57 protein-coding genes, 1 other RNA gene and 2 pseudogenes (2 of these 60 running past the window's edge) are annotated in these 55,063 nt (G+C 62.2%); 42 read left to right on the forward strand and 18 right to left on the reverse strand.

Annotated elements, in window-relative coordinates:
* The 9 genes from rapZ to CK486_RS11585 form a co-directional block, all read right to left on the reverse strand.
* A protein-coding gene (gene rapZ, locus CK486_RS11545; RefSeq protein WP_095940448.1) for an RNase adapter RapZ crosses the window boundary here: on the reverse strand, positions 1-552 show its 5' portion. The gene continues 309 nt to the left of window position 1, outside the view; the window shows 552 of its 861 coding nt (coding positions 1-552); the start codon lies at positions 550-552; the stop codon falls past the left edge of the window.
* 3 nt (positions 553-555) lie between these two features.
* Positions 556-1,020, reverse strand: a complete 465-nt coding sequence (gene ptsN, locus CK486_RS11550) for a PTS IIA-like nitrogen regulatory protein PtsN (protein WP_095940449.1) — start codon at positions 1,018-1,020, stop codon at positions 556-558.
* A 6-nt stretch (positions 1,021-1,026) separates the two neighbouring features.
* Entirely contained in the window at positions 1,027-1,335 is a 309-nt protein-coding gene (gene hpf / locus CK486_RS11555) for a ribosome hibernation-promoting factor, HPF/YfiA family (RefSeq protein ID WP_095940450.1), read from the reverse strand.
* 82 nt (positions 1,336-1,417) lie between these two features.
* Positions 1,418-2,908 (reverse strand): RNA polymerase factor sigma-54, encoded by a 1,491-nt coding sequence (locus tag CK486_RS11560; protein WP_095940451.1) that lies wholly within the window; start codon positions 2,906-2,908, stop codon positions 1,418-1,420.
* Between the two features lie 147 nt (positions 2,909-3,055).
* The gene (gene lptB, locus CK486_RS11565; RefSeq protein ID WP_095940452.1) at positions 3,056-3,781 is read right to left on the reverse strand and encodes an LPS export ABC transporter ATP-binding protein; all 726 of its coding nucleotides are present in this window, start codon (positions 3,779-3,781) and stop codon (positions 3,056-3,058) included.
* Entirely contained in the window at positions 3,781-4,320 is a 540-nt protein-coding gene (lptA, locus tag CK486_RS11570; RefSeq protein WP_095940453.1) for a lipopolysaccharide transport periplasmic protein LptA, read from the reverse strand. The genes lptB and lptA overlap by 1 nt, the downstream gene beginning before the upstream one ends.
* Positions 4,307-4,879 carry an LPS export ABC transporter periplasmic protein LptC gene (gene lptC, locus CK486_RS11575; protein ID WP_095940454.1) on the reverse strand — a complete coding sequence of 191 codons (573 nt, stop codon included), beginning with the start codon at positions 4,877-4,879 and terminating at the stop codon, positions 4,307-4,309. Before lptC ends, lptA begins: the two co-directional genes overlap by 14 nt.
* An 8-nt stretch (positions 4,880-4,887) precedes the next feature.
* Positions 4,888-5,412, reverse strand: coding sequence for an HAD family hydrolase (locus CK486_RS11580; protein ID WP_095940455.1), 525 nt, complete (start codon positions 5,410-5,412; stop codon positions 4,888-4,890).
* Positions 5,412-6,386 (reverse strand): KpsF/GutQ family sugar-phosphate isomerase, encoded by a 975-nt coding sequence (locus CK486_RS11585; RefSeq protein ID WP_095940456.1) that lies wholly within the window; start codon positions 6,384-6,386, stop codon positions 5,412-5,414. Before CK486_RS11585 ends, CK486_RS11580 begins: the two co-directional genes overlap by 1 nt.
* Positions 6,387-6,586: 200 nt before the next feature.
* Between CK486_RS11585 and CK486_RS11590 the strand changes: the two genes are divergently transcribed.
* The 10 genes from CK486_RS11590 to hisC all read left to right on the forward strand — a co-directional run bounded on the left by CK486_RS11590 (position 6,587) and on the right by hisC (position 14,470).
* Positions 6,587-7,402, forward strand: a complete 816-nt coding sequence (locus CK486_RS11590; RefSeq protein WP_095940457.1) for an ATP-binding cassette domain-containing protein — start codon at positions 6,587-6,589, stop codon at positions 7,400-7,402.
* Positions 7,395-8,192: a lipid asymmetry maintenance ABC transporter permease subunit MlaE gene (gene mlaE, locus CK486_RS11595; protein ID WP_095940458.1), complete on the forward strand. Its 798-nt coding sequence runs from the start codon at positions 7,395-7,397 to the stop codon at positions 8,190-8,192. Before CK486_RS11590 ends, mlaE begins: the two co-directional genes overlap by 8 nt.
* Entirely contained in the window at positions 8,192-8,662 is a 471-nt protein-coding gene (mlaD, locus tag CK486_RS11600; RefSeq protein WP_095940459.1) for an outer membrane lipid asymmetry maintenance protein MlaD, read from the forward strand. The genes mlaE and mlaD overlap by 1 nt, the downstream gene beginning before the upstream one ends.
* Positions 8,663-8,673: 11 nt before the next feature.
* A complete protein-coding gene (locus CK486_RS11605) occupies positions 8,674-9,312 on the forward strand; it encodes a phospholipid-binding protein MlaC (RefSeq protein WP_095940460.1) in 639 nt (212 codons plus the stop codon).
* Positions 9,309-9,614, forward strand: coding sequence for a lipid asymmetry maintenance protein MlaB (locus CK486_RS11610; RefSeq protein WP_095940461.1), 306 nt, complete (start codon positions 9,309-9,311; stop codon positions 9,612-9,614). The genes CK486_RS11605 and CK486_RS11610 overlap by 4 nt, the downstream gene beginning before the upstream one ends.
* Positions 9,615-9,741: 127 nt before the next feature.
* Entirely contained in the window at positions 9,742-9,981 is a 240-nt protein-coding gene (locus CK486_RS11615; RefSeq protein ID WP_095940462.1) for a BolA family protein, read from the forward strand.
* A 22-nt stretch (positions 9,982-10,003) separates the two neighbouring features.
* Entirely contained in the window at positions 10,004-11,269 is a 1,266-nt protein-coding gene (gene murA, locus CK486_RS11620) for a UDP-N-acetylglucosamine 1-carboxyvinyltransferase (RefSeq protein ID WP_095940463.1), read from the forward strand.
* A gap of 72 nt (positions 11,270-11,341) precedes the next feature.
* Entirely contained in the window at positions 11,342-11,977 is a 636-nt protein-coding gene (hisG, locus tag CK486_RS11625) for an ATP phosphoribosyltransferase (RefSeq protein ID WP_095940464.1), read from the forward strand.
* A 122-nt stretch (positions 11,978-12,099) separates the two neighbouring features.
* On the forward strand, positions 12,100-13,410 hold the full coding sequence (gene hisD / locus CK486_RS11630; protein WP_095940465.1) for a histidinol dehydrogenase: 1,311 nt from the start codon (positions 12,100-12,102) through the stop codon (positions 13,408-13,410).
* A 4-nt stretch (positions 13,411-13,414) separates the two neighbouring features.
* Complete coding sequence (hisC, locus tag CK486_RS11635; RefSeq protein ID WP_095940466.1) at positions 13,415-14,470, forward strand: histidinol-phosphate transaminase; 1,056 nt, start codon at positions 13,415-13,417, stop codon at positions 14,468-14,470.
* Positions 14,471-14,526: 56 nt separating this feature from the next.
* On the opposite strand, the gene algW is transcribed toward hisC, so the two are convergent.
* Entirely contained in the window at positions 14,527-15,678 is a 1,152-nt protein-coding gene (algW, locus tag CK486_RS11640) for a Do family serine endopeptidase AlgW (protein ID WP_095940467.1), read from the reverse strand.
* A gap of 109 nt (positions 15,679-15,787) precedes the next feature.
* Here algW and CK486_RS11645 point away from each other — a divergent pair, with 109 nt between their 5' ends.
* The 3 genes from CK486_RS11645 to cysN all read left to right on the forward strand — a co-directional run bounded on the left by CK486_RS11645 (position 15,788) and on the right by cysN (position 19,493).
* Complete coding sequence (locus tag CK486_RS11645) at positions 15,788-16,546, forward strand: Nif3-like dinuclear metal center hexameric protein (protein WP_095940468.1); 759 nt, start codon at positions 15,788-15,790, stop codon at positions 16,544-16,546.
* A gap of 118 nt (positions 16,547-16,664) precedes the next feature.
* Entirely contained in the window at positions 16,665-17,582 is a 918-nt protein-coding gene (gene cysD, locus CK486_RS11650; protein ID WP_095940469.1) for a sulfate adenylyltransferase subunit CysD, read from the forward strand.
* Between the two features lie 12 nt (positions 17,583-17,594).
* Positions 17,595-19,493, forward strand: a complete 1,899-nt coding sequence (gene cysN / locus CK486_RS11655) for a sulfate adenylyltransferase subunit CysN (RefSeq protein WP_095940470.1) — start codon at positions 17,595-17,597, stop codon at positions 19,491-19,493.
* Between the two features lie 72 nt (positions 19,494-19,565).
* Here the strand turns inward: cysN and CK486_RS11660 are convergent, their stop codons facing one another.
* Complete coding sequence (locus tag CK486_RS11660) at positions 19,566-20,006, reverse strand: YhcB family protein (protein WP_095940471.1); 441 nt, start codon at positions 20,004-20,006, stop codon at positions 19,566-19,568.
* Between the two features lie 106 nt (positions 20,007-20,112).
* On the opposite strand from CK486_RS11660, the pseudogene CK486_RS11665 reads away from it, so the two are divergent.
* The 3 genes and pseudogenes from CK486_RS11665 to zapE all read left to right on the forward strand — a co-directional run.
* Positions 20,113-20,763: pseudogene (locus tag CK486_RS11665) on the forward strand (alpha/beta hydrolase); the annotation flags it as partial.
* 30 nt (positions 20,764-20,793) lie between these two features.
* Positions 20,794-22,140 (forward strand): tryptophan--tRNA ligase, encoded by a 1,347-nt coding sequence (locus tag CK486_RS11670; RefSeq protein WP_095940473.1) that lies wholly within the window; start codon positions 20,794-20,796, stop codon positions 22,138-22,140.
* An 85-nt stretch (positions 22,141-22,225) separates the two neighbouring features.
* The gene (gene zapE / locus CK486_RS11675; protein WP_095940474.1) at positions 22,226-23,320 is read left to right on the forward strand and encodes a cell division protein ZapE; all 1,095 of its coding nucleotides are present in this window, start codon (positions 22,226-22,228) and stop codon (positions 23,318-23,320) included.
* A gap of 57 nt (positions 23,321-23,377) precedes the next feature.
* On the opposite strand, the gene CK486_RS11680 is transcribed toward zapE, so the two are convergent.
* A complete protein-coding gene (locus CK486_RS11680) occupies positions 23,378-24,343 on the reverse strand; it encodes a hypothetical protein (RefSeq protein ID WP_095940475.1) in 966 nt (321 codons plus the stop codon).
* Positions 24,344-24,428: 85 nt separating this feature from the next.
* The gene (locus CK486_RS11685) at positions 24,429-25,334 is read right to left on the reverse strand and encodes a GlxA family transcriptional regulator (RefSeq protein WP_176481701.1); all 906 of its coding nucleotides are present in this window, start codon (positions 25,332-25,334) and stop codon (positions 24,429-24,431) included.
* 234 nt (positions 25,335-25,568) lie between these two features.
* Between CK486_RS11685 and CK486_RS11690 the strand changes: the two genes are divergently transcribed.
* The 8 genes from CK486_RS11690 (at position 25,569) to CK486_RS11725 (ending at position 31,793) form a co-directional block, all read left to right on the forward strand.
* The gene (locus tag CK486_RS11690; protein ID WP_095940477.1) at positions 25,569-26,705 is read left to right on the forward strand and encodes an acyl-CoA dehydrogenase family protein; all 1,137 of its coding nucleotides are present in this window, start codon (positions 25,569-25,571) and stop codon (positions 26,703-26,705) included.
* A 284-nt stretch (positions 26,706-26,989) separates the two neighbouring features.
* Positions 26,990-27,418, forward strand: a complete 429-nt coding sequence (gene rplM / locus CK486_RS11695) for a 50S ribosomal protein L13 (RefSeq protein WP_095940478.1) — start codon at positions 26,990-26,992, stop codon at positions 27,416-27,418.
* Positions 27,419-27,432: 14 nt separating this feature from the next.
* Complete coding sequence (gene rpsI, locus CK486_RS11700; RefSeq protein ID WP_095940479.1) at positions 27,433-27,825, forward strand: 30S ribosomal protein S9; 393 nt, start codon at positions 27,433-27,435, stop codon at positions 27,823-27,825.
* A 252-nt stretch (positions 27,826-28,077) separates the two neighbouring features.
* Entirely contained in the window at positions 28,078-28,671 is a 594-nt protein-coding gene (petA, locus tag CK486_RS11705) for a ubiquinol-cytochrome c reductase iron-sulfur subunit (protein ID WP_095940480.1), read from the forward strand.
* Positions 28,671-29,882 (forward strand): cytochrome bc complex cytochrome b subunit, encoded by a 1,212-nt coding sequence (locus tag CK486_RS11710; protein ID WP_095940481.1) that lies wholly within the window; start codon positions 28,671-28,673, stop codon positions 29,880-29,882. The genes petA and CK486_RS11710 overlap by 1 nt, the downstream gene beginning before the upstream one ends.
* Positions 29,882-30,664, forward strand: coding sequence for a cytochrome c1 (locus CK486_RS11715; RefSeq protein ID WP_095940482.1), 783 nt, complete (start codon positions 29,882-29,884; stop codon positions 30,662-30,664). Before CK486_RS11710 ends, CK486_RS11715 begins: the two co-directional genes overlap by 1 nt.
* 84 nt (positions 30,665-30,748) lie before the next feature.
* Positions 30,749-31,366: a glutathione S-transferase N-terminal domain-containing protein gene (locus CK486_RS11720; RefSeq protein ID WP_095940483.1), complete on the forward strand. Its 618-nt coding sequence runs from the start codon at positions 30,749-30,751 to the stop codon at positions 31,364-31,366.
* 13 nt (positions 31,367-31,379) lie between these two features.
* The gene (locus tag CK486_RS11725) at positions 31,380-31,793 is read left to right on the forward strand and encodes a ClpXP protease specificity-enhancing factor (RefSeq protein ID WP_095940654.1); all 414 of its coding nucleotides are present in this window, start codon (positions 31,380-31,382) and stop codon (positions 31,791-31,793) included.
* A 48-nt stretch (positions 31,794-31,841) separates the two neighbouring features.
* On the opposite strand, the gene CK486_RS11730 is transcribed toward CK486_RS11725, so the two are convergent.
* The 4 genes and pseudogenes from CK486_RS11730 to CK486_RS11745 form a co-directional block, all read right to left on the reverse strand.
* Positions 31,842-32,375, reverse strand: coding sequence for a BON domain-containing protein (locus tag CK486_RS11730; RefSeq protein WP_095940484.1), 534 nt, complete (start codon positions 32,373-32,375; stop codon positions 31,842-31,844).
* On the reverse strand, positions 32,372-32,965 hold the full coding sequence (locus CK486_RS11735) for a phosphoheptose isomerase (RefSeq protein ID WP_095940485.1): 594 nt from the start codon (positions 32,963-32,965) through the stop codon (positions 32,372-32,374). The genes CK486_RS11730 and CK486_RS11735 overlap by 4 nt, the downstream gene beginning before the upstream one ends.
* Before the next feature lie 26 nt (positions 32,966-32,991).
* On the reverse strand, positions 32,992-33,357 hold the full coding sequence (locus CK486_RS11740) for a YraN family protein (RefSeq protein ID WP_095940486.1): 366 nt from the start codon (positions 33,355-33,357) through the stop codon (positions 32,992-32,994).
* Positions 33,354-35,161 (reverse strand): annotated as a pseudogene (locus CK486_RS11745) (penicillin-binding protein activator). The gene CK486_RS11740 and the pseudogene CK486_RS11745 overlap by 4 nt, the downstream one beginning before the upstream one ends.
* Positions 35,162-35,278: 117 nt before the next feature.
* On the opposite strand from CK486_RS11745, the gene rsmI reads away from it, so the two are divergent.
* From rsmI to lpxC, 18 genes are all read left to right on the forward strand, one after another.
* Positions 35,279-36,130 carry a 16S rRNA (cytidine(1402)-2'-O)-methyltransferase gene (gene rsmI, locus CK486_RS11750; RefSeq protein ID WP_095940487.1) on the forward strand — a complete coding sequence of 284 codons (852 nt, stop codon included), beginning with the start codon at positions 35,279-35,281 and terminating at the stop codon, positions 36,128-36,130.
* A gap of 183 nt (positions 36,131-36,313) precedes the next feature.
* Positions 36,314-36,661, forward strand: an RNA gene (gene rnpB / locus CK486_RS11755) — RNase P RNA component class A.
* A gap of 311 nt (positions 36,662-36,972) precedes the next feature.
* A complete protein-coding gene (gene mraZ, locus CK486_RS11760; RefSeq protein ID WP_095940488.1) occupies positions 36,973-37,428 on the forward strand; it encodes a division/cell wall cluster transcriptional repressor MraZ in 456 nt (151 codons plus the stop codon).
* A 2-nt stretch (positions 37,429-37,430) separates the two neighbouring features.
* Positions 37,431-38,375 (forward strand): 16S rRNA (cytosine(1402)-N(4))-methyltransferase RsmH, encoded by a 945-nt coding sequence (rsmH, locus tag CK486_RS11765; protein ID WP_095940489.1) that lies wholly within the window; start codon positions 37,431-37,433, stop codon positions 38,373-38,375.
* Positions 38,372-38,665, forward strand: a complete 294-nt coding sequence (ftsL, locus tag CK486_RS11770; RefSeq protein ID WP_095940490.1) for a cell division protein FtsL — start codon at positions 38,372-38,374, stop codon at positions 38,663-38,665. Before rsmH ends, ftsL begins: the two co-directional genes overlap by 4 nt.
* Positions 38,662-40,413, forward strand: coding sequence for a penicillin-binding protein 2 (locus CK486_RS11775; protein WP_095940491.1), 1,752 nt, complete (start codon positions 38,662-38,664; stop codon positions 40,411-40,413). The genes ftsL and CK486_RS11775 overlap by 4 nt, the downstream gene beginning before the upstream one ends.
* On the forward strand, positions 40,413-41,876 hold the full coding sequence (murE, locus tag CK486_RS11780) for a UDP-N-acetylmuramoyl-L-alanyl-D-glutamate--2,6-diaminopimelate ligase (RefSeq protein ID WP_095940492.1): 1,464 nt from the start codon (positions 40,413-40,415) through the stop codon (positions 41,874-41,876). The genes CK486_RS11775 and murE overlap by 1 nt, the downstream gene beginning before the upstream one ends.
* Positions 41,869-43,236 carry a UDP-N-acetylmuramoyl-tripeptide--D-alanyl-D-alanine ligase gene (gene murF, locus CK486_RS11785; RefSeq protein ID WP_095940493.1) on the forward strand — a complete coding sequence of 456 codons (1,368 nt, stop codon included), beginning with the start codon at positions 41,869-41,871 and terminating at the stop codon, positions 43,234-43,236. Before murE ends, murF begins: the two co-directional genes overlap by 8 nt.
* A complete protein-coding gene (mraY, locus tag CK486_RS11790; RefSeq protein ID WP_095940494.1) occupies positions 43,236-44,318 on the forward strand; it encodes a phospho-N-acetylmuramoyl-pentapeptide-transferase in 1,083 nt (360 codons plus the stop codon). Before murF ends, mraY begins: the two co-directional genes overlap by 1 nt.
* Positions 44,319-44,328: 10 nt before the next feature.
* Positions 44,329-45,675 (forward strand): UDP-N-acetylmuramoyl-L-alanine--D-glutamate ligase, encoded by a 1,347-nt coding sequence (murD, locus tag CK486_RS11795; protein WP_095940495.1) that lies wholly within the window; start codon positions 44,329-44,331, stop codon positions 45,673-45,675.
* Positions 45,672-46,907, forward strand: coding sequence for a putative lipid II flippase FtsW (gene ftsW, locus CK486_RS11800; RefSeq protein WP_095940496.1), 1,236 nt, complete (start codon positions 45,672-45,674; stop codon positions 46,905-46,907). The genes murD and ftsW overlap by 4 nt, the downstream gene beginning before the upstream one ends.
* A complete protein-coding gene (gene murG / locus CK486_RS11805) occupies positions 46,897-47,967 on the forward strand; it encodes an undecaprenyldiphospho-muramoylpentapeptide beta-N-acetylglucosaminyltransferase (RefSeq protein ID WP_095940497.1) in 1,071 nt (356 codons plus the stop codon). The genes ftsW and murG overlap by 11 nt, the downstream gene beginning before the upstream one ends.
* A gap of 28 nt (positions 47,968-47,995) precedes the next feature.
* A complete protein-coding gene (gene murC / locus CK486_RS11810) occupies positions 47,996-49,402 on the forward strand; it encodes a UDP-N-acetylmuramate--L-alanine ligase (protein WP_176481702.1) in 1,407 nt (468 codons plus the stop codon).
* A complete protein-coding gene (locus tag CK486_RS11815; RefSeq protein WP_095940499.1) occupies positions 49,399-50,340 on the forward strand; it encodes a D-alanine--D-alanine ligase in 942 nt (313 codons plus the stop codon). Before murC ends, CK486_RS11815 begins: the two co-directional genes overlap by 4 nt.
* Positions 50,341-50,349: 9 nt before the next feature.
* A complete protein-coding gene (locus CK486_RS11820; protein WP_095940655.1) occupies positions 50,350-51,207 on the forward strand; it encodes a cell division protein FtsQ/DivIB in 858 nt (285 codons plus the stop codon).
* Positions 51,208-51,227: 20 nt separating this feature from the next.
* The gene (gene ftsA / locus CK486_RS11825) at positions 51,228-52,472 is read left to right on the forward strand and encodes a cell division protein FtsA (RefSeq protein ID WP_095940500.1); all 1,245 of its coding nucleotides are present in this window, start codon (positions 51,228-51,230) and stop codon (positions 52,470-52,472) included.
* Between the two features lie 48 nt (positions 52,473-52,520).
* Positions 52,521-53,720, forward strand: coding sequence for a cell division protein FtsZ (gene ftsZ, locus CK486_RS11830; protein WP_095940501.1), 1,200 nt, complete (start codon positions 52,521-52,523; stop codon positions 53,718-53,720).
* Between the two features lie 111 nt (positions 53,721-53,831).
* Positions 53,832-54,743: a UDP-3-O-acyl-N-acetylglucosamine deacetylase gene (lpxC, locus tag CK486_RS11835; protein WP_095940502.1), complete on the forward strand. Its 912-nt coding sequence runs from the start codon at positions 53,832-53,834 to the stop codon at positions 54,741-54,743.
* Between the two features lie 73 nt (positions 54,744-54,816).
* Here lpxC and CK486_RS11840 read toward each other — a convergent pair whose 3' ends face one another.
* Positions 54,817-55,063, reverse strand: the 3' portion of a protein-coding gene (locus tag CK486_RS11840; RefSeq protein WP_095940503.1) for a DUF721 domain-containing protein. It continues 206 nt past the right edge of the window; the window shows 247 of its 453 coding nt (coding positions 207-453); its start codon lies beyond the right edge, outside the window; it ends in the stop codon at positions 54,817-54,819.

Genomic DNA, 55,063 nt, shown 5'->3' on the forward strand with positions numbered 1-55,063 from the left:
CAGATCGGCATCGACCGGCATGCCGCGCTTGAAACCGAATGACTCGACCAGAAAGGCGGTGCCGGGCTCGGGCTTGTTCAGCAGGCGCAGGCGCAGCGTGTCGCGCAGCTGATAGAGGTTGAGACTGGTGGTGTCCAGACGCAGATCCGCCAGGTCGGCAATCGGGTGCAGCAGCGTCGACTCGTCGCGAATGGCTTCGGCCAGTGAACGGTTTTCATTGGTCAGCGGGTGGCGCCGGCGCGTTTCCGAAAAGCGCTTGAGCAGGGTGCTTTCTTCGGCATCGAGAAACAGCACATCGACCTGGATATGTCTTGCCCGGACCTCGGCCAGCAGATCGGGGAAACGCTGCAGATGGCTGGGCAGGTTGCGCGCGTCGATCGACACGGCGACCTGCGGATGCAGCAGCTCGGTATGCACCAGCGCGCGTTCCGCGAGCTCCGGCAGGAGCCCGGCGGGCAGGTTGTCGATGCAATAGAAACCGTTGTCTTCCAGAACATCGAGAGCGGTGCTTTTACCCGAGCCGGAGCGGCCGCTGACGATGATCAGACGCATGATTCAGAGTCCGTTCTGGGCGTCGACAACTGTCTGATACAGACCCTGGCTGTCCTGGGCCTGACGAAGACGATCGCGGATGTCGGCGCGATCAAGCATGCTGGCAATCTGGCGCAGCAGCTCCAGATGTTCGTCGGTCGCCGCTTCCGGTACCAGCAGGACAAACAGCAGATCGACCGGCGCGCCATCGATGGCGTCGAAATCGACGGCTGTTTCCAGATGAAGAACCGCACACAGTGGACTGCTGCAGCCGCTGAGGCGGCAGTGAGGAATGGCGATACCGTTGCCAAACCCGGTTGAGCCGAGTTTTTCGCGGGCTATCAGGCTTTCGAAGATATCGTGCGCATCCAGTTCGCCAAGGTCGCGGGCGGCCAGGGTGGCGATCTGTTCGAGTACGCGTTTCTTGCTGCCGCCCGGCACGTTCACCAGGGAACGGCCGGGGGTCAGGATGGTCTGCAATTGGATCATTGGTTTTTAACGGGCACCGGCGCCTTGTTGTCGCTCGACGAGGCGCTCTTTGTGTTTGATCAGTTGACGATCCAGCTTGTCGGCGAGCAGGTCGATCGCCGCATACATATCGTCGTGTTCAGCGTTGGCGACAATTTCACCGCCAGCGATGTGCAGGGTGGCTTCGATTTTCTGCTTCAGCTTTTCGACTTCCATGATCACCTGAACGTTGGTGATCTTGTCGAAATGACGCTCCAGTCGGCCAAGCTTTTCGCCGATGTAGTCACGCAGGGCGTCGGTCACATCCAGTTGGTGTCCACTGATGTTGACTTGCATACCGCTTTCTCCTTGTTTCCCGTGGAAAGTGGCAGGCTGGAAGGCCTGCCGCCGGAATACGTGTGCGTTGATTGTGCTCGCGTCACATCAGCCGTTTGCGTTCGCTCGACGGCGCTATCCCGAGGGATTCGCGGTACTTGGCTACGGTGCGACGGGCCACTTGAATGCCCTGTGCTTCCAGTAAACCAGCGATCTTGCTGTCACTCAACGGCTTTTTGGCGTTTTCCGCCGCCACCAGTTTCTTGATGATGGCGCGGATCGCGGTGGACGAACACTCGCCCCCTTCGGCGGTGCTGACGTGGCTGGAGAAGAAGTACTTCAGCTCGAAAATACCGCGTGGGGTGTGCATGAATTTCTGTGTGGTGACCCGCGAGATGGTGGATTCATGCATGCCTACCGCTTCGGCGATGTCATGCAGGACCAGAGGCTTCATGGCCTCTTCGCCATACTCGAGGAAACCGCGTTGATGCTCGACGATCTGGGTGGCCACCTTCATCAGGGTTTCGTTACGGCTCTGCAGGCTCTTGATGAACCAGCGCGCCTCCTGCAACTGATTGCGCATGAAGGTGTTGTCGGAACTGCTGTCGGCGCGCTTGACCATGCCGGCGTATTGCGGGTTGACCCGCAGGCGGGGCATGGCTTCCTGATTCAGCTCGACCAGCCAGCGACCGCTGTCCTTGCGCACGATCACGTCGGGGACCACGTACTCGGGTTCGCTGCTTTCGATCTGCGAACCCGGGCGGGGGTTGAGACGTTGAATCAGGTCAATGGCAGGCTTCAGCTCTTCCTCTCGCAGCTTCATGCGCCGCATGATCTGACTGTAGTCGCGGCTGCCGAGAAGGTCGAGGTGGTCGCTGACCAAGCGCTGGGTCTCTTTCAGCCAGGGGGTGCTCGGCGGAAGCTGGCGTAGCTGCAGCAGGAGGCATTCGCGCAGGTCACGGGCGCCGATGCCGGCGGGCTCGAATTGCTGGATGCGGTGCAGAACGGCCTCGATTTCGTCGAGTTCGATATCCAGCTCAGGGTCGAAGCTCTCCAGCAGCTCTTCCAGAGTTTCTTCCAGATAACCGTCGTTGTTGATCGCGTCGATCAGTGTCATGGCAATCAGGCGGTCTTTGTCCGACATCGGCGCCAGATTGAGCTGCCACAGCAGGTGGCTTTGCAGGCTCTCGCCGGCCGAGGTACGGGCTGTGAAGTCCCACTCGTCATCGTCGTTGCTGGGCAGGCTGCTGGCGCTGGTCTGGTAGATGTCTTCCCAGGCGGTGTCAACGGGCAGCTCGCTGGGAATCTGCTCGGACCACTGGTTCTCATCGGGGAGTTCGGCGTTGGCAGGCGCGTCCTGGAAGGTGATTTCCTGCGCGGGAGCGCTGGCCAGCTCATCACCGTCAGCCAGTGGGTCGCTGTTGTCGAAGTCGTCGCCGTCTTCCTGGCGCTCCAGCATCGGGTTGGCTTCAAGCGCTTCCTGAATTTCCTGCTGGAGGTCCAGGGTGGAGAGCTGGAGGAGTTTGATCGCCTGTTGCAGCTGCGGGGTCATCGTCAGCTGCTGGCCCATCTTGAGGACTAGCGAAGGTTTCATGGCAGGAAGCTTTGCACCTTATCTGCTGGCGCTGTTGCGCCACCCACTACAGGACGCCGAGGCGCCGCCAATAAGCAAATTATATGCCTGATCTCGGCGGCTTTGCCTAGGCTTGACAACGTCCTTGTCGTGAAAAAGTGCCAGAGGCTACAGGCGGAATTCGTGACCCAGATAGACATCCTTGACCAGTTGGTTGGCAAGGATGGTTTCGGCATCGCCTTCGGCAATCAACTGGCCGTCATTCACAATGTAGGCGATTTCGCAGATGTCCAGCGTTTCGCGCACGTTGTGGTCGGTGATCAGTACGCCAATGCCCTTGGCCTTGAGGTGATGGATAATCTGCTTGATGTCGCCGACCGAGATCGGGTCGACACCGGCGAAGGGTTCGTCCAGCAGGATGAATTTCGGGTTGGTGGCCAGCGCACGGGCTATTTCCACGCGGCGGCGCTCGCCGCCAGACAGACTCATGCCCAGATTGTCGCGGATGTGGCTGATGTGAAATTCCTGCAGCAGGCCTTCCAGTGCCTGTAGGCGGCCGGCGCGGTCAAGGTCGTTGCGGGTCTCGAGAATGGCCATGATGTTGTCGGCCACCGACAGCTTGCGGAAGATCGAGGCTTCCTGTGGCAGGTAGCCGATGCCAGCACGGGCGCGGCCATGCATGGGCTGATGACTGAGATCGTTGTCGTCGATGCGCACACGGCCCTGATCGGCCTGTACCAGACCGACGATCATGTAGAAGCAGGTGGTCTTGCCGGCGCCGTTCGGGCCTAGCAGGCCGACGATCTGCCCGCTGTCGATGCTCAGGCTGACATCACGAACCACCTGTCGGCCTTTGTAGCTTTTGGCCAGGTGCTGGGCTTTCAGGGTGGCCATCAGGGTGCTGCCTGCTCGGTTTTCTTCTTCGGCTGGATGATCATGTCGATCCGTGGTCGCGGCGTGGAGACCTGTGCGCCGGTGGCGCGGCCGGCATTCACGATCTGGCGCTGGGTGTCATAGACGATCTTCTCGCCTTCGAAGGTGTTGCCTTCCTGGATCACCTTGGCCTGATCGATCAGCACGATGCGCTCATTGCTGGCGTAGTACTGGATGGTCAGACCGTAGGCCTTGACGATCTGCTTGTCGGCCGAGGGTTGCTGTTCGTAGTAGGCGGGCTTGCCAACCGCGGTGAAAACTTCCAGATCGCCTGCCTTGTTTTGCGTCAGGGTCACGGTGTCGCCGGTGATTTTCAGGCTGCCCTGAGTGATAACCACAGAACCGCGATAAACGGCTACGCCTTGCTTGTCATCGAGTTCGGCGCTGTCGGCCTGCACGCGAATAGGCTGATCGCGGTCGCTGGGCAGAGCCCAGCTGGTGGAGCTGGCAGCGGCCAGTCCGAGGCTGATCAGAAGGGGGAGGGGGTTAACGAACCTCATGCAGGCCTCTCACGTTGGACAGCAGGAGCATCCTGCCGTCTTGCAGATACGCTTTCATTCCCTTGGCGGTGGTAACACCGTCGGCCGTCGCAATTCTAACGGCTTGTGCCGTCTGCGCATATTCCTGCTCGGGGAATACGGTCATGCGACTGGTGGTAATCACGGTCGGGCGGTTTTTGGCGTCAGTACGGGCAATGCGCACTTCGTCGATCAGTTCGACTTCCTTGCCGCCGGGGGCGACTTCGCCGCTCAGGCTTTGCACATGCCAGGGGTAGGGGGTGCCACGAAACAGTTGCAGATCAGGCTGCTGGAGCAGGGTGACATCACGAGTCTTCAGGTGCTCAAGGCGCTTGGCCGTCATCTCGTAGCGCAGCTTTCCGTCTTCCTGATACTGGATGCTATAGGCATTTTCGACAAAGAAATCGATGTCTTGTGCTGTCTGGGTGTTGTTTTCCGGTGCCTGCATGAAGCTGTCCGGGCGGATATTCCAGTATCCGACGGCAATCAGCAGCAGGGCTGGAGCAGCAAAGATCAGCAGGAGGCGGAGAGGGCGTGGCATGCTGTTTCCTACAGGTAGGCGGCTTGCGCGGCGTCCAGGTTGCCCTGGGCGCGCAGGATCAGTTCGCAGAACTCGCGTGCCGCGCCCTCGCCGCCGCGGGCCTGGGTGACGCCATGGGCATGCTGACGCACGAAGCCGTCGGCGCTGGCGACAGCCATTCCCAGACCGACCCGGCGGATTACCGGCAGGTCGGGCAGGTCATCGCCGAGGTAGGCGACCTGTTCATAGTTCAGACCAAGTTCGGCCAGCAGGCCATCTAGGACCACCAGTTTGTCTTCGCGGCCCTGGAACAGGTGTTGGATGCCAAGATTCTGGGCGCGCCGCTCTACCACCGGGGTTTTGCGTCCGCTGATGATGGCGGTCTGCACACCGGAGGCAATCAGCATCTTGATGCCGTGGCCGTCGAGGGTGTTGAACGTCTTGAATTCACTGCCGTCTGGGAGGAAATACAGGCGGCCATCGGTCAGCACGCCGTCGACGTCGAAGATGGCCAGTTTGACGGCGCGGGCGCGCTGCAGCAGTTCGTTGCTCATCAGAGGACTCCGGCGCGCAGCAGGTCGTGCATGTTCAGGGCGCCCACCGGGCGATCCTCGCGGTCGACCACGACCAGTGCATTGATCTTGTGGTCTTCCATGATTTTCAGTGCTTCGGCAGCCAGCATGTCCGGGCGGGCGGTCTTGCCATGCACGGTCATGACGTCGTCGATCAGGCAGTTATGGATATCCAGTCCCTTGTCCAGGGTGCGGCGCAGGTCTCCGTCGGTGAAGATGCCGGCCAAACGGCCATCGTTCTCTTCGATAACGGTCATGCCCAGCCCCTTGCGGGTCATTTCCAGCAGCGCTTCGCGCAGGCTGGTGCCGCGTTTGATCAGTGGCAGGCGCTCGCCGGCGTGCATGATGTTTTCTACTTTCAGCAGAAGGCGTCGACCGAGGGCGCCACCCGGGTGGGAGAAGGCGAAGTCTTCGGCGGTAAAACCGCGCGCCTCCAGCAGGGCGATGGCCAGGGCGTCGCCGAGCACCAGGCTGGCCGTGGTGGACGAGGTCGGCGCCAGATTCAGCGGGCAGGCTTCCTGCTCGACGCGGGCGTCGAGGTTGACTTCGGCGGCCTGGGCTAGTGGGGAGGCGGGGTTGCCCGTCATGCTGATCAGTGCAATGCCAAGGCGTTTGATCAGTGGCAGCAGGGTAACGATTTCAGCGGTGCTGCCGGAATTGGACAGAGCCAGGATCACATCGTCGCGGGTGATCATGCCCATGTCGCCATGGCTGGCTTCGGCCGGGTGGACGAAAAACGCCGGTGTCCCGGTGCTGGCCAGAGTGGCCGCAATCTTGTTGCCGATATGCCCGGATTTGCCCATGCCGACCACCACCACGCGGCCGCGGCTGTTGAGGATCAGCTGGCAGGCTTTCTCGAAGTCGCCATCAATGCGCTGCAGCAGGGCCTCGATGGCCTGCAGCTCAAGGCGGATGGTGCGCTCGGCGGATTGTTTCAGGTCGGCGGGCTGGCCCATGGTGCTCATGACTGATCAGGTAAAACGCCGAGTATACCGTCTTCGGGGGAAGTGCTCACCTGTCAGCAGTTGTCGCAGTTGCCTTGGGCAGTGCCTGGTGGCGATGGTATATTGCGCCGCTTATTGCTGCCCGTGCCTAACGGGTGCCTTGCTGCAAGGTGCTGGCGTCAACGAGGGAGGACGGTATGCAAGGAGAACAGATGAGTGCCGGTAACGACAACGCGGTCGAACTGAAGGGCGTCACCTTCAGGCGTGGCGAGCGCAATATTTTCGATAACGTGGATATCGTCATTCCGCGCGGCAAGGTCACCGGCATCATGGGGCCCTCCGGTTGTGGCAAGACCACGCTGCTGAGGCTGATTGCTGCCCAGCTCAAGCCCGCGTCGGGCGAAGTGTGGGTCAATGGCCGCAATCTGCCTCAGCTGTCGCGCAGTGAGCTGTTTGACATGCGCAAGCAGTTTGGCGTGCTGTTTCAGAGCGGCGCCCTGTTTACTGATCTCGATGTGTTCGAGAACGTTGCCTTCCCTTTGCGCGTGCACACTGCGCTGCCGGAAGAAATGATTCGCGACATTGTCCTGATGAAGCTGCAGGCCGTTGGCCTGCGTGGCGCCGTCGAGCTGATGCCTGATGAGCTGTCCGGTGGCATGAAACGCCGCGTTGCGCTGGCGCGAGCCATTGCTCTGGATCCGCAGATTCTGATGTATGACGAGCCCTTCGTTGGTCAGGACCCGATCGCTATGGGTGTGCTGGTGCGTCTGATTCGCCTGCTCAACGATGCGCTGGGGATTACCAGTATCGTGGTTTCCCATGATCTGGCGGAAACCGCCAGCATCGCCGATTACCTGTATGTCGTAGGAGATTCCCAGGTGCTGGGTCACGGCACCCCGGATGAATTGATGAACTCCGCTAATCCCCGTATCCGCCAGTTTATGCAGGGTATTCCGGATGGCCCGGTGCCTTTCCATTTCCCGGCGCCGGACTACCGCGAGCAGTTGCTCGGAGGTAGCGATGCGTAAGCGCTCGTTGCTGGAACAGGTTCGTTTGCTGGGCGCCAGTGGTCTGGCTCTGGTCGGAGCGCTCGGGCGTTCGACGATCTTTCTCGTACATGCCCTGGGCGGGCGCAGTGGTACGCGCAACGGTTTCCAGTTGCTGATCAAGCAGCTGTTTGCCGTTGGTGTGCTGTCGCTGCCGATTATCGTGGTGTCCGGCCTTTTCATCGGCATGGTGCTGGCCCTGCAGGGCTACAACATTCTGGTCGACTACGGTTCCGAGCAGGCAGTGGGGCAGATGGTTGCCCTGACTCTGCTGCGCGAGTTGGGGCCGGTTGTGACTGGTTTGCTGTTTGCCGGTCGTGCCGGCTCGGCGCTGACGGCCGAGATTGGCAACATGAAGTCCACTGAGCAGATTTCCTCGCTGGAAATGATCGGTGTCGACCCGCTCAAGTACATTATCGCGCCACGCCTGTGGGCCGGTTTCATCTCCATGCCGCTGCTGGCTGCAATCTTCAGTGTGGTTGGCATCTGGGGTGGCGCGATGGTCGCGGTGGACTGGCTGGGCGTATATGACGGCTCGTTCTGGGCGAACATGCAGAACAGCGTCGAGTTCTACGAGGATGTCCTCAATGGCGTGATCAAGAGCGTGGTGTTTGCCTTCGTGGTGACCTGGATTGCGGTATTCCAGGGCTTCGACTGCGAGCCCACCTCGGAAGGTATCAGCCATGCCACTACCCGGACCGTGGTCTATGCCTCGCTGGCAGTGCTGGGTCTGGACTTCATTCTGACTGCCCTGATGTTTGGAGATTTCTGATGCAAATCCGCACCCTGGAGATTGGTGTCGGCCTGTTCCTGCTGGCCGGACTGCTGGCTCTGCTGCTGCTGGCCCTGCGGGTCAGTGGTCTGTCGGTATCCAGTGCCGGTGAGACCTACAAGGTCTACGCCAACTTCGACAATATTGCCGGTCTGACCGTGCGCGCCAAGGTCACCATGGCCGGTGTGACCATCGGCAAGGTCTCGGCGATTGATCTGGATCGCGACAGCTACACCGGTCGGGTCACCATGGATATCGAGAAGCAGGTCAACAACCTGCCGATCGACTCGACGGCATCGATCCTGACTGCTGGCCTGCTGGGTGAGAAGTACATCGGCATCAGCGTGGGTGGCGAGGAGGAGGTGCTGGCTGACGGCGGGCAGATTTCCGATACCCAGTCGGCGCTGGTGCTGGAAGACCTGATCGGCAAGTTCCTGCTGAACTCGGTCAATAAAGAAGAAAGCAAGTGAGGTATTTTTTCATGTTGAAGACATTGCGTCGTAGTCTGCTGGCGCTGCTGGCCGTATTCCCGCTGATGGCGGTGGCCATGCCCAGTGCCCAGCAGGTGGTGCAGCAGACTACCGACAGCCTGCTGGCTGACCTCAAGGCCAACAAGGCGGGTTACAAGAGCAATCCGCAGGCGTTCTACGATTCGCTGGAGCGTATTCTTGGTCCGGTGGTGGACTCCGAGGGCATTGCCAAGGGCGTGATGACCGTCAAATTCACCCGCAAGGCCACGCCTGAGCAGATCAAGCGTTTCGAGCAGGAGTTCAAACGCAGCCTCATGCAGTTCTATGGCAATGCGCTGCTAGAATATGACAATCAGACCATTCGCGTGCTGCCGGCCGCCGGCAAGGTTGATCCGGCGCGTACCAGCATCAACATGGAAATCGTTGATCAGAAGGGTGTGGTTTACCCGATCTCCTACACCATGGTCAGTCAGGCCGATGGCTGGAAAATGCGCAACGTAATCATCAATGGCATCAATATCGGCAAGCTGTTCCGTGACCAGTTTGCCGACAGCATGCAGCGCAATGGCAATGATCTGGAAAAGACCATCGCCGGTTGGGCTGACGTGGTTGCCAAGGCCAAGCAGACCGCTCAGGCCGACGCGCAATGAGCGAGGCGAGCCTGACGCTGTCTGCCGATGGCGTTCTGAGCCTGGTCGGAGTGCTGGACTATCGCAGTGCTCCGGCTTTGCGCGAGCAGGGGCGGAAGCAGATATCCGGTTGCGTGCAGTCTGGTCTGCTGCTCGACTGCGCCGGTGTGAGCAAGTCGTCGAGCGTCGGATTGGCTCTGGTGCTGGCTTTCATGCGTGATGCCCGGGGCGTCGGCAAGCAGCTGGCGCTGCGCAATCTGCCCGAAGACATGCGCGAGATCGCTCAGGTCTCCGGTCTGGGTGATCTGCTGCTGCAGGCCTGATGGCGGCATAGCCCTCCGTCAGCGAACACCTGTGCAGGGTTCGCAGAGCGGGGGGTTTTTTGTATGATGGCCGGCTCGCGAGCGCTTGCTCGCACTTGAATTCCCGTTCGCCATTGTGAGGTTGAGCATGCAGGCGCTTGAAGTGAAGAGCTTTCTGGAAGCCAAGATGGCGGATGTACAGGTTGAGGTGGAGGGCGAGGGCTGTAATTTCCAGCTCAACCTGATCAGCGATGAGCTGCTGGCATTGAGCCCGGTGAAGCGTCAGCAACAGGTTTACGCGCACCTCAATCCGTGGATCGCCGATGGCAGCATTCACGCCGTGACCATGAAATTCTTCAGCCGTGCCGCCTGGGCCGAGCGTTCCTGAGCCTGCGGGCGACGAGAGAGATATGGACAAACTGATTATTTCCGGTGGACAGCCTCTCGAAGGTGAGATCCGCATTTCCGGCGCGAAAAACGCTGCCCTGCCGATCCTCGCGGCCACCCTGCTGGCCGATGAGCCGGTCACCGTGTGCAACCTGCCGCACCTGCACGACATCACCACCATGATCGAGCTGTTCGGTCGCATGGGCGTGCAGCCGGTGATCGACGAAAAACTCAGCGTCGAAGTCGATGCGCGCACCATCAAGACCCTGGTCGCGCCTTACGAGCTGGTCAAGACCATGCGCGCTTCGATTCTGGTGCTCGGTCCGATGGTTGCCCGTTTCGGTGAGGCTGAAGTAGCGCTGCCCGGCGGTTGCGCCATCGGCTCGCGTCCGGTTGACCTGCACATCCGTGGTCTGGAAGCCATGGGCGCGAAGATCGACGTGGAAGGTGGCTACATCAAGGCCAAGGCGCCGGAAGGCGGTCTGCGTGGTGCGCACTTCTTCTTCGACACCGTCAGTGTGACCGGTACCGAGAACATCATGATGGCCGCTGCGCTGGCCAAGGGCCGCAGCGTGCTGGAAAACGCCGCGCGCGAGCCGGAAGTGGTCGACCTGGCCAACTGCCTGATCGCCATGGGCGCCAAAATTCAGGGTGCCGGTACCGATACCATCACCATCGATGGCGTCGAGCGTCTGCATGGCGCCCGCTACAGCGTGATGCCGGATCGTATCGAAACCGGTACCTACCTGGTGGCGGCTGCCGCCACCGGTGGCAAGGTCAAGCTCAAGGATACCGATCCGACCATCCTTGAGGCGGTGCTGGCCAAGCTGCAGGAAGCCGGTGCGGAAGTCACCACCGGTGACGACTGGATTGCCCTGGACATGCACGGCAAGCGCCCGAAGGCGGTCAACCTGCGCACCGCCCCGTACCCGGCGTTCCCGACCGACATGCAGGCGCAGTTCATTGCGCTCAATGCCATTGCCGAAGGCACTGGCACGGTGATCGAGACGATCTTCGAGAACCGCTTCATGCATGTTTACGAGATGAGCCGCATGGGTGCCCATGTGCAAATCGAGGGCAACACTGCCATCGTTACCGGTGTGCCGGCCCTCAAGGCTGCACCGGTGATGGCCACCGACCTGCGCGCGTCAGCCAGTCTGGTGATCGCGGCACTGGTGGCCGAAGGTGACACCCTGATCGACCGCATCTACCACATCGACCGTGGTTACGAGTGCATCGAAGAGAAACTCCAGCTGCTCGGCGCCAAAATCCGCCGCGTGCCGGGTTAAGGTCAGGCTGCGTAACCTGCTGTCTGCCCGCCAGCCCGAGAGGGCTGGCGCCTGTTCTAAGGAAATTGCGTCATGCTGACCATTGCCCTGTCCAAAGGCCGTATCCTCGATGACACCCTGCCGCTGCTCGCGGCGGCCGGTATCGTGCCGACCGAGAATCCGGACAAGAGCCGCAAGCTGATCATCCCCACCACTCAGGAAGATGTACGTCTGCTGATCGTGCGTGCCACTGACGTGCCGACCTACGTCGAGCATGGCGCCGCCGACCTGGGTGTGGCCGGCAAGGATGTCCTGATGGAGTACGGTGGTCAGGGACTGTATGAGCCGCTGGACCTGAAGATTGCCAACTGCAAGCTGATGACTGCGGGCAAGGTTGGTGCGCCGGAGCCCAAGGGCCGTCTGCGTGTGGCCACCAAGTTCGTCAATGTGGCCAAGGCGTTCTATGCCCAGCAGGGGCGTCAGGTCGACATCATCAAGTTGTACGGTTCCATGGAGCTGGCGCCGCTGGTCGGCCTGGCCGACAAGATCATCGATGTGGTCGACACCGGCAACACCCTGCGCGCCAATGGTCTGGAACCGCAGGAAATGATCGCTACCATCAGTTCGCGCCTGATCGTCAACAAGGCCTCCATGAAGATGCAACATGCCCGCATCCAGGCTCTGATCGAGACCTTGCGCGAAGCCGTTGAGGCGCATCAGCACGCCTGATTGAGTCCGCGACAACAGGTCGCGGAAGCCTATCCGCGTCATAGCCAGAATTGTCAGGTGTCCGCGCGGTCCGGCTGTTAGTCTACGGACACCTGAGCAATCGCCAAATCAAGAGGCCCGCTATGACCGCTCCTATCGCTATCCGTCGTCTCAATGCCGCTGACCAGGACTTCGCGCGTCATCTGGATCATCTGCTGAGCTGGGAAAGCGTGTCTGACGACGCGGTCAACCAGCGCGTGCTGGACATCATCAGGGCGGTACGCGAGCGCGGTGACGCCGCCGTGGTCGAATTCAGTCAGCGTTTCGACGGCGTGACAGCCACCAGCATGGCCGACCTGATCCTGCCGCGTGAGCGTCTGGAGCTGGCGCTGACCCGTATTACTCCGGAGCAGCGCACGGCGCTGGAAAAGGCCGCCGAGCGTGTGCGTCTGTACCACGAGCGGCAGAAACAGGACTCCTGGACCTACACCGAGGCTGACGGCACCGTGCTGGGCCAGCAGGTCACTCCTCTGGACCGCGCCGGTCTGTATGTGCCTGGCGGCAAGGCGGCCTATCCGTCCTCCGTGCTGATGAACGCGATTCCGGCCAAGGTCGCCGGCGTGGCCGAGGTGGTGATGGTGGTGCCGACTCCGCGCGGCGAACTGAATGAGATCGTTCTGGCAGCCGCCTGTGTGGCTGGCGTCGACCGCGTGTTCACCATCGGCGGTGCCCAGGCGGTTGCCGCACTGGCTTACGGCACCGAGAGCGTGCCGCAGGTGGACAAGATCGTCGGGCCGGGCAACATCTATGTGGCCACAGCCAAGCGTCACGTATTCGGTCAGGTTGGCATCGACATGATCGCCGGACCTTCGGAGATTCTCGTGGTCTGCGATGGCCAGACCGATCCGGACTGGATTGCCATGGACCTGTTCTCCCAGGCCGAACACGACGAGGATGCCCAGGCCATTCTGGTCAGCCCGGATGGTGAGTTCCTCGACAAGGTGGCTGCCAGCATCGCCAGGCTGCTGCCGACCATGGAGCGCGCCGAGATCATCCGTACCTCGATTGAAGGCCGCGGTGCGCTGATCCAGGTGACTGATATGGCACAGGCCATGGTGGTGGCCAACCGTATTGCGCCCGAGCACCTGGAATTGTCGGTTGCCGATCCCGAACAGTGGCTGCCGCAGATTCGTCATGCCGGTGCGATCTTCATGGGGCGTTACACCGCCGAGGCGCTGGGCGACTACTGCGCCGGGCCGAACCACGTGCTGCCGACCTCCGGCACCGCGCGCTTCTCTTCCCCGCTGGGTGTGTATGACTTCCAGAAGCGTTCGTCGATCATCTTCTGCTCGGCCGATGGCGCCTCCGAACTGGGCAAGACTGCCTCGGTGCTGGCGCGCGGCGAGTCGCTGACCGCCCACGCGCGCAGCGCCGAATACCGGATCAAGGGGTAACGGCATGAGCAAATTCTGGAGCCCCTTCGTCAAGGACCTGGTGCCCTACGTGCCGGGTGAGCAGCCCAAGCTGGCCAAGCTGGTCAAGCTCAACACCAACGAGAACCCCTATGGCCCGTCGCCCAAGGCGATTGCGGCCATGCAGGCCGAGGTGAATGACAGCCTGCGTCTGTACCCGGACCCTAACAGTGACCGCCTGAAGCAGGCCGTGGCCGATTACTACGGCGTGAGCGCGGCGCAGGTGTTTGTCGGCAACGGCTCCGACGAAGTGCTGGCGCATGCCTTCCATGGTCTGTTTCAGCACGGCAAACCGCTGCTGTTCCCCGACGTCACCTACAGCTTCTACCCGGTGTACTGCGGCCTGTACGGCATTCCGTTCGAGACGGTCGCTCTGGATGAGCAGTTCCAGATTCGCGTAGAGGATTATGCGCGTCCCAATGGCGGCATCATCTTCCCCAATCCCAATGCACCGACCGGTTGCGTTCTGGGGCTGGCGGCCATCGAACAGTTGCTGCAGGCCAACCCGGATACCGTGGTGCTGGTGGACGAGGCCTACATCGACTTCGGCGGCGAGACGGCGATCAAGCTGGTCGACCGCTATCCGAACCTGCTGGTGAGCCAGACTCTGTCCAAGTCGCGCTCGCTGGCCGGCTTGCGTGTCGGAATCGCGGTTGGTCATCCCGACCTGATCGAAGCACTGGAGCGGATCAAGAACAGCTTCAACTCCTATCCGCTGGATCGCATGGCCATCGCCGGTGCGGCGGCTGCGTTCGAGGACCGCGCCTATTTCGAACAGACCTGCCAGCAGGTGATTGCCAGCCGCGAGTCGGTGGTTGCCGGGCTGACGGCGCTGGGCTTTGAGGTGCTGCCCTCAAAGGCCAACTTCGTCTTTGCCCGTCACCCGGGCAAGGATGCGGCGGGCCTGGCGGCCGGCCTGCGCGAGCAGGGCGTGATCGTGCGCCACTTCAAGCAGGCACGCATTGCCCAGTTCCTGCGCATCACCATCGGTACGCCGGAGCAGAATCAGGCCTTGCTGGACGCACTCAAGCCTCTGGTTTGAAGCCGGGCTGAATGAAAAAAGGCACCTCCGGGTGCCTTTTTTCATGCTCGCACGCTTTACTGCGGACTGGCCGGATTGCTCGGCGGCCTGGCGCCTACCTCGGCGTTGAGGGTGATGACCGCGCCATTGCGCAGCACCTCAAGGGCAATCTGCTGGCCGGGCTTGTTGCGCGCGACCTGGTTCATTGAGCGGCGGCCATCGCCGGCTTCCTCGCCGTCGATGGTGAGGATCACGTCGCCCAGCTGCAGGCCGGCCTTCTGCGCCGGACCTTCGCGGTAGAGGCCGGCGACCACGATTCCGGGGCGGCCTTCCAGACCGAAGGATTCGGCAAGCTCAGGTGTCAGCGGTTGCACCTCGATGCCCAGCCAGCCGCGGATGACCCGGCCGTGCTCGATGATCGCCTGCATCACATCCATCGCCAGCTGGGTGGGAATGGCGAAGCCAATGCCCTGGGATCCGCCGGACTTGGAGAAGATCGCGGTGTTGATGCCGATCAGGCTGCCATAGGCATCCACCAGCGCGCCACCGGAGTTGCCCGGGTTGATCGCGGCGTCGGTCTGGATGAAGTCCTCGTAGGTGTTCAGGCCCAGGCGATTGCGGCCCTTGGCGCTGATGATGCCGAGGGTGACGGTCTGGCCGACGCCGAAGGGGTTGCCGATGGCCAGTGCGACATCGCCGATGCGGATCTTCTCCGAGCGGCCCAGTGTCATCGCCGGCAGGTCCTTGAGATCGATCTTCAGCACAGCCAGATCGGTTTCCGGGTCGGTACCCACCACGCGGGCGAGGGTTTCGCGACCATCCTTGAGCGCCACGACGATCTGGTCGGCGCCATCGATCACATGGTTGTTGGTCAGCAGGTAGCCTTCCGGGCTCATGATCACCGCCGAGCCGAGGCTGGATTCCATGCGCTGCTGGCGCGGCAGGTTGTCGCCGAAGAAACGTCTGAACAGCGGATCGGCAAACAGCGGATGCACAGGCTTGCTGACCAGTTTGGTGGTGTAGAGGTTGGCAACCGCCGGCGCGGCATTGTTCACCGCGTCGGCATAGGACACCGGGCCCTGCATGCCGGGCTGGTACTGCGGTGCCTGGCGCAGATGCACCGAGTTGTTCGGCAGGCCGACCCATTGAGGGAACTGCTGGATGATCAGCAGTGCCAGCAGCAGGCCGGCAGCCAGGGGCCAGCCATAGAGTCGCAGGGCCTTGGGCATGGGAAATCCTTGGGGTTGTCGGAGCCGGCATGGCCCCTTAAGGTGGCGGCCATTATAGAGACTGCGTGGGCGCGCAACAGCGTCCATGATGCAAGATGAGGAGACGAAAATGGCGATTGCCCTGCGCGCCCTGGTGGAAGAGGCGGACCGTTACCTGAATGCCGCGCGTATCCAGGACTACTGCCCCAACGGTCTGCAGGTCGAAGGCCGGCCCCAGGTGCGCCGCATCGTCAGTGGCGTGACTGCCAGCCAGGCGCTGATTGATGCCGCCATCGAGGCCGGGGCTGATGTGCTGCTGGTTCATCATGGTTATTTCTGGAAGGGCGAGGATGCCTGTATCACAGGCATGAAGCAGCGCCGCCTGAAGGCGCTGCTGAACCATGACCTGAGCCTTCTGGCCTACCACCTGCCGCTGGATGTGCACCCCGAAGTGGGTAACAACGTACAGCTGGCCGCGCAGCTGGGCATCGAAGTCGAGGGTGAACTCGAACCCGGTAATCCGCGCACTGTCGGGCTGGTCGGCTCCCTGTCCGAGCCGATGCTGGCCAGCGACTTTGCCCGGCATGTGCAGGGGGTGCTCGGCCGAGAGCCGCTGCTGATCGACGGTGCGCGCACCGTGCGCCGCATCGGCTGGTGCACGGGTGGTGGCCAGAGCTACATCGATCAGGCGATTGCCGCCGGGGTCGATCTGTTCCTCAGTGGTGAGGCCTCCGAGCAGACCTTCCACAGCGCCCGGGAAAACGGCATCAGTTTCATCGCCGCCGGGCACCATGCCACCGAGCGTTACGGGGTACAGGCGCTGGGCGAATATCTGGCCCGGCGCTTTGCCCTGGAGCATCTGTTTATCGACTGCCCCAACCCGATTTGATGGGTATATAAGCAGATCGTTTTGATCTAAGTGGCGGCCTGATTAGAAGAGGGTGCTGTGGTAGAGTGCGCCCTCGTCCACGGCCCGCCGGCCGTTATCCTGTATTTCGAGAGTAGCCATGCTCGACAAACTGACGCACCTGAAACAGCTAGAGGCGGAAAGCATCCACATCATTCGTGAAGTGGCCGCCGAATTCGACAACCCGGTGATGCTGTACTCCATCGGTAAAGATTCCGCCGTGATGCTGCACCTGGCGCGCAAGGCGTTCTTCCCCGGCAAGCTGCCGTTCCCGGTGCTGCACGTGGATACCCGCTGGAAGTTCCAGGAGATGTACCGCTTCCGCGAGAAGATGGTCAACGAGTACGGCCTCGACCTGCTCACCCACATCAACCCGGATGGCGTGGCGCAGGACATGAACCCCTTCACCTACGGCAGTGCCAAGCACACCGACGTGATGAAGACCGAGGGCCTCAAGCAGGCGCTGGACAAGTACGGCTTTGACGCCGCCTTCGGTGGCGCGCGCCGCGATGAAGAGAAATCCCGCGCCAAGGAGCGCGTGTATTCCTTCCGCGACAGCAAGCACCGCTGGGACCCGAAGAACCAGCGTCCCGAGCTGTGGAACATTTACAACGGCAAGGTGAAGAAGGGCGAGTCGATCCGCGTCTTCCCGCTGTCCAACTGGACCGAGCTGGACATCTGGCAGTACATCTATCTGGAACAGATCCCGATCGTGCCGCTGTACTTCGCCGCCGAGCGCGACGTCATCGAGAAGAACGGCACGCTGATCATGATCGACGACGATCGTATCCTCGAGCACCTCACGGACGAAGAGAAAGCCCGGATCACCAAGAAGATGGTGCGTTTCCGTACCCTCGGCTGCTACCCGCTGACCGGCGCGGTGGAGTCCACGGCGACCACGCTGACCGACATCATCCAGGAAATGCTCCTGACCAAGACCAGCGAGCGCCAAGGGCGGGTCATCGACCACGACCAGGCCGGCTCGATGGAAGAAAAGAAACGTCAGGGCTACTTCTAAGGATTCCGCATCATGAGCCATCAATCCGATCTGATCAGCCAGGACATCGTTGCCTACCTGGCTCAGCACGAACGCAAAGAGCTGCTGCGCTTCCTCACCTGCGGCAACGTCGATGACGGCAAGAGCACCCTGATCGGGCGCCTGCTGCACGACACCAAGATGATCTACGAAGACCATCTTGAAGCCATCACCAAGGACTCCAAGAAGGTCGGCACCACCGGTGACGAAGTCGATCTGGCGCTGCTGGTGGACGGTCTGCAGGCCGAACGCGAGCAGGGCATCACCATCGACGTGGCGTACCGCTACTTCAGTACCGCCAAGCGCAAGTTCATCATTGCCGATACCCCCGGCCATGAGCAGTACACCCGCAACATGGCGACCGGTGCCTCCACCTGCGACCTGGCGATCATCCTGATCGACGCGCGCTATGGTGTGCAGACCCAGACCAAGCGCCACAGCTACATCGCCAGCCTGCTGGGCATCAAGCACATCGTCGTGGCCATCAACAAGATGGACCTCAAGGGCTTCGATCAGGGCGTATTCGAGCAGATCAAGGCTGACTATCTGAAGTTTGCCGAAGGTATCGCGCTCAAGCCGACCTCGCTGCACTTCGTGCCGATGTCCGCGCTCAAGGGCGACAACGTGGTGAACAAGAGCGAGCAGTCGCCCTGGTACACGGGTCAGTCGCTGATGGAAATCCTCGAGACTGTGGAAGTTGCCGGCGACCGTAATTTCGACGACCTGCGCTTCCCGGTGCAGTACGTCAACCGTCCGAACCTGAACTTTCGTGGCTTCGCCGGTACCCTGGCCAGCGGTATCGTGCGCAAGGGCGACGAAGTCGTGGCTCTGCCGTCGGGCAAGGGCAGCAAGGTCAAGTCCATCGTCACCTTTGAGGGTGAGCTGGAGCAGGCCGGTCCGGGCCAGGCCGTCACCCTGACCCTGGAAGACGAGATCGACGTCTCGCGCGGCGACATGCTGGTGCATGCCGACAACCGTCCGCTGGTCACCGACAGCTTCGACGCCATGCTGGTGTGGATGGCCGAGGAGCCGATGCTGCCGGGCAAGAAGTACGACATCAAGCGCGCCACCAGCTACGTGCCGGGCTCGATCCCGAGCATCGTCCACCGCGTCGACGTCAACACTCTGGAGCAGGGGGCGGCCAGCAGCCTGCAGCTGAACGAGATCGGCCGGGTCAAGGTCGCTCTGGATGCGCCGATTGCCCTCGATGGCTACGAGCACAACCGCACCACCGGTGCCTTCATCGTTATCGACCGTCTGACCAACGGCACCGTCGGTGCCGGCATGATCATCGCCGATCCGGTTGGTGCTCAGGGCGGCGGCCACCACGGCAAGCTGGCCCACGTCTCCACCGAGGAGCGTGCCACCCGCTTCGGTCAGCAGCCGGCCACCGTGCTGTTCTCGGGCCTCTCCGGCGCCGGCAAGAGCACCCTGGCCTATGCCGTGGAGCGCAAGCTGTTCGACATGGGCCGCGCCGTGTACGTGCTGGATGGCCAGAACCTGCGTCATGACCTGAACAAGGGCCTGCCGCAGGACCGTGCCGGGCGCACCGAAAACTGGCGGCGTGCGGCGCACGTGGCGCGTCAGTTCAACGAAGCCGGCCTGCTGACCCTGGCCGCCTTTGTGGCGCCGGATGCCGAAGGCCGCGAGCAGGCCAAGGCGCTGATCGGCAACGAGCGTCTGCTCACCGTCTACGTCCAGGCTTCGCCGGCCGTGTGCCGCGAGCGCGATCCGCAAGGTCTGTATGCCGCCGGTGGTGACAACATTCCGGGCGAGTCCTTCCCCTACGACGTGCCGCTGGATGCCGATCTGGTGATCGACACCCAGAGCCTGTCGGTGGAAGAGGGCGTCAAGCAGGTGCTCGACCTGCTGCGCAGCCGCGGCGCGATCTGATCGCCGCACGCTGCCCGATGCAGCATGAAAAAAGCCCCGCAGTGCGGGGCTTTTTCCTGTCTGGCGTTGTATTCAGACCTTGGGCTTCAGGCCGAAGGTCTCATCCAGCATGCCGGGGCCATCGTCGACCTTCGGCGCGTAGTCCTTGGGTGGCAGAGTGCTTTTCGGCGGCGTCAGGCGCTCGCGCGGCGCGTTGGCTTCCTCGGCCTGCAGGGCGGCGAGCAGGCGCTGGCGGGTCGGTTCGTCCAGGGCCAGACGGCCGGCGCCCTGAGCCAGATGATCCTGCACGTCGTGGTAGCTCTGGTTCATTTTTTTCAACAGGCTGGCGCTGGTGTTGAAGTGGGTGACCACTTCACTCTGGTAGCTGTCGAAGCGTTCTTTAAGCTCGTCGAGGTCGCGCTGGGTGCGTGAGGGCGCGGCGTTGGGGACGGTGCGGGCAATGATGAAGCCGATGACAATCCCGACGATCAGGGCGAGGGCTGGCATGAGCCAGGGGGTGAGCGACTGTTCCACGAATCCTTCCTCTGTAGGCGGCTTTGCTTTACGTTAACGGCTCAAAACCGCGCTGTATACCGCGATGCAAGCCTGCTTGTGCTAATCCAAGACGTATCGGCCCGCCCCAGGGTCACGGAGTATCCCGTTGTTAGTTCGTGAAACGCCCATTTCGCTGGAAGGCCCGTGCGGGCCGCTGGAAGCCCTGTATTTGCCTGTCGAGGGTGCCAGGGGCATGGCGCTGCTGTGTCACCCCAACCCGGTACAGGGCGGCACCATGCTCAACAAGGTCATCTCGACCCTGCAGCGCACGGCCCGCGATGCCGGTTACAGCACGCTGCGCTTCAACTATCGCGGGGTCGGTGCCAGTGCCGGTGTGCATGACATGGCTCAGGGCGAGGTGGATGATGCGGCTGCGGCGGCGCAGTGGCTGCGTGAGCAGCATCCCGATCTGCCGCTGACGCTGCTGGGTTTTTCCTTCGGCGGCTTTGTCGCCGCCTGCCTGGCCGGGCGGCTGGAGCAGCAGGGCGTGGCGGTCGAGCGGCTGTTAATGGTGGCGCCGGCTGTATCGCGTTTGCCTGCCGACACGCCGCTGGCACAGCAGGCTGCTCTGACTCTGATTCAGCCGGAGCATGATGAGGTTATAGACCCGGCGCAGGTGTATGCCTGGTCGCAGGCGCTGCCCCGTGCCCATGAGCTGCTGAAAGTGGCAGAATGCGGCCACTTTTTTCACGGCAAGCTGGTCGAGCTCAAAGAGCTCGTTCTGCCGCGCCTCTGATCCCGATTGCAGTCTGACAAGCGACCCGCCATGACCACCCGCATTCTTACCGGCATCACCACCACAGGCACTCCCCATCTGGGCAACTACGCCGGCGCCATTCGCCCGGCCATTGTGGCCAGCCGTGCGGCCGACGCCGACTCGTTCTACTTCCTGGCCGACTACCATGCGCTGATCAAGTGCGACGACCCGGCACGCATCCAGCGTTCGCGCCTGGAGATCGCCGCCACCTGGCTGGCGCTGGGGCTGGATACCGACAAGGCGACCTTCTATCGCCAGTCCGACATTCCCGAGATTCCGGAGTTGTGCTGGCTGCTCACCTGCGTTGCCGGCAAGGGCCTGCTCAACCGCGCTCACGCCTACAAGGCCTCGGTGGACAAGAACGTCGAGGCCGGCGAAGACCCGGATGCCGGCGTGACCATGGGCCTGTTCAGCTACCCGGTACTGATGGCGGCGGACATTCTCATGTTCAACGCGCACAAGGTGCCGGTCGGCCGCGACCAGATTCAGCACGTGGAAATGGCGCGTGACATCGGCCAGCGCTTCAACCACCTGTTCGGCCAGGGCCGTGAGCTGTTCACCCTGCCCGAGGCGGTGATCGAGGAAGAGGTGGCGACTCTGCCCGGCCTCGATGGTCGCAAGATGAGCAAGAGCTACGACAACACCATCCCGTTGTTCGGTACGGCCAAGCAGCTGAAGGATGCCATTGCCCGCATCGTGACCGACTCCAGGCTGCCGGGCGAACCCAAGGATGCCGACGGCTCGCACCTGTTCACCCTGTACCAGGCCTTTGCCAGCCAGGCACAGCAGGCCGAGTTCAAGGCTGAGCTGGAAGGTGGTCTGGCCTGGGGCGAGGCGAAGAACCGTCTGTACCAACTGCTGGAAAATGAGCTGGGCGAGGCGCGCGAGCGCTACAACACGCTGATCGCCCGGCCGGTGGATCTTGAAGATATTCTTCTGGCCGGTGCGGCCAAGGCCCGCAGGATCGCCACGCCGTTCCTCGGCGAGCTGCGCGAGGCGGTCGGTCTGCGCTCGTTCCGCGAGCAGGTACAGGTGGCCGGCGGCGAGAAGAAGAAGGCGGCCAAGGCTGCGCGCTTCGTCAGCTTCCGCGACGAAGACGGCAGCTTCCGCTTCCGTCTGCTGGATGCGGCCGGTGAGCAGTTACTGCTGTCGGTCGCTTTCGCCGATGGCAAGGCTGCCGGTCAGGTCAACAAGCGCCTGCAGTCGGGCGAGGCGCTGGATGTGCGCGAGCAGGGTGCCGGCTTTGCCGTGTGGCTGGATGGTGCCTGTGTCGCGGAGAGTCCGGCCTTTGCCGATGCTGCTGCCCGTGAGGCTGCCATTGCCCGCCTGCGCGAGGCGCTGACGCCGCAGGAATAAGCACCGCCAGACCACTGGCGGATTGCCAAGCAACGGGGGCGTCGCTAAAGTGACGCCCCCGTTTTTACTTGCCCGGCTAACGAATATGACTCCGCTCGAGCGCTATCAGGCCGATCTCAAACGGCCGGACTTCTTCCACGATGCGGCCCAGGAAAATGCCGTCCGGCATCTGCAGCGTCTTTATGACGACCTGGTGGCCAGCTCCCAGGCCGGCACTGGCCTGCTTGGCAAACTGTTTGGCAAGAAGCGCCAGGGGCCGGTCAAGGGCGTCTATTTCTGGGGCGGCGTGGGCCGCGGCAAGACCTATCTGGTCGACACCTTCTTCGATGCCCTGCCGTTCGAGCAGAAAATGCGCACGCACTTTCACCGCTTCATGAAGCGTGTGCACGAGGAAATGAAGACCCTCAAGGGCGAAAAGAACCCGCTGACCATCATCGGCAAGCGCTTCGCTGACGAGGCGCGGGTGATCTGCTTCGATGAGTTCTTCGTCAGCGACATCACCGACGCGATGATCCTTGCCACCCTGCTCGACGAGCTGTTCAAGAACGGCGTGAGTCTGGTAGCGACCTCCAATATCGTGCCGGACGGCCTGTACAAGGACGGTCTGCAGCGCGCGCGTTTCCTGCCGGCCATTGAGTTGCTCAAGCAGCACACCGAGATCGTCAACGTCGACAGTGGCGTGGATTACCGTCTGCGGGCCCTGGAACAGGCCGAACTGTTCCACTGGCCGCTGGATGCCGAGGCCGAGGTCAGCCTGGACAAGAGCTTCCGCAGCCTGCTGCCGGAGCACTGCACGGTGGAAGAGAACAAGACGCTGATGATCGAGAACCGCGCGATCATGGCGCGCAAGGAAGGCGATGATGTCGCCTGGTTCGAGTTCCGCGAGCTGTGCGACGGCCCGCGCAGCCAGAACGACTACATCGAGCTGGGCAAGATCTACCACGCGGTGATTCTGGCCAACGTCGAGCAGATGGGCGTGGCCAAGGACGACATGGCGCGGCGTTTCATCAACCTGGTGGACGAGTTCTACGACCGCAACGTCAAGCTGATCATCTCCGCCGAGGTGGAGTTGAAGGATCTGTACACCGGCGGGCGCCTGAGCTTCGAGTTCCAGCGCACCCTCAGTCGTTTGCTGGAGATGCAGTCTCACGAGTTTCTCTCGCGTCCGCACAAGCCGTAATGCGAGCGGAAATGAAAAAGGGCAGCCAATGGGCTGCCCTTTTTGCTGTGTGCCGGCTTAGTTGCTGGCCAGCTGCGCCTGATACTGCTTGAGCAGCTTCTGGGCGTGGGCCACTTCCAGGGCTTCCATGGCGTTGATCGGCTTGATCGATACGGCCTTCTGCAGGTGCTGCAGGGCTTTCTCTTCCTCGTCATCTCCATACACGTAGCCGAGGGCGTTGGCGTACTCATAGTGACCGATCGGCAGATCATCCTTGGCGCGGAACGAGCGACCGAAGTACTGCTCCATCTTGTCGGCGCTGACGCCGTAGGTCATGCGCCCGACCATCGAGCCGACCTTGCGGATCACACCGGCTTCGTAGCCGCCGTAGAGGGCCAGGGCGAACGGCTGGTTGGGCTGCTTGGCCAGCAGGGCATCGAGCTCCTTGGGAATCTGGCTGGTATAGCCGCGCTTGAGAACTACCGGCACCGACAGCTCTTCACCCAGGCGGGCCTTGGCATAGACGCGGCCGAACTGGGCGGCGACGTCAGCCTGCACCAGGTCGCCGGCCTTGTCGGTGTAGTCGATGACTTCTTCCAGCAGGCGGTGCTTCTCCTGCTGATTGCTTTCCATGAACAGGGCGTAGATCACCTGGGAGAACATCGCCGGAATCTGCCCGCCCACGCCAAGCTTGAGGCCGTCAGCCTTGGCTTTGGCGAAATCGCCGCGGAAGGTGCTGCGCCAGACATCCTGCAGCTTGGCGGCATAGATCTCGGCTTCTTCCGGCTTGCCGGTAAAACCGGTGCCGCCGGCCACCGTCATTTCCAGAGCCTTGGGGTACTTTGTGGCCATGGTGACGATGTAATCGGCATCCGGGAACGGATAGTTGGGGCCGAAGCCGCGGGTCAGTTGCGGCCAGGCCTGGCGCAGCTTGTCGCCCGAGTAGTCGTAGGCCTTCTGGTCCAGCGGGAAGGGCTTCCAGTTGTCGTTGGCGTGGGCAGCCAGGCTGCAGGTGGCGAGCAGGGCAAAGAGGGTGCGGCGCATGACGGTAACCTGTTCTTGTAGTTGTCGGGCAATCCCCGGAGGGTTGCGCCGATCATAGGGGCGTCTGCGCCTGGTCCAACCCATCCTAGGGATGGGCGTCCTTCTGCCGGTACTGCTGGCGGTACTGGTTGGGTGACAGTTGGGTGTGCTGGCGAAACAGGCGGGCGAAGAAACTGGCGTCGTCGTAACCCACTTCGTAGCTGATGGTCTTGATGCTCTTGCGGGTCGATGAGAGCAGGCTCTTGGCGGTTTCGATGCGCAGGCGCTGCAGGTAATGCAGTGGCTTGTCGCCGGTGGCGCTCTGGAAGCGGCGCATGAAGTTGCGGATGCTCATGCCGTGCTCGCGGGCGACGTCCTCGAAGCGGAACTTGTCGGCGAAGTGCTCTTCGAGCCACTGCTGGATCTGCAGGATGCTGACATCGCGGTGCAGCTTCTGGCCGCCAAAGCCGATCCGGCCCGGGGTGTAGCTGCGTTGCACTTCATAGAGGGTGTCGCGTGCCACTGCCTGGGCCACAGCGGCGCCACAGTAGCGTTCGATCAGGTAGATATACAGGTCGCAGGCCGAGGTCACGCCGCCGGCGCTGAACAGGTTGTCGGCATCGGCCAGGTGCTTGTCCTGGTTGAGCAGCACCTTGGGGAAGCGTTGCTCGAACTCCTTGAAGAAGCGCCAGTATGTGGTCGCTTCCTTGCCATCCAGCAGGCCGGCCTCGGCCATCCAGAACACGCCGGTGGCTTCGCCGCAGATGGCGCTGCCGGCCGCGTGGCGCTGGCGCAGCCAGGCTGCGATTTGCGGGTAGCGTTGCACGAGCAGGTCAAAGTCGCCCCAGAAGGCCGGCAGGATGATGATGTCTGACTCATCCAGAGCGCCGTCGACGGCGATGCTGACGCCGCTGAAGCTGTTGACCGGCAGGCCGTCAGGGCTGACCAGGCGGATCTCGAACTGCGGCGTCAGACCCTGCCCCTGGAGCTTGCCAAAGCGCAGGCTGGCCATGTGAAAGAAGTCCTTGGCCTGCATCAGGGTAGAGGCAAACACGCAGTCGGTAGCCAGGATGCTGATGCGACGCAGAGCGGATGTCGGAGCCATGATTTTATTTTTATAAGGGTAAAGTGGTCAGGTGACGGCTGGATCGTCTTATTTTTTGGCGCATGTGTCCAGTGTTGACCAAGCGATTGCTTGGTTAAAGTCGGTGGCCATACTTCACAAGTCCGCTTATCAGGTGTCGTCATGATCCCCAGAACACTGTTCAGCTCCGATCACGAACTCTTTCGCGACAGCGTGCGCAAGTTCCTTGAACAAGAGGCTGTGCCATTTCATCCCCAGTGGGAAAAAGACGGGCACATCGACCGGGCCTTGTGGAACAAGGCAGGTGAGGCCGGGATGCTCTGTTCGCATATCCCTGAGGAGTACGGCGGCATGGGCGCCGATTTCCTCTACAGCGCCGTGGTGATTGAGGAAATCGGTCGTCTGGGGCTGACCGGTATCGGTTTTTCCCTGCATTCGGACATCGTCGCGCCCTACATCCTTCATTACGGTTCCGAGGCGCAGAAGCAGAAATACCTGCCAAAACTGGTCACCGGCGAGCTGGTCACTGCCATCGCTATGACAGAGCCGGGGGCTGGCTCCGATCTGCAGGGCGTGAAAACCACAGCCGTGCTGGATGGCGACGAGTACGTGATCAACGGCTCGAAGACCTTCATCACCAACGGCTGGCTGGCCGATCTGGTGATCGTTGTAGCAAAGACGGATCCTAAGGCCGGCGCCAAAGGCACCAGTCTGTTCCTGGTCGAGGCCGGTACACCGGGTTTCTCCAAGGGCAAGCGCCTGGAAAAGGTCGGTATGAAGGCGCAGGACACCTCCGAGCTGTTCTTCCAGGATGTGCGGGTGCCCAAGGAAAACCTGCTGGGGCAGCCTGGCATGGGCTTCGCCTACCTGATGCAGGAGTTGCCGCAGGAGCGCCTTACCGTGGGTATCGGCGCGCTGGCCAACGCCGAGGCGGCGCTGAAATGGACTCTGGACTACACCCGTGAGCGCAAAGCCTTCGGCAAGTCCGTGGCGGACTTCCAGAACACCCGCTTCAAACTGGCCGAGATGGCGACCGAGATCCAGATCGGGCGGGTGTTCGTTGACCGTTGCCTGGAGCTGCACCTGAACAAGAAGCTGGATGTGCCGACGGCGGCCATGCTCAAGTACTGGGGTACCGACCTGCAGTGCAAGGTGCTGGATGAGTGCGTGCAACTGCATGGCGGTTACGGCTACATGTGGGAGTACCCGGTGGCGCGTGCCTGGGCGGATGCGCGGGTGCAGCGCATTTATGCGGGTACCAACGAAATCATGAAGGAAATCATCGCCCGCTCGCTCTGAGGCGAGCCTGTGCGGACAGGTTTAGTGCCTGTTCGCACAGATTGCGGTTGAATAATTTCTGCCAATCGGCATAATGCCGCGTCTTTCCCGACGAGGATGCCTAGCTCGAACGGAAAGAACCCTCGATGGGAATGCCTAGCCTGTCGAACCCCCCGCCGTAGCGGACGCGCTGACCCGAGCCCCCGAGTAGTGTCTGTTTTCGGCTGCCTTTGTCTTGCAAGGGCAAGTACTGTCCAGTATGATCCGCCGTCTTATTTTCAGGGCGGCCCCTGAGGCTACGAAGAATGAAAACTTTCACTGCAAAACCGGAAACTGTTAAGCGCGACTGGTATGTCGTCGACGCTGCAGGTCAGACCCTGGGTCGTCTGGCAACTGAAATTGCTACCCGCCTGCGCGGTAAGCACAAGCCTGAGTACACCCCGCACGTAGATACTGGCGATTACATCGTCGTGATCAATTGCGAGCAGGTGCGTGTAACTGGCGCCAAGACTGCCGACAAGATGTACTACAGCCACTCCGGCTTCCCGGGCGGCATCAAGTCCATCAGCTTCGAGAAGCTGATCCAGCGCGCGCCGGAGCGTGTCATTGAGACCGCCGTTAAAGGCATGCTGCCGAAAGGTCCGCTGGGTCGTGACATGTACCGCAAGCTGAAGGTGTACAAGGGTGCTGTTCACCCGCACACCGCTCAGCAGCCGCAAGAACTGAAGATCTAACGGGATAGTTAATTATGTCGGCGACTCAAAACTACGGCACTGGCCGTCGCAAGACCGCTACCGCCCGCGTCTTCCTGCGTCAGGGCACTGGCAAAATCTCCATCAACAACCGCACTCTGGACCAGTTCTTCGGTCGCGAAACCGCCCGCATGGTGGTTCGTCAGCCGCTGGAGCTGACCGGCAACGTTGAAAAGTTCGACGTTTATGTGACCGTGGTTGGTGGTGGTGTTAGCGGCCAGGCTGGCGCTATTCGTCACGGTATCACTCGCGCTCTGATGGACTACGACGAGACTCTGCGTCCGGCTCTGCGCAAGGCGGGCTACGTCACTCGTGACGCCCGTGAAGTGGAGCGTAAGAAAGTGGGTCTGCGTAAGGCGCGTAAGCGTCCGCAGTACTCCAAGCGTTAATACGCTACGCTCTACAAAAGACGCCCAGTATCCGCAAGGATGCTGGGCGTTTTTTTATGTCTGTAGTGGTTGTGCGACAACTTGTCGCGCAGCGGAAAGTCCCGTGCTGCAAGGCTTTTGGCGAATTTGTGTCGGCTTATTGCCTTGTCAGAAATGGGGCTTTTCTTTACCATTCGGCAAATTTTGTGCGGCCCGATTTTTACTTAGTAGAGGCCTGAACAACAGGCCACAAAGCTGATGGGAGACGACTGAATGAGCAATGACGGCGTGAATGCAGGCCGGCGTCGCTTCCTGGTAGCGGCCACCTCTGTGGTGGGTGCTGCGGGAGCGGTAGGTGCTGCGGTCCCGTTCGTGGGGTCATGGTTCCCCAGTGCGAAGGCCAAAGCGGCCGGTGCACCGGTGAAGGTGAATATCGGCAAGATCGAGCCGGGTCAGCAGATTGTTGCTGAGTGGCGTGGCCAGCCGGTATTCATCGTGCGCCGCACGGAGGAGATTCTGAGCAATCTGCGCAAGATCGATGGCGCGGTAGCGGATCCTCAATCCGAGGCTTCGGTGCAGCCGACTTATGTGGACAAGCAAAATCGTTCGATCAAGCCGGAAGTGCTGGTTCTGGTTGGCCTGTGCACGCACCTGGGCTGCTCGCCATCCTTCCGTCCGGAAGTGGCGCCGGCTGACCTGGGTGCTGAGTGGGTTGGTGGTTACTTCTGCCCGTGCCATGGCTCCCGCTATGACCTCGCGGGTCGCGTCTACAAGGCTCAGCCGGCTCCGTTGAACCTGCCGGTGCCGCCGCACAGCTACGAGTCCGATGATGTGCTGATCATCGGCGTGGACCAGGAGAAAGCCTGATGGAAAAGTTCATGGCTTGGGTTGATGCGCGCTTCCCCGCGACAAAGATGTGGGAAGACCATCTGAGCAAGTACTACGCCCCGAAGAACTTCAACTTCTTCTACTTCTTTGGCTCGCTGGCCCTGCTGGTTCTGGTTAACCAGATCCTCACCGGTGTCTGGCTGACCATGAGCTTCACCCCGTCCGCCGAGGAAGCCTTCGCTTCCGTCGAATACATCATGCGTGACGTGGAGTACGGCTGGATCATCCGCTACATGCACTCCACCGGTGCTTCGGCGTTCTTCGTGGTGGTCTACCTGCACATGTTCCGCGGTCTGCTCTACGGCTCCTACCAGAAGCCGCGTGAGCTGGTGTGGATCTTCGGTATGCTGATCTACCTCGCCCTGATGGCCGAGGCCTTTATGGGCTATTTGCTGCCCTGGGGCCAGATGTCCTACTGGGGTGCCCAGGTGATCATCTCCCTGTTTGGTGCCATCCCGGTAATCGGCGATGACTTGACCATGTGGATCCGTGGTGACTACCTGATCTCTGGCATCACCCTGAACCGCTTCTTCGCGCTGCACGTGATCGCTCTGCCGATCGTGCTGCTCGGCCTGGTTGTGCTGCACATCCTGGCGCTGCACGAAGTGGGTTCGAACAACCCGGACGGCGTCGACATCAAGAAGAAGAAGGATGAGAACGGCATTCCGCTCGACGGCATCGCCTTCCACCCGTACTACTCGGTGAAAGATATCGTCGGCGTGGTGGTATTCCTGTTCGTCTTCTGCGCGGTGATCTTCTTCTTCCCGGAAATGGGCGGTTACTTCCTGGAGAAGCCGAACTTTGAACAGGCCAACCCGTTCAAGACTCCGGCACACATTGCTCCGGTTTGGTACTTCACTCCGTTCTACGCGATTCTGCGTGCCGTTCCGGACAAGCTGATGGGTGTCATCGCCATGGGCGCTGCCATCGCTATTCTGTTCGTCCTGCCGTGGCTGGACCGTAGTCCGGTCAAGTCCATGCGCTACAAAGGCTGGATGAGCAAGGTCTGGCTGCTCGTATTCTGCGTGTCCTTCGTGATTCTGGGCGTGCTGGGTGTGCTGGCGCCGACGCCGGAGCGTACTCTGCTGTCGCAGATCTGCACCATCCTGTATTTCGCCTACTTCATCCTGATGCCGTTCTATACCCGGATGGAGAAGACTAAACCGGTTCCGGAAAGGGTGACTGGCTGATGAAAAAGCAATTTATCGCACTGTTTTTCGCTGTGCTGCCAGCCTTCGCTTCGGCCAATGCGGCACTCGAGTATCCGAATGATCACGTCGATATCGATCTGACCGACAAGGCTGCTCTGCAGGACGGCGCCCGCACCTTTGCCAACTACTGCATGGGTTGCCACAGCGCCAAGTTCCAGCGTTACGAGCGTGTAGCCAAGGACTTGGGTATTCCTGAGCAGGTCATGCTGGAGAATGTGGTATTCACTGGCGCCAAGATCGGCGATCACATGAAGATCGGTATGCAGCCGGAGCAGGCCAAGGTCTGGTTCGGTGCAGCTCCGCCTGATCTGACGCTGGTTGCCCGTGTTCGTGGCGCTGACTGGCTCTACACCTATCTGCGCACCTTCTATGAAGATCCGGCGCGTCCGTGGGGTGTGAACAACAAGGCTTTCCCGAACGTCGGTATGCCGAACGTCCTGGTGGGTCTGCAGGGTCGTCAGGTAATTGGTTGCAAGCAGGTTCAGGTGGTTGAGAACGGCAAGAAGCAGTTCGATCCGCTGACTGGCGCTCCGATCACTCATGAAGCCTGTGATCAGCTGACTGTGGTGCCGAAGACTGGTACTCAGTCGGAAGCCGAGTTTGATGAGACCATCAAGAACCTGGTGACCTTCCTCGAGTATTCGGCCAATCCGGTCAAGCTCGAGAGCCAGCGTATCGGTGTCTACGTTCTGCTGTATCTGGCCTTCTTCTTCGTATTCGCCTACCTGCTCAAGCGCGAATACTGGAAAGACGTGCACTGATCCAGTCCCTGCTTTACCGTGCGCGCCCTTCGGGGCGCGCACGCGTTTCTGCTGTCTGCAAACCGTTGTAGCGAGGAGGGCTTGATGGCCTCTATTACCAAGCTCACCCTGTTTTCCGATCCTGTCAGTCACTACAGTCACCGTGTACGTCTGGTGCTGGCCGAGAAAGGTCTGGCTGCCGACTTGCAGGAAATCCCGGCAGGTCAGTGCCCGGCCCGGCTGGCTGAGCTGAATCCCTACGGCAGCCTGCCGACCCTGGCGGATCGCGATCTGGCGCTCTATGAGTCGTCAGTGATCATGGAGTACCTGGAAGAGCGCTATCCGCACCCGCCGCTGTTGCCGGTATATCCGGTGGCACGGGCCAACAGTCGCCTGCTGATGCACCGCATCCAGCGCGACTGGTGCAGTCTGGCGGATCAGCTTCTCGATCCCAAGGTCAAGGAAGCGGCCAAAGTGGTGGCGCGCAAGGAGCTGCGTGAAAGCCTGACCGGTGTTTCGCCATTGTTCGCCGACAAGCCCTACTTCCTCAGTGAGGAGTTGAGTCTGGTCGACTGCTGCCTTCTGCCGATTCTCTGGCGTCTGCCGCTGATGGGAATTGAACTGCCGCGACCGGCCAAGCCGTTGCTGGACTACATGGAGCGCAGCTTTGCCCGCGAGTCATTTCGTGCCAGTCTCTCGGCTGTCGAACGCGACATGCGCTAAGGAGCTGTCGATGATGAATTCCAGTCGCCCCTATCTGGTTCGTGCGCTCTACGAGTGGATTGTGGATAACAACTGCACGCCGCATATTCTGGTCAATGCCGACTATGCAGGCGTCAAAGTCCCTACAGGCTTCGCCAAGGACGGGCAGATCGTGCTCAATATCTCGCCCAGTGCAGTGCGTTACCTGCAGATGGAAAACGCAGCGGTGAGTTTCGAGGGGCGTTTTGGCGGGGTTCCGCAGAGCCTCTACATTCCGATTCAGGCGCTGATGGCCATCTATGCCCGGGAAAATGGCCAGGGCATGGTCTTCGAGGTCGATGGCGAGGATGAGGGCGAAGAGGATAACGGGCCGCAGGATGATGGTCCGTCTGGTGGTGGCGAGCCGCCGCGGCCGGCAGGTCGGCCAAGCCTCAAGGTGGTCAAGTAACAAAAAAGGCGATCGTAAGATCGCCTTTTTCATGCCTCAAAGAGCAGGCTAGTCGGTGTATTCGAACAGCTTGACCACCTTCTGTACGCCGGAGTGGCTGGTGGCGACATTTGCGGCGCTTTGCCCTTCCTTGCGGGTTACCAGGCCGAGCAGGAAGACAATGCCGTTCTCGGTGACGATCTTGATCTTGCTGCTGGGGATGGTGGTGTCGAGCAGCATGTTTGCCTTGATCTTGCTGGTGATCAGGGCGTCATTGCTGCGTGCCAGAGCGCTCGAAGGCGTCATGATCTGCAGTTCGTTGTAAACCTTCTTCACGTCCTGCGTACGACCTGCGGCCTGTCCAGCCAGCTGCTTGAGCTCGGCGCGTGGCGTCTGGCCAGCCAGCAAAACCACCCCGTTATAGCTGGTCACGACAATGTGTGAGCTCTTGCTGCCCAGATCGGCGTGCGCGCGCTCAATGTTGCTGCTGACATTGCCCGGGATGAACTGGTCATCGATCTTGTTGCCGACGCTGCGGCTGCCGCAGCCGCTGGTCAGCAGGGTGGCGCCAAGCAGCAGGGCCAGAGTCAGGCGTTGTTTCATTCTTCACTTCCGAACAGTTGGCTGTCGATCAGGTCGCACAGGCAGTGGATGGCCAGCAGATGGACCTCCTGGATGCGTGCGGTGACTTTCGAGGGGACGCGAATCTCGACGTCTTCCGGCAGCAGCAGCGATGCCATGCCGCCGCCGTCGCGGCCGGTCAGGGCAACGACCAGCATTTCACGGTCATGCGCGGCCTGAATGGCCTGGATCACGTTGGCCGAGTTGCCACTGGTGGAGATCGCCAGCAGCACGTCGCCGGGCTGGCCGAGCGCGCGGATCTGCTTGGAGAACACCTCGTTGTAGCTGTAGTCGTTGGCAATCGAGGTGATGGTCGAGCTGTCGGTGGTCAGTGCGATGGCCGGCAGGCTTGGGCGTTCGCGCTCGAATCGGTTGAGCAGTTCCGAGGAGAAGTGCTGAGCATCACCGGCCGAACCACCGTTGCCACAGGTGAGGATCTTGCCCTCGTTCAGCAGGGCGTTGACCATGACCTGGCTGCCCAGTTCGATGTGCGGCGCAAGCACCTCCATAGCCTGTTGCTTGGTGTCGATGCTGGCCTGGAACATCTGGCGGATACGGGATTGCATGTCCATGGATAAACCTTCATTGGGGCGGCTGGTCAGGTCTCGAAGGCATTCTGGATCCAGTCCAGCCGCGGGTGTGAGTGGTCGTCCGGGCTGATGGCGACCACGTCAAATCGGCACGGGTGTTTGGCCCAGCGCGACTCTTGCAGCAGAAAGTGCTGTGCAGCGGTTGCAAGGCGGGCGCGTTTGCGTGCATCCACGCTCTCTGCGGCGCCGCCCCAGGCGGCATGCCGCCGGTAGCGCACTTCGACGAATACTACTGTATCGCCGTCGAGCATGACCAGATCAAGCTCGCCCTGCCGGCACTGCCAGTTCTGCGTCAGCAGCCGCAGGCCTTGGCGTTGCAGGTGCTGGCAGGCCAGTTGTTCGCTGGCCTGGCCTTGTTGCCGGGTATTACTCAAATGCCGTTGGCCAGCAGTGGCTGCACCTGGCCGTCGCGGTACTCGGCCCACGGCAGCTGGCGCTGCACGCGCTGGTCGGGCGTCAGGCTGAGGGCGCCTGAGGCGCCGTCGACATGGGTGTCGGGCAGGGCCTTGAGCTGGCTCAGGCGCGGCGCCAGGCGGTAGGCATCAAGGCCCATGGCATACAGGCGGCCAAGCTGCCGCCGGCTTGTGGCCATTGGCTGGTGACCTGCTGACGCAGTGCATCGCTGCCATTGAGCAGCCAGGGGGTTTCGCAGAAACGGATGCCGTTGAGGTCGTTGTCCTGCGTGCCGTTGCTGCCGCTGAACAGATGCGAGGTGGCGTAGACCGGTACATCGCCGGCGTACTGGAAGGCCAGGGTCGGTTTGATCTGGCGTGCCTGTTGCGGGGTGGCAGCAAGGAAGATGAAGTCGACATCCTGCCGGCGCGTGGGTTGTGCGCTGACCGGTACGCCGAGGGTGTTTTGCAGGCGCTTGGCGCGTGCCTCGCTCTGGCGCAGCTGGAACAGATCGCCGATCTGTTGTGCCAGTTCCACCGGCTGGCTGACGCGGCTGGCGGCGATCAGCGTGCCGCCATTGGCCTGCCAGCTCTGCTGGAAGGCTGCCAGAACTCGGTCGCCCCATTCACTTTCCGGCACCAGTGCCACGGCGCGACGCATACCATCATCCCAGGCGCGTCGGGCTACTTCGCGTGCTTCGTCCTCGGCGGCCAGGCCGAACTGGAAGAGTTGCGCGGGGCCTTGCTGGCCGGCATCGGCATAGTTCAGTGCAAGGGTGGTAATGGGTAGTTGCGGGCGACTGGCCAGTTGCTTGACCAAGGGTTTTTCCAGTGGGCCGATGACCAGCTGCACGCCGTCGGCCTGAGCGTGGCGGTAGAAATCATCCAGAGAACTGAGGCGTGAGCTGTCGTAGAAGTCTATCTTCGGTGGGTTCTGCCCGGCCTGCTGGGCGGCGAAGTGACCGGCCATGAAGCCGTCGCGCAGAGCCTGGCTGACCTGTGCGAGCTGTCCTTCGGCCGGTAGCAGTAGCGCGATACGGGTGAGTGGCTGACCAGCCAGTTGCAGAACCTTTTGCAGATCGGCCGGCAACTCGCGAGCAGCGGGATGATTCGGGTTGGCGCTGCGCCAGGCCTCGATCGCGCTCAGCTGCTGATCGGGTGTGGCGCTGGTTTTGGTCAGGCGTGCCAGCTCCAGCCATCCGCTGAGGTCGGCATCGCCCCCTGGCTGCAGTTGCTCCAGTGGCAGGCTGCTGACCAGCTTCCAGATAGCCGTCTGGTTGCTCGCGGCAGCTTCACCGCTGAGCAGTGGGGCAATGAACACCCGCTCGCGCGCTGCATTCAGGATCTGCCCGCTGCCTTCAAGGGCGCGCGCACGCGCCAGCTGGCTGCGGATCTGCAGGTCGACCGGCAGAGCGCTGAGCTGTTCCAGGCTGGGGTGCTGAAGTGCCTTGAGGGCTGTTTTCGGCTTCTTGCGGGCGAGGGCTAGCTCGGCCGTCAGGGTGCTGGCGAAGACCTGCTGGGCTGGCTTTAGGCTGTCCAGGGATACTTGCTGCATGATGCTGCTGGCGCGGCCGATGTCCTGCTGGCGGAAAGCCTGATCGGCAGCGGAAAGGCGCAGCAGGCTGGCTTCTTCGCTGTTGGCCGTAGCGGCCTGTTCCAGCAGTTGTTCAATGCTGGCGGCAGGCGTGCGTGGCAGTTCGCCCAACGGATTGCTCGGTGTGCTGGCGCAGGCGCTCAGCAGGCTGGCGAGGAAAAGGGCGGAAAGCGGACGCAGGCTGGCGGTCATGGGCGATTCCATTGCTCGTCGGGAAAGCCGCGATTGTACCCAAGGGGCGGCGGTGGCGCGACGTGAGTGCGGGCAATCGCGATACACTAGGCGCCTTTCGCTGGATCGAGGTGGGCTGTGAGTACTTTTGGAACCTTGTATGTCGTGGCCACGCCGATTGGCAATCTGGATGACATTAGTGCGCGCGCCCTGCGGGTGTTGCGCGAGGTGGCGCTGATCGCTGCCGAGGACACGCGCCATTCGCAGCGGCTGCTGCAGCATTTCGGCATTGGCACCCCGTTGGCGGCCTGCCATGAACATAATGAGCGTGATCAGGGTGGGCGTTTTATCGGTCGCCTGCAGGCGGGTGAAGATGTTGCGCTGATTTCCGATGCCGGCACGCCGCTGATATCCGATCCGGGTTTTCATCTGGTGCGCTCTGCGCGGGCGGCTGGCATTCCGGTTGTGCCGGTGCCGGGGGCCTGCGCGCTGATTGCTGCCCTGTCGGCGGCTGGGCTGCCATCGGATCGTTTCATCTTCGAGGGGTTCCTGCCGGCCAAGGCGACGGGGCGTCGTCAGCGCCTCGAGGCGCTGCGCGAAGAGCCGCGGACGTTGCTGTTTTACGAGGCGCCACATCGTCTGCTGGAGAGCGTCGAGGACATGCTGGCGGTGTTCGGTCCCGAGCGTCCCGCGTTGCTGGCGCGTGAGCTGACCAAGACCTTCGAGACCCTCAAGGGGTTGCCGTTGGCCGAGCTGCGCGAGTTCATTGCTGCCGACAGCAACCAGCAGCGTGGTGAGTGCGTGCTGTTGGTGGGTGGCTGGCAGGCGCCGGAAGGTGAAGAGGCTGTCTCGGCGGAGAGCTTGCGCGTGCTTGATCTGCTGCTGGCGGAAATGCCGGTCAAGCGTGCGGCGGCGCTGGCTGCAGAGATCACCGGGGTGCGCAAGAACCTGCTGTATCAGGCCGCGCTGGAGCGTCAGGGCAAGGCTTAACAGGCTGTTGAAAAACTACCTGCGTTGCCAGCGCGGCGTTAAAAGCAGGCTCAAAATGCTCATTTACCATTCGTAAACTGCGCTTTTTCGCCTGTTTTTGCCTTGCGCTGGCGGCCTCGCCAGCGTTTTTCAACAGCCTGTTAGCTTGTTCCACTGCGCTGCAATGGGTAACCTTGTTGGCGGAGAGTCGGTTGGACAGTCGCTGCCTTCGCAAGAAGGGGGAGGAAAGTCCGGGCTCCATAGGGCAGAGTGCCAGGTAACGCCTGGGAGGCGCGAGCCTACGGAAAGTGCCACAGAAAACAACCGCCTAAGCGCGCAAGCGCCGGTAAGGGTGAAAAGGTGCGGTAAGAGCGCACCGCACGGCTGGTAACAGTCCGTGGCTAGGCAAACCCCACTCGGAGCAAGACCAAATAGGGTTCCATTGGCGCGGCCCGCGTTGGAACCGGGTAGGTTGCTAAAGGCATGCAGTGATGTATGTCGTAGAGGAATGGCTGTCCTCGACAGAACCCGGCTTACAGACCGACTCTCCACCTCTTTCTGCTTAATCTGCTTTTGCTGTTTTCCCACCTGCTCAATATCTAAAAATTCTTACTCTTAAGAAGTTACTTTAAGTTCAGCGCTCAGCTCTCTGAGCGGGTGAAATATTGCCTCAAAATCCCCCGCCAAAAACCCGCTAAAACCCCCTCGAATCGTCGCTAAATCTACGTTCTGTAAGGATTTTTCCCTCAAGGCTCGCCTTGACGGTGGGGAGCTTGCGTTCCTATAGTGTGCGAAAGTGGTATGAAGTGGGTTGAAGTGGTTTTTTAAGCACGGAAAGCTAGTTAATAAGGGGAAGCGCAATCTTGTTTCGCGGAGCTAACGCCATCAGTCTCGACGCCAAAGGGCGCCTCGCGATGCCGAGTCGGTATCGTGATGAGCTGCTTTCGCGTTGTGCCGGCCAGCTCATCGTGACGGTTGATGCTGTTGACCCCTGCCTGTGCGTCTACCCGCTGACTGAGTGGGAGCTGATCGAAGCCAAATTGCGTCAGCTGCCATCCCTTGTTGAAGAAAACCGTCGCCTGCAGCGCGTGCTGATCGGTAATGCCGTGGATCTGGAGCTGGACAGCAATGGCCGCTTCCTGGTGCCGCCGCGTCTGCGTGAGCACGCAGGTCTGGACAAGCACGCGATGCTGGTTGGGCAGCTGAACAAGTTTCAGCTGTGGAATGAAAGTGCCTGGAACGCGCTGGCAGAGGCGGATCTGGCGGCCATCAAACAACCTGGCGGTCTGCCGGATGAACTGCGTGATCTGATCCTGTGACTATGACTGCCAGCGCCTACCGCCATATCACCGTACTGCTCGACGAAGCCGTTGAGCAGTTGGCGCTGCGCGCTGACCGTTGCTACGTCGATGGCACCTTCGGCCGCGGTGGTCATAGCCGGCTGATTCTGGAAGGGCTCGGCGCACAAGGGCGGCTGCTCGGCTTCGACAAGGATCCTCTGGCGATTGCCACCGGTAATGCTCTGGCGGCCGAAGACGGCCGCTTTGTCATTGTGCAGCGCAGCTTTGCCGACATGGGCGATGAGCTTGCTGCGCGCCAGCTGACGGGCCAGGTGCAGGGCGTTCTGCTCGACCTGGGTGTATCCTCGCCACAGCTGGATGACCCGACTCGCGGCTTCAGCTTTCTCAATGATGGTCCGCTGGACATGCGCATGAATCCGGATGCCGGTAGCAGTGCGGCACAGTTCATTGCCACGGCGGATGTCGAGGAAATTGCCCGCGTCTTCAAGGAGTATGGCGAGGAGCGCTTCGCCAAGCGCATGGCACGGGCCGTGGTCGAGCGTCGTGCGGTCAGGCCATTCGAGCGCACGGCCGATCTGGCGGCGGTGCTGACCGAAGCCAATCCGTCCTGGGAAAAGGGCAAGAATCCGGCAACCCGGGCCTTCCAGGGTTTGCGCATTCACGTCAATAACGAGCTGGGTGATCTGGAGCGCGGGCTGGATGCTGCTCTGGAAAGTCTGGCAGTCGGCGGCCGCCTGGTGGTGATCAGCTTCCACTCGCTGGAAGACCGCATCGTCAAGCAGTTCATGCGCAAGCATGCCAAGGGCGAGGCGGACAACCTGCCGCGTCACCTGCCGATCATTCCCAAGGCTTTCGAGCCTCGCCTCAAACTGCTGGGCAAGCCGATCTTCGCCAGTGATGCCGAGGTCAAGGCCAATCCACGCTCGCGCAGCGCGGTAATGCGCGTAGCGGAGAAACTGCGTTGAGCCGCCTTTATGCCAAACCATTGCCGCCGGGCAGTTTTCTGCTTGGCGTACTGTTTACGGCCATCCTGATCTCGGCAGTAGGCGTTGCCTATACCGCGCATTGGAACCGGCAGTTGCTCAATGCCCTGTTTGCCGAGCTCAGTGTGCGCGACAAGGCGCAGGCCGAGTGGGGGCGTTTGCTCCTGGAGCAGAGCACCTGGACCGCGCACAGCCGCATCGAAGCACTGGCCACCGGTCAGTTGCAGATGCGGATTCCGGAGCCGGCCGAAGTACAGATGGTGGCGCCATGAGCAGTCTTGACGGCGCGCTCTATCCCTGGCGTTTCCGCCTGGTGCTGGCGCTGCTCGCCGCCATGGTTGCGGCTATCTGCTGGCGGATCGTGGATCTGCATGTGTTTGATCAGCAGTTTCTCCAGGATCAGGGCGATGCACGCAGCCTGCGGCATATTCCGATTCCGGCGCACCGTGGCCTGATCACCGATCGCAATGGTGAGCCGCTGGCCGTCTCTACCGCCGTGACCACGCTGTGGGCCAACCCCAAGGAACTGATGGGCGCCAAGCAACGCTGGCCTCAGCTGGCCGCTGTGCTGGGCGTACAGCCGGCCACGCTGGCCGAGCGTATCGAACTGCACCGCAAGCGCGAGTTCATGTATCTGGTGCGAGGGTTGACGCCCGAGCAGGGGCAGTCGGTTACCGATCTGAAGATTCCCGGGGTTTATGCCATCGAGGAATTTCGTCGTTTCTATCCGGCTGGTGAAGTGACCGCTCATGTGGTTGGCTTCACCGATGTCGATGACAAGGGTCGTGAAGGCGTCGAGCTGGCCTATGAAGACTGGCTTGCCGGCGTGCCGGGCAAGCGCCAGGTGCTCAAGGATCGTCGTGGTCACCTGATTCGCGATCTGCAGGTCACCCAGAACGCCAAGGCGGGCAAGAGCCTGGCACTGTCCATCGACCTGCGCCTGCAGTACCTGGCCCATCGTGAGCTGCGCAACGCGCTGGTCGAGTTCGGTGCCAAGGCCGGCAGTCTGGTGATGATCGATGTGCAGACTGGCGAAGTCCTGGCGATGGCCAACCAGCCGACCTACAACCCGAACAACCGTCGCAACCTCAACCCGGCGATGATGCGCAACCGCGCCATGATCGACGTATTCGAGCCGGGTTCGGCGGTCAAGCCGTTCGTCGTGGCCATGGGCCTGAACTCGGGCAAGTACCAGCCGGAAACCATCATTGACACCCGTCCGGGTTACTACCAGGTGGGACGCAAGACCGTGCGCGACGTGCACAACTACGGTGTGCTGGACATCACCGGTGTGATCAAGAAGTCCAGCAACATTGGCGTCGCCCGCATTGCTCTGGACATCGGTGGCGAGCAGCTGTTTGCGACCCTTCAGCAGGTAGGGTTGGGGCAGGATACCGGACTGGGCTTCCCTGGCGAGCGCGTCGGCAATCTGCCGAATTTCCGCGTGTGGAAGCCGGTGGAAACGGCGGTGATGTCCTATGGCTACGGCCTGTCGGTTACTGCAGTGCAGCTCGCCCATGCCTATGGCGTACTGGGCAACAAGGGCCTCAGCGTCCCGCTGTCGATGACTCGTATTGATCAGCGTCCGACAGGCGTACAGGTGCTTGACCCCAAAGTCGCGGGCCAGGTTCTGCAGATGCTGCGTACCGTGGTCGACGAAAATGGTGGTACCGGCTCCAAGGCGCGTGTGCCTGGCTATCAGGTGGGCGGCAAGACCGGCACCATTCACAAGACCAAGGCTGGCGGTGGCTACGAAGAGAAACGCTACCGCTCTGTGTTTGCCGGCCTGGCGCCTATTTCCAATCCGCGTCTGGCTTGCATCGTCATCATCGACGAGCCCCGTCCTTTGTTCGGTCAGTACTTTGGTGGCTTCGTCGCCGCGCCTGTTTTCGGCAAGGTCATGGCAGGCGCGCTGCGTCTGATGAACGTGGCTCCAGACAATCTGCCAGCGCCGGTTCCGGCGGAAAGCCCGGAGAACAAGACCGCTGCGCTGGTGCAAGGCAAAGGAGGGCGTATCTGATGCCTATGCCGCTCAATCAATTCATGCTGCAGGCGGAGAGCTCAACGCTGATTCGCGAGCTGACCCTGGACAGCCGCGCGGTCAAGGCCGGTGATCTGTTTCTGGCCATTCCCGGAACCCGCAGCGATGGCCGCGACCATATCGCCGACGCCATCGGCCGTGGCGCCGCGGCGGTGGCCTACGAAAGCGAAGGCGCGCCGCAGATGAGCGATAGCGCGGCTCAGCTGTTGCCGGTCAAGGGGCTGGCGCAGCAGTTGTCGGCCATCGCCGGGCGCTTTTATGGCGAACCGAGCCGCGGTCTGCATCTGGTCGGGGTGACCGGCACCAATGGCAAGACCAGCGTAAGCCAGCTGATCGCTCAGGCCCTTGACCTGCTTGGCGAGCGCTGCGGCCTGATCGGTACTCTGGGTGTCGGCTTCTTCGACGCTCTGGAGAGCGGCAAGCACACCACGCCTGATCCGCTGGCTGTGCAGGCCACCCTGGCCCGCCTCAAGCAGGCCGGCGCTCGTGCCGTGGCCATGGAGGTTTCCTCCCATGGTCTGGAGCAAGGGCGCGTGGCGGCGCTGGATTTCGATGTGGCGGTGTTCACCAACCTGTCGCGTGATCACCTGGATTACCACGGCAGCATGGAGGCCTATGGCGCGGCCAAGGCCAAGCTGTTCGCCTGGCCGCAGCTCAAGTGCCGGGTGATCAATCTGGACGACGCCTTCGGTCGCCAGCTGGCTGCCGGGGTCGCCGAGTCACGCCTGATCGGCTACAGCCTGGAAAATGCCGATGCCTACCTGTACTGCTCAGAAGCCCGCTTCAGCAATGACGGCATCGAAGCACGCATCGTCTCGCCGCAAGGTGCCGGCCTGCTGCGTAGCCCGCTGCTGGGTCGTTTCAACCTGAGCAACCTCTTGGCGGTAGTCGGGGCCTTGCTGGGTCTGAACTATCCGCTGGACGAAATTCTCGCGGTCATGCCGAAATTGCAGGGCCCGGTAGGCCGCATGCAGCGTCTGGGCGGCGGTGCGCAGCCACTGGTTGTCGTGGATTACGCGCACACCCCGGATGCTCTGGAGCAGGTGCTGCGGGCGCTGCGTCCGCATGTGCAGGGCGAGCTGCTGTGCCTGTTCGGTTGCGGTGGTGACCGTGACCGTGGCAAGCGCCCGCTGATGGCGCAGATTGCCGAGGCGCTGGCCGATCGTGTGCTGGTTACCGACGACAACCCGCGCACGGAAGAGCCGGCACAGATTTTTGCCGACATTCGCGCCGGCTTCGCCCAGGCCGAGGCTGTGCAGTTCCTGCACGGTCGCGGCGAGGCCATCGCGCAGCTGATCGCCGCCGCCAAGGTCGGTGACGTGGTGGTGCTGGCCGGCAAGGGGCATGAGGACTACCAGGAGATTCACGGCGAGCGCCTGCATTTCTCCGATCTTGAAGAGGCGGCCAAGGCTCTGGCGGCACGCGAGGTGAAGCATGCTTAAAGCGCTGCGGCTCAGCGAAGTGGCCAATGCCCTCGGCGCACGTGTAGTGGGCGCCGATGTGGCCTTTGCTGCCGTGAGCACCGACAGCCGCAAGATCGAGGCCGGTCAGTTGTTCGTCGCTCTGGTTGGCCCCAACTTCGACGGCCATAACTACCTGGCAGACGTGGCGGCCAAGGGCGCCGTTGCCGCGCTGGTACAGCGCGAGGTGCCGGGTGCAGGCCTGCCGCAGCTGGTGGTGGCCGATACCCGTATTGCGCTGGGGCAACTGGGCGCGCTGAACCGTGCCGCCTTCAGCGGCCCGCTGGTCGCGGTCACCGGCTCCTCCGGCAAGACCACGGTCAAGGAAATGCTCGCCAGCATTCTTTCGACCCTGGGGCCGGTCCTGGCGACCCGTGGCAACCTGAACAATGATCTCGGTGTGCCGCTGACCCTGCTGGAACTGGCGCCCGAGCACCGCAGTGCCGTGATTGAGCTGGGTGCCAACCATGTCGGCGAGATTGCCTACACCGTGGCGCTGACCCGGCCGCAGGTGGCGATCCTGAACAATGCCGGCAATGCCCACGTTGGCGAGTTCGGTGGTCCGGAGAAGATTGTCCAGGCCAAGGGCGAAATTCTCGAAGGGCTGACCGCCGATGGCGTGGCCGTGCTCAATCTTGACCAGGCGGCCTTTGCTACCTGGCGGCAGCGTGTCGGTGAGCGCCCCGTGCTGACCTTTGCCCTGAACAACCCCCAGGCCGATTTCCATGCCAGCGCCATCGAGCATGATGCGCGCGGCTGCCCGGCCTTCACCCTGCACAGCCCGGCGGGCGAGGTGCGGGTGCAGCTCAATCTGCTGGGTCTGCACAATGTTGCCAATGCCCTGGCCGCGGCGGCTGCGGCGCACACGCTGAACGTGCCGCTGGTCGGGATCCGGCAGGGGCTGGAAAGCCTGCAACCGGTCAAAGGCCGCGCCGTTGCTCGTGTGGCGACGAATGGCGCGCGACTGATCGACGATACCTACAACGCCAACCCGGTCGCTGTGTGCGCCGCGGTTGATATACTCGCCGCCTTCCCCGGTCGCACCGTTCTGGTGCTGGGGGATATTGGCGAGTTGGGCGAATGGGCCGAGCAAGGCCATCGCGACGTCGGCACTTACGCGGCCGGCAAAGTCGACGCGCTGTATGCCGTCGGCCCGCTGATGCGCCATGCGGTAGCCGCATTCGGCGCCGAAGGCCGCCACTTTGCCGATCAGGCCAGCCTGATCGCCGCACTGGCCGCCGAGCAGGGACCCTCTACCACGCTATTGATCAAAGGTTCGCGCAGTGCGGCTATGGACAAGGTCGTCGCTGCACTTTGCGCATCCACCGAGGAGACTCACTAATGCTGCTGCTGCTGGCGGAGTACCTGCAACAGTTTCACACCGGCTTCGGCGTGTTCCAGTACCTGACCCTGCGCGGGATTCTCGGGGTACTGACAGCCCTGGCCCTGTCGCTGTGGCTGGGCCCGTGGATGATTCGCACCCTGCAGATTCGCCAGATCGGCCAGGCCGTGCGCAACGATGGCCCGCAGTCGCACCTGTCGAAGAAGGGCACGCCGACCATGGGTGGCGCGCTGATTCTCACCGCCATCGCCGTGAGCACTCTGCTGTGGGCTGACCTGACCAACCGCTATGTGTGGACCGTACTGGCCGTGACCCTGCTGTTCGGCGCCATCGGCTGGGTGGATGACTACCGCAAGGTGATCGAGAAGAACTCCCGTGGCCTGCCGAGCCGCTGGAAGTATTTCTGGCAGTCGGTATTCGGTCTCGCCGCCGCGGTGTTCCTGTATGTGACCGCGCAGAGTCCTGTGGAAACCACCCTGATCGTGCCGATGCTCAAGGACGTGGCCATTCCGCTGGGTGTGGGCTTCGTGGTGCTGACCTACTTCGTCATCGTCGGCACCAGCAATGCGGTGAACCTGACCGACGGGCTCGATGGCCTGGCCATCCTGCCGACCGTGCTGGTGGGCGGCGCACTGGGCATCTTCTGCTACCTGTCGGGCAACATTAAGTTCGCCGAATACCTGTTCATCCCCTATGTGCCGGGCTCCGGCGAGCTGATCGTGTTCTGCGCCGCGCTGGTCGGTGCGGGTCTGGGCTTCCTGTGGTTCAACACCTACCCGGCTCAGGTGTTCATGGGCGACGTGGGCGCGCTGGCGCTGGGTGCGGCGCTCGGCACCATCGCCGTGATCGTTCGTCAGGAGATCGTGCTGTTCATCATGGGCGGCGTGTTCGTCATGGAAACCCTGTCGGTGATGATCCAGGTCGCCAGCTTCAAGCTGACCGGCAAGCGCGTGTTCCGCATGGCGCCGATCCATCACCACTTCGAACTGAAAGGCTGGCCGGAGCCGCGCGTGATCGTGCGCTTCTGGATCATCACCGTGATTCTGGTGCTGATCGGCCTGGCCACCCTGAAGCTGCGTTGAGGACTGACCTGTGAGCCTGATCGCTTCCGACCAATTCCGCATCGTTGTCGGCCTCGGCAAGAGCGGCATGTCCCTGGTGCGCTTCCTAGCGCGTCAGGGTCTGCGCTTTGCCGTGGCTGATACCCGCGCGAATCCGCCGGAGCTGGCCACCCTGCAGCGCGACTATCCGGAAGTGGAAGTCCGCTGCGGTGAACTGGATGTGGAGTTCCTCTGCCGCGCCAGCGAGCTGTATGTCAGCCCCGGTCTGGCCGTGGCCACCCCGGCTCTGCAGGAGGCCGCCGCGCGCGGCGTCAAACTGTCGGGTGATATCGACCTGTTTGCCCGTTATGCCAAGGCACCGATCATTGCCATTACCGGCTCCAATGCCAAGAGCACGGTGACCACTCTGGTCGGCGAAATGGCCGCCGAGGCCGGCAAGAAGGTCGCTGTGGGCGGCAATCTCGGCACCCCGGCGCTGGATCTGCTCAGCGACGAAGTGGAGCTGTATGTGCTGGAGCTGTCCAGCTTCCAGCTGGAAACCACCGAGCGCCTGAATGCCGCAGTGGCGACCTGCCTCAATCTCAGCGAAGACCACATGGACCGTTATGCGGACATGCAGCAGTACCACCTGGCCAAGCACCGCATCTTCCGTGGCGCGCAGCAGGTAGTGGTCAATCGTGATGATGGCCTGTCGCGTCCGTTGGTGGCCGATCAGTTGCCGTGCTGGACCTTCGGTCTGGGCAAGCCGGACTTCAAGGGCTTTGGCCTTACCGAGCGCGAAGGCGAGAAGTGGCTGACCTTCCAGTTCGAGCCGCTGCTGCCGACCCGTGAGCTGAAAATGCGCGGTGTGCACAACCAGAGCAACGCCCTGGCGGCCCTGGCACTGGGGCACGCCGCCGGCCTGCCGTTCGCGCCGATGCTGGCGACCCTGCAGCGTTTCGTCGGTCTCGATCATCGCTGTCAGTGGGTGTGTGAGCACTCCGGAGTCAGCTATTACAACGACTCCAAGGCCACCAACGTCGGCGCCGCACTGGCTGCCATCGAGGGGCTGGGCGCGGATATCGCCGGCAAGCTGGTGCTGATCGCCGGTGGCGATGGCAAGGGCGCCGACTTCGCTGCGCTGCAGGCGCCGGTGGCCAGGTTCTGCCGCGCCGTGGTGCTGCTGGGCCGTGACGCCGAGCGTCTGGCCACAGCGTTGGGCGATGCGGTACCGCTGCTGCGTGTGCAGAGCCTGGACGAGGCCGTGCAGCGCGCCGCCGAGCTGGCCCAGAGTGGTGATGCCGTACTGCTGTCGCCGGCCTGCGCCAGCTTGGACATGTTCAAGAACTTCGAAGAGCGCGGCCGTCTGTTCGCCGCCGCAGCGCAGGCCCTGGCATGATCAACGGTCTCGGCTTCCTGCGCCCCTTCCCGTCACCGCTGAACAGCGGGCGTGGTGTCGATATCGATTTTCCGCTGCTGGCCGGCTGCCTGGCACTGCTCGGCCTGGGCCTGGTGATGATCACCTCGGCTTCGTCGGAAGTGGCCGCCGCGCAGTCCGGCACGCCGCTGTATTACATGGTGCGTCACCTGGTGTATCTGGCCATTGGTGCCGTGGCCTGCGTGCTCACGCTGATGGTGCCGATGAGCACCTGGCAGGCCAATGGCGGCAAGCTGCTGTTGGGCAGCGCGGCTCTGCTGGTGCTGGTGCTGATCCCCGGCATCGGCCGTGAGGTCAACGGTGCTTCGCGCTGGATCGGCTTCGGCATCTTTAACATTCAGCCTTCCGAGCTGGCAAAGGTGGCCGTGGTGGTCTATCTGGCCGGCTACCTGGTGCGCCGTCAGCAGGAAGTACGGGAAAGCTGGATGGGCTTTATCAAGCCGTTCTTCGTATTGCTGCCGCTGGCGGTGCTGCTGCTGCTGGAGCCGGACTTCGGCGCCACCGTGGTGATGCTCGGTGCGGCTGGTGCCATGCTGTTCCTGGGCGGCGTGGGGCTGTTCCGCTTCCTGCTGCTGGTGATTGCCGCCGTGGTCGCCGTGGTCATTCTGGTGCAGGCGCAGCCTTACCGGATGGCGCGCCTGACCAACTTTGCCGATCCCTGGGCCGATCAGTTCGGTGCCGGTTACCAGCTGTCGCAGGCACTGATCGCCTTCGGTCGTGGCGAATGGCTGGGCGTGGGGCTTGGCAACAGCATCCAGAAGCAGTTCTACCTGCCGGAAGCCCACACCGACTTCGTCTTTTCCGTGCTGGCCGAAGAGCTTGGCATGATCGGCGCGCTGCTGACCGTGGCGCTGTTCGTCTTCGTCGGCGTGCGTGCCCTGTACATCGGCCTGTGGGCGGAGAAGGCCAAGCAGTTCTACTCGGCTTACGTCGCCTACGGTCTGGCGTTCCTGTGGATCGGCCAGATTCTCATCAATATCGGTGTGAACACCGGTCTGCTGCCAACTAAGGGTCTGACCCTGCCATTCCTTAGCTACGGCGGCAGCTCGCTGGTGGTTTGCGCCGCCTGCCTGGGTGTGCTGCTGCGCATCGAGTGGGAGCGTCGCAGCCTGCTGGGCAGCGAGGAAGTGGAGTTCTCCGAAGATGACTTCTTCGACGAGTCGGCCGTACGGGAGCTTCGCCATGGCCGCTAACGTACTGATCATGGCTGGCGGTACCGGCGGGCACGTGTTCCCGGCGCTGGCCTGTGCCCGCGAGTTCCAGGCGCGCGGTTATGCCGTGCACTGGCTGGGCACCCCGCGTGGTATCGAGAACGAGCTGGTGCCCGCCGCCGGCCTGCCGCTGCACCTAATTCAGGTGTCGGGTTTGCGCGGCAAGGGCGTCAAGTCTCTGCTCAAGGCGCCGTTCGACATCTTCCGTGCCCTGCTGCAGGCCCGCCGTATCGTGCGCGAGCTGCAGCCGGTCTGCGTGCTCGGCATGGGCGGCTACGTGACCGGCCCCGGCGGCCTCGCCGCGCGACTGGCCGGCGTGCCGCTGATCATCCATGAGCAGAATGCCGTGGCCGGCACTGCCAACCGCCTGCTGTCGCGTATCGCTGCGCGGATTTGCGAGGCCTTCCCGCAGACCTTCAAGTCCAGCGCCAAGCTGCACACCACCGGCAATCCGGTGCGCGAGGAGCTGTTCCTGCCGACGCCGCGGACTTCGCTGCAGAGCCGCAAGCCGCGACTGCTGGTGCTGGGCGGTAGTCTGGGTGCCGAGCCGCTGAACAAATTGCTGCCGGCTGCCCTGGCGCTGCTGCCCGAAGCTCTGCGCCCGCAGATCTGCCATCAGGCCGGCCGCCAGCACGCGGACATCACCGCCGGGCGCTACCGGGATCTGGCCATCGAGGCCGATGTCCGTCCGTTCATCAGCGATATGGCCGATGCCTATGGCTGGGCCGATCTGATCGTCTGCCGCGCCGGCGCGCTGACCGTTAGCGAGGTGGCCGCTGCCGGCCTGCCGGCTTTCCTGATCCCGTTGCCCCACGCGATCGACGATCACCAGACGCGCAACGCCGAATTTCTGGCCAACGCCGGCGCCGCCGTGCTGTTGCCGCAACATGCCACTGATGCGACCGCGCTGGCCGCACAGTTGACCGAGGTTCTGATGCACAACGACAAACTGCTGGCCATGGGCGAAATCGCCCGTCGTCTGGCCAAACCGGATGCCACCGACCGTGTGGTGAGTATTTGCCTGGAGGTGGCCCGTGGTTGAGAGCCAGAAAGCCTTTCCGCAGCCGGAAATGCGCCGTATCCGCAACATCCACTTCGTCGGCATCGGCGGCGTGGGTATGTGCGGTATCGCCGAGGTGTTGCTGAACCTCGGTTATCAGGTGTCCGGTTCCGATCTCAAGGCCTCGCCTGTGACTGAGCGTCTGGAAAGTTTCGGCGCCACCATCCATATCGGCCATCGTGCCGAGAACGCCGCCCAGGCGGATGTGCTGGTGGTATCCAGTGCAGTCAATACCAGCAACCCGGAAGTTGCCCAGGCACTGGCCCGGCGCATTCCGGTGGTGCCGCGTGCGGAAATGCTCGCCGAGCTGATGCGCTACCGCCACGGCATTGCCGTCGCCGGCACCCACGGCAAGACCACCACCACCAGCCTGATCGCCTCGGTCTTCGCCGCCGGCGGCCTGGACCCGACCTTTGTCATCGGCGGCCGCCTGAATGCCGCCGGCACCAACGCTCAGCTGGGTACCAGCCGCTACCTGGTGGCCGAGGCCGACGAGAGCGACGCCAGCTTCCTGCACCTGCAGCCGATGGTCGCCGTGGTCACCAACATCGATGCCGACCACATGAGCACCTACGGTGGCGACTTCAACGTACTGAAGAAGACCTTCGTCGAGTTCCTGCACAACCTGCCGTTCTACGGCCTGGCCGTGCTTTGCGTGGACGATCCGGTGGTGCGCGAGCTGCTGCCGCAGGTGGCCCGCCCGACCGTGACCTACGGCTTTGCCGAAGATGCCGACGTGCGTGCGATCAACGTCCGTCAGCAGGGCATGCAGACCTTCTTCACCGTCCTGCGCCGTGACCGCGCGCCGCTGGACGTCTCGGTGAACATGCCGGGCAACCACAACGTCCTCAATTCCCTGGCCACCATCGCCATCGCCAGCGAGGAGGGCATTGACGATGCCGCCATCGTCGCCGGCCTGTCGGGCTTCCAGGGTGTTGGCCGGCGCTTCCAGGTCTACGGCGAACTGCCGGTGGATGGTGGCAGCGTGATGCTGGTCGACGATTACGGTCATCACCCGCGTGAAGTGGCCGCAGTGATCCAGGCCGTTCGAGGTGGTTGGCCTGAGCGCCGCCTGGTGATGGTCTACCAGCCGCACCGTTACAGCCGTACCCGCGATCTGTATGACGACTTCGTGCAGGTGCTGGGCGATGCCAAGGTGCTGCTGCTGATGGAAGTCTACCCGGCCGGCGAAAGCCCGATCCCGGGTGCGGACAGCCGCCAGCTGTGCCACAGCATCCGCCAGCGCGGCAAGCTGGACCCGATCTATCTCGAGCGGGGCGTGGATATCGCTCCGCTGGTCAAGCCGCTGCTGCGTGCCGGCGACATCCTGCTCTGTCAGGGTGCCGGCGACATCGGCGGTCTGGCACCGCAACTGCTGAAACACCCGCTGTTCGCGGGTCAGGGTGAGTCGAAATGAGTCTGCGTTCGCAACATGCGCCGGCGGCCTTCGGTCGCGTGGCGGTTCTCTTCGGCGGCAAGAGCGCCGAGCGTCCGGTGTCGCTGAAATCCGGCGCCGCCGTACTGGCTGCCCTGCAGGAAACCGGTGTGGATGCCTTTGGCATCGATGTCGGCGATGACCTGCTGCAGCGCCTGAGCAGCGAGAAGATCGACCGCGCCTTTATCGTGCTGCACGGTCGCGGCGGCGAAGACGGCACCATGCAGGGCCTTTTGGAATGCGCCGGGATTCCCTATACCGGTAGCGGCGTGCTGGCCTCGGCGTTGGCCATGGACAAGCTGCGCACCAAGCAGGTCTGGCAGAGCCTCGGCCTGCCGACTCCCCGGCATGCCGTGCTGGCCTCGGTCGCCGATTGCGAAAAGGCCGCGAGCGAGCTGGGCTTTCCGCTGATCGTCAAACCGGCCCATGAGGGTTCGAGCATCGGTATGGCCAAGGTCGACAGCGTGGCTGCGCTGGTCGAGGCCTGGCAGTCTGCCGCGCAGTTCGACTCGCAGGTGCTGGTCGAGCAGTGGATCAAGGGCCCGGAATTTACCGTTGCCGTGCTGCGTGGCGAGGTGCTGCCGCCGATCGGTCTGGGCACGCCGCACAGCTTCTACGATTACGACGCCAAGTACCTGGCCAATGACACCCAGTACCGCATTCCCTGCGGCCTGTCGGCAGAGAAGGAAGCCGAACTCAAGGCTCTCACCGCGCGCGCCTGCGAAGCCGTGGGCACTCAGGGCTGGGCGCGGGTTGATGTGATGCAGGATGCCGACGGCCGGTTCTGGCTGCTGGAAGTCAATACCGTACCGGGCATGACCGACCACAGCCTGGTGCCGATGGCCGCCAAGGCCGTAGGTCTGGAGTTCACTGACCTGGTCCAGGCGATTCTGGCCGACAGCCTTGAGGCACGGGGTTAAGTCATGAGCATGTCGCTCCGTCACCACCAGTATGCCGTTCCGGAACGCAGCGCGCCGCCGCGTCGTCCGGCGCAGCGTGGCGCCAGCCGCCTGGTGGCCAAGGAGCCGCTCAGCCTGCGTCTGCCCAAGCCGGATTTCAGCCCGCTCAAGCGTCTGATCTGGCCGGTGTTGCTGGTGGTGCTCGGCGTGGCCGCTTATGAAGGCGCACAGCGGGCGTTGCCTTATATCGACCGGCCGATCAGCAAGGTCAGCGTCGACGGCGAACTCAGCTACATCAGTCAGCAGGCGGTGCAGCAGCGCATCGCACCCTACATTCAGGCCAGCTTCCTGCAGATCAACCTGTCTGGCATGCGCCAGGAACTGGAGCAGATGCCCTGGATCGCCCACGCCGAAGTGCGTCGAGTGTGGCCGGATCAGATCATGATTCGCCTGGAAGAACAGCTGCCGGTGGCGCGCTGGGGCGATGAGGCCCTGCTCAACAATGCCGGGCATGCCTTTGCCCCGCGCGAATCGGCCAACTACCAGCACCTGCCGCGTCTGGCCGGGCCGCAGCGCGCCCAGCGTCAGGTGATGCAGCAGTATCAGGTGCTCAGTCAGATGCTGCGCCCGCTGGGCTTTTCCATCAGTGCCCTGGAAATGCGCGAGCGTGGCAGCTGGTATCTGCGCACGGCCCAGGGCATCGACCTGCTGCTGGGGCGCGACCACATCGTCGACAAGATGCGTCGCTTCGCGGCGATTTACGAAAAAGCGCTGAAGGCGCAGCAACCCAATATCGCGCGCATCGACCTGCGCTACCCCAACGGCCTGGCCGTGGCGTGGCGCGAGCCGGTGGCGCCCACGGCGGCCAAGCCCGCCGCCGTACAGTGAAGCGAGGAGAAGGCAAGGACATGGCAACCATGCAGAGCGGCAAGATGATCGTCGGTCTGGACATCGGCACCTCCAAGGTGGTGGCGCTGGTGGGCGAAGTGACTGCCGATGGCGCACTGGAAATCGTCGGGATCGGTACCAATCCCTCGCGCGGTCTGAAAAAAGGCGTGGTGGTGAATATCGAGTCCACCGTGCAGTCGATTCAGCGCGCCATCGACGAAGCGCAGCAGATGGCCGGCTGCCGGATTCATTCGGCCTTCGTGGGTGTGGCCGGCAACCATATCCGCAGCCTGAACAGCCACGGCATCGTCGCCATCCGCGACCGCGAAGTCAGTCCGGCGGATATCGAGCGCGTGCTGGATGCGGCACAGGCTGTGGCCATTCCGGCCGACCAGCGGGTGCTGCACACCCTGCCGCAGGATTACGTGATCGATAACCAGGAAGGCGTACGTGAGCCGCTGGGTATGTCGGGTGTGCGTCTGGAAGCCAAGGTGCACGTGGTCACCTGCGCCACCAACGCCTCGCAGAATATCGAGAAGTGCGTGCGCCGCTGTGCGCTGGAAGTCGACGACATCATTCTGGAACAGCTGGCCTCGGCCTATGCCGTGCTGACCGATGACGAGAAGGAACTGGGTGTGTGCCTGGTCGATATCGGCGGCGGCACCACCGACATCGCCATCTTTGCAGAAGGTGCGATACGTCACACTGCGGTAATTCCGATCGCTGGTGACCAGGTTACCAATGATATCGCCATGGCATTACGTACGCCGACCCAGTATGCCGAAGAGATCAAGATTCGGTATGCTTGTGCACTAGCCAAACTGGCCGGTGCTGGGGAAACCATCAAGGTTCCCAGTGTTGGGGACCGGCCACCGCGGGAACTGTCCCGTCAAGCTCTGGCTGAGGTTGTCGAGCCGCGTTACGACGAGCTCTTCACCCTCATTCAGGCCGAGCTGCGGCGCAGTGGCTATGAGGACATGATTCCGGCCGGGATCGTCCTCACCGGTGGCACCGCCAAGATGGAAGGTGCCGTCGAATTGGCCGAAGAGATCTTTCACATGCCGGTGCGCTTGGGCGCTCCTCATAACGTCAAGGGAATGGCTGACGTGGTGCGTAATCCGATTTATTCCACTGCCGTGGGTTTGCTGATGTACGGGCTGCAAAAACAGTCCGACGGCTATGCCATGGCGGGCGGTTTGTTCAATGACGAACCCAAGACACCTGTATTGGAAAAGCTTAAACGCTGGATCCAGGGCAATTTCTAAACCGCGGTAGCTGTTGGCGATATAACTAAAAAAGGAAGGAGAGGGGAAATGTTCGAGCTCGTAGACAATATCCCGCAAAGTGCAGTGATCAAGGTTGTTGGCGTGGGCGGCGGTGGCGGTAATGCCGTGAACCACATGCTGCGCAGCAACATCGAAGGCGTCGAATTCATCTGCGCCAACACCGATGCTCAGGCACTGAAAAATGTTTCCGTGCGCACCGTGCTGCAACTCGGCCCGGGCGTAACCAAGGGGCTGGGCGCCGGCACCAATCCGGAAATCGGCCGCCAGGCTGCCCTGGAAGACCGCGAGCGCATTCAGGAAGTCCTGAATGGCGCCGACATGGTCTTCATCACCACCGGCATGGGTGGCGGTACCGGTACCGGTGCGGCGCCGATCATTGCTCAGGTGGCCAAGGAAATGGGCATTCTGACCGTCGCCGTGGTGACCCGTCCGTTCCCGTTCGAAGGTCGCAAGCGCATGCAGGTCGCGGACGAAGGCATCCGCGCTCTGGCCGAGTGCGTCGACTCGCTGATCACCATCCCCAACGAGAAGCTGCTGACCATTCTCGGCAAGGACGCCAGCCTGCTGTCCGCCTTCGCCAAGGCTGACGACGTGCTGGCCGGTGCTGTACGTGGCATCTCCGACATCATGCAGCGTCCGGGCCTGATGAACGTCGACTTTGCCGACGTTAAGACCGTGATGGGCGAAATGGGCATGGCCATGATGGGCACCGGCTGCGCCAGCGGTCCGAACCGTGCGCGTGAAGCTACCGAAGCGGCCATCCGCAACCCGCTGCTGGAAGACATCAACCTGCAGGGCGCCCGCGGCATTCTGGTCAACATTACCGCTGGTCTGGATCTGTCCCTGGGCGAGTACGCCGCTGTGGGCGAGATCATCGAAGCCTTCGCTTCCGAGCACGCCACCGTGAAGGTCGGCGCCGTGATCGATCCGGAACTGCGTGACGAACTGCACGTGACCGTGGTCGCTACCGGCCTGGGGCAGCGCAGTGACAAGCCGGTCAAGGTCGTGGACAACACCGTCGCCGCGCCGGTGGCCGTGGCTTCGGCTCCTGTGGCCGCTGCTCCGTCCCGTCAGCAGGCTGAGGCCAGCGTCAACTACAAGGACTACGAGCGTCCCACCGTACAGCGTCAGAGCTATGCGGCTGCCGCGACCGCCGCCAAGCTGAATACCCAGGATGATCTCGATTACCTGGATATCCCGGCTTTCCTGCGTCGTCAGGCTGATTGATTTTTGCTATGGGGATTGCAGTTGTGATTGGTGTGCAGCGATGGTCGGCTCTGTTATCATGCTCGACCATTGTTGAAAATTGTTCGCAACTGACGTAAAGCGACTGAGTCCATGATCAAACAACGCACCTTGAAGAACATTATCCGCGCCACCGGCGTTGGCCTGCATTCGGGAGAGAAGGTTTACCTGACCCTGAAGCCAGCTCCGGTGGACACCGGTATCGTGTTCCGACGCACCGACCTCGACCCGATGGTGGAAATTCCGGCACGGGCGGAAAATGTCGGTGAAACCACCATGTCGACCACGCTGGTCAATGGTGACGTCAAGGTGGATACCGTTGAGCACCTGCTCTCGGCCATGGCCGGTCTGGGCATCGACAACGCCTATGTCGAACTGTCCGCATCGGAAGTGCCGATCATGGACGGTAGCGCCGGTCCCTTCGTGTTTCTGTTGCAATCGGCCGGCCTGCAGGAGCAGGAAGCGCCGAAGAAGTTCATCCGTATCCTGCGTGAGGTGACGGTTGAAGATGGCGACAAGCGCGCCACCTTCGTACCTTTCGACGGCTTCAAGGTGAGCTTCGAGATCGACTTCGACCATCCGGTATTCCACGGTCGTACCCAGACCGCCTGCGTTGACTTCTCCAGCACCTCCTTCGTCAAGGAAGTCAGTCGTGCGCGGACCTTCGGGTTCATGAGCGATATCGAGTATCTGCGTTCGCAGAACCTCGCGCTCGGCGGCAGCGTGGATAACGCCATTGTGGTCGATGAGGATCGCGTGCTTAACGAAGACGGTCTTCGTTACGAAGACGAGTTCGTCAAACACAAGATTCTCGATGCGATCGGTGATCTGTACCTCTTGGGTAACAGCCTGATTGGAGAATTCCGCGGCTTCAAGTCCGGTCACGCCCTGAACAATCGCCTGCTGCGCCAGCTGATGGCCGAGGCAGACGCCTGGGATGTGGTGATCTTCGAAGACGCCGGTTCTGCGCCGATCTCCTACATGCGCCCGGCTGCGGCGGTGTAAGCAATACCTCCTTCCTTATGCTTTCTTTCAAGGCCACCTTCGGGTGGCCTTTTTTATGCGCGTGATTCTGAGGTCAGGGCCGGTCGGCGTGTCGGGCCAGGCGCTCCAGCGCCTCGCGCAGACGGGGGTCGTTGATGCCGTCGGCAGCGGTGCGCAGGCTGTCGGCGGCGGCGGTAGAGAGCTCGACGTGACGGGCGCCGGCGGAGCTGCTGCCGGTAACTGGTTGCACCTTGAACAGAATGCGCTGGAGGCCATTGAAGGCAGGCTGTTCCTGCAACAGACGCAACAGGCGGCGCTGTTGGTAATGCAGGCGGGTGGCC

This window comes from Pseudomonas sp. HAR-UPW-AIA-41, from assembly GCF_002304225.1.
Lineage (GTDB): Bacteria > Pseudomonadota > Gammaproteobacteria > Pseudomonadales > Pseudomonadaceae > Aquipseudomonas.

Excerpts from the sequence above, each read along its gene's own strand:
- CK486_RS11560 (WP_095940451.1), bottom strand. The coding sequence starts at position 2,908 with ATGAAACCTTCGCTAGTCCTCAAGATGGGCCAGCAGCTGACGATGACC.
- mraY (WP_095940494.1), top strand. The coding sequence starts at position 43,236 with ATGCTGCTGCTGCTGGCGGAGTACCTGCAACAGTTTCACACCGGCTTC.
- hisD (WP_095940465.1), top strand. The coding sequence starts at position 12,100 with ATGACCGCTCCTATCGCTATCCGTCGTCTCAATGCCGCTGACCAGGAC.
- CK486_RS11735 (WP_095940485.1), bottom strand. The coding sequence starts at position 32,965 with ATGGACATGCAATCCCGTATCCGCCAGATGTTCCAGGCCAGCATCGAC.
- murC (WP_176481702.1), top strand. The coding sequence starts at position 47,996 with ATGCGCCGTATCCGCAACATCCACTTCGTCGGCATCGGCGGCGTGGGT.
- rpsI (WP_095940479.1), top strand. The coding sequence starts at position 27,433 with ATGTCGGCGACTCAAAACTACGGCACTGGCCGTCGCAAGACCGCTACC.
- hpf (WP_095940450.1), bottom strand. The coding sequence starts at position 1,335 with ATGCAAGTCAACATCAGTGGACACCAACTGGATGTGACCGACGCCCTG.
- ptsN (WP_095940449.1), bottom strand. The coding sequence starts at position 1,020 with ATGATCCAATTGCAGACCATCCTGACCCCCGGCCGTTCCCTGGTGAAC.
- petA (WP_095940480.1), top strand. The coding sequence starts at position 28,078 with ATGAGCAATGACGGCGTGAATGCAGGCCGGCGTCGCTTCCTGGTAGCG.
- lptB (WP_095940452.1), bottom strand. The coding sequence starts at position 3,781 with ATGGCCACCCTGAAAGCCCAGCACCTGGCCAAAAGCTACAAAGGCCGA.
- CK486_RS11710 (WP_095940481.1), top strand. The coding sequence starts at position 28,671 with ATGGAAAAGTTCATGGCTTGGGTTGATGCGCGCTTCCCCGCGACAAAG.
- rsmH (WP_095940489.1), top strand. The coding sequence starts at position 37,431 with ATGACTGCCAGCGCCTACCGCCATATCACCGTACTGCTCGACGAAGCC.
- rplM (WP_095940478.1), top strand. The coding sequence starts at position 26,990 with ATGAAAACTTTCACTGCAAAACCGGAAACTGTTAAGCGCGACTGGTAT.
- CK486_RS11610 (WP_095940461.1), top strand. The coding sequence starts at position 9,309 with ATGAGCGAGGCGAGCCTGACGCTGTCTGCCGATGGCGTTCTGAGCCTG.
- CK486_RS11775 (WP_095940491.1), top strand. The coding sequence starts at position 38,662 with ATGAGCAGTCTTGACGGCGCGCTCTATCCCTGGCGTTTCCGCCTGGTG.
- murF (WP_095940493.1), top strand. The coding sequence starts at position 41,869 with ATGCTTAAAGCGCTGCGGCTCAGCGAAGTGGCCAATGCCCTCGGCGCA.
- murG (WP_095940497.1), top strand. The coding sequence starts at position 46,897 with ATGGCCGCTAACGTACTGATCATGGCTGGCGGTACCGGCGGGCACGTG.
- CK486_RS11585 (WP_095940456.1), bottom strand. The coding sequence starts at position 6,386 with ATGGGCCAGCCCGCCGACCTGAAACAATCCGCCGAGCGCACCATCCGC.
- CK486_RS11605 (WP_095940460.1), top strand. The coding sequence starts at position 8,674 with ATGTTGAAGACATTGCGTCGTAGTCTGCTGGCGCTGCTGGCCGTATTC.
- CK486_RS11590 (WP_095940457.1), top strand. The coding sequence starts at position 6,587 with ATGAGTGCCGGTAACGACAACGCGGTCGAACTGAAGGGCGTCACCTTC.
- hisG (WP_095940464.1), top strand. The coding sequence starts at position 11,342 with ATGCTGACCATTGCCCTGTCCAAAGGCCGTATCCTCGATGACACCCTG.
- mlaE (WP_095940458.1), top strand. The coding sequence starts at position 7,395 with ATGCGTAAGCGCTCGTTGCTGGAACAGGTTCGTTTGCTGGGCGCCAGT.
- CK486_RS11815 (WP_095940499.1), top strand. The coding sequence starts at position 49,399 with ATGAGTCTGCGTTCGCAACATGCGCCGGCGGCCTTCGGTCGCGTGGCG.
- CK486_RS11720 (WP_095940483.1), top strand. The coding sequence starts at position 30,749 with ATGGCCTCTATTACCAAGCTCACCCTGTTTTCCGATCCTGTCAGTCAC.
- murE (WP_095940492.1), top strand. The coding sequence starts at position 40,413 with ATGCCTATGCCGCTCAATCAATTCATGCTGCAGGCGGAGAGCTCAACG.
- CK486_RS11615 (WP_095940462.1), top strand. The coding sequence starts at position 9,742 with ATGCAGGCGCTTGAAGTGAAGAGCTTTCTGGAAGCCAAGATGGCGGAT.
- lptA (WP_095940453.1), bottom strand. The coding sequence starts at position 4,320 with ATGAGGTTCGTTAACCCCCTCCCCCTTCTGATCAGCCTCGGACTGGCC.
- ftsW (WP_095940496.1), top strand. The coding sequence starts at position 45,672 with ATGATCAACGGTCTCGGCTTCCTGCGCCCCTTCCCGTCACCGCTGAAC.
- CK486_RS11680 (WP_095940475.1), bottom strand. The coding sequence starts at position 24,343 with ATGCGCCGCACCCTCTTTGCCCTGCTCGCCACCTGCAGCCTGGCTGCC.
- lpxC (WP_095940502.1), top strand. The coding sequence starts at position 53,832 with ATGATCAAACAACGCACCTTGAAGAACATTATCCGCGCCACCGGCGTT.
- algW (WP_095940467.1), bottom strand. The coding sequence starts at position 15,678 with ATGCCCAAGGCCCTGCGACTCTATGGCTGGCCCCTGGCTGCCGGCCTG.
- cysD (WP_095940469.1), top strand. The coding sequence starts at position 16,665 with ATGCTCGACAAACTGACGCACCTGAAACAGCTAGAGGCGGAAAGCATC.
- lptC (WP_095940454.1), bottom strand. The coding sequence starts at position 4,879 with ATGCCACGCCCTCTCCGCCTCCTGCTGATCTTTGCTGCTCCAGCCCTG.
- CK486_RS11820 (WP_095940655.1), top strand. The coding sequence starts at position 50,350 with ATGTCGCTCCGTCACCACCAGTATGCCGTTCCGGAACGCAGCGCGCCG.
- hisC (WP_095940466.1), top strand. The coding sequence starts at position 13,415 with ATGAGCAAATTCTGGAGCCCCTTCGTCAAGGACCTGGTGCCCTACGTG.
- murA (WP_095940463.1), top strand. The coding sequence starts at position 10,004 with ATGGACAAACTGATTATTTCCGGTGGACAGCCTCTCGAAGGTGAGATC.
- CK486_RS11645 (WP_095940468.1), top strand. The coding sequence starts at position 15,788 with ATGGCGATTGCCCTGCGCGCCCTGGTGGAAGAGGCGGACCGTTACCTG.
- cysN (WP_095940470.1), top strand. The coding sequence starts at position 17,595 with ATGAGCCATCAATCCGATCTGATCAGCCAGGACATCGTTGCCTACCTG.
- CK486_RS11730 (WP_095940484.1), bottom strand. The coding sequence starts at position 32,375 with ATGAAACAACGCCTGACTCTGGCCCTGCTGCTTGGCGCCACCCTGCTG.
- CK486_RS11715 (WP_095940482.1), top strand. The coding sequence starts at position 29,882 with ATGAAAAAGCAATTTATCGCACTGTTTTTCGCTGTGCTGCCAGCCTTC.
- CK486_RS11690 (WP_095940477.1), top strand. The coding sequence starts at position 25,569 with ATGATCCCCAGAACACTGTTCAGCTCCGATCACGAACTCTTTCGCGAC.
- CK486_RS11685 (WP_176481701.1), bottom strand. The coding sequence starts at position 25,334 with ATGGCCAGCCTGCGCTTTGGCAAGCTCCAGGGGCAGGGTCTGACGCCG.
- ftsZ (WP_095940501.1), top strand. The coding sequence starts at position 52,521 with ATGTTCGAGCTCGTAGACAATATCCCGCAAAGTGCAGTGATCAAGGTT.
- mlaD (WP_095940459.1), top strand. The coding sequence starts at position 8,192 with ATGCAAATCCGCACCCTGGAGATTGGTGTCGGCCTGTTCCTGCTGGCC.
- CK486_RS11580 (WP_095940455.1), bottom strand. The coding sequence starts at position 5,412 with ATGAGCAACGAACTGCTGCAGCGCGCCCGCGCCGTCAAACTGGCCATC.
- CK486_RS11670 (WP_095940473.1), top strand. The coding sequence starts at position 20,794 with ATGACCACCCGCATTCTTACCGGCATCACCACCACAGGCACTCCCCAT.
- zapE (WP_095940474.1), top strand. The coding sequence starts at position 22,226 with ATGACTCCGCTCGAGCGCTATCAGGCCGATCTCAAACGGCCGGACTTC.
- ftsA (WP_095940500.1), top strand. The coding sequence starts at position 51,228 with ATGGCAACCATGCAGAGCGGCAAGATGATCGTCGGTCTGGACATCGGC.
- CK486_RS11725 (WP_095940654.1), top strand. The coding sequence starts at position 31,380 with ATGAATTCCAGTCGCCCCTATCTGGTTCGTGCGCTCTACGAGTGGATT.